The 55167-nt window shown below is 65.8% G+C and carries 58 protein-coding genes and 1 tRNA gene (1 of these 59 only partly in view); 25 read left to right on the forward strand and 34 right to left on the reverse strand.

Annotation, left to right across the window (positions count from 1 at the left end; genetic code table 11):
* The first annotated feature begins 221 nt into the window (after window positions 1-221).
* On the forward strand, window positions 222-1274 hold the full coding sequence (gene trpD / locus AC5RWT_RS07140) for an anthranilate phosphoribosyltransferase (RefSeq protein ID WP_494079712.1): 1053 nt from the start codon (window positions 222-224) through the stop codon (window positions 1272-1274).
* A gap of 92 nt (window positions 1275-1366) precedes the next feature.
* On the opposite strand, the gene AC5RWT_RS07145 is transcribed toward trpD, so the two are convergent.
* Together AC5RWT_RS07145 and AC5RWT_RS07150 are read right to left on the reverse strand one after the other, a co-directional pair.
* Window positions 1367-1645: an Lrp/AsnC family transcriptional regulator gene (locus AC5RWT_RS07145; protein WP_127512606.1), complete on the reverse strand. Its 279-nt coding sequence runs from the start codon at window positions 1643-1645 to the stop codon at window positions 1367-1369.
* A gap of 43 nt (window positions 1646-1688) precedes the next feature.
* Window positions 1689-2096 (reverse strand): DUF3054 domain-containing protein, encoded by a 408-nt coding sequence (locus AC5RWT_RS07150; protein WP_494079713.1) that lies wholly within the window; start codon window positions 2094-2096, stop codon window positions 1689-1691.
* Between the two features lie 93 nt (window positions 2097-2189).
* Between AC5RWT_RS07150 and AC5RWT_RS07155 the strand changes: the two genes are divergently transcribed.
* The 3 genes from AC5RWT_RS07155 to AC5RWT_RS07165 all read left to right on the forward strand — a co-directional run bounded on the left by AC5RWT_RS07155 (window position 2190) and on the right by AC5RWT_RS07165 (window position 3741).
* The gene (locus AC5RWT_RS07155; RefSeq protein ID WP_494043759.1) at window positions 2190-2561 is read left to right on the forward strand and encodes a VOC family protein; all 372 of its coding nucleotides are present in this window, start codon (window positions 2190-2192) and stop codon (window positions 2559-2561) included.
* Between the two features lie 71 nt (window positions 2562-2632).
* On the forward strand, window positions 2633-3220 hold the full coding sequence (locus AC5RWT_RS07160; protein WP_494079714.1) for a sigma factor-like helix-turn-helix DNA-binding protein: 588 nt from the start codon (window positions 2633-2635) through the stop codon (window positions 3218-3220).
* Entirely contained in the window at window positions 3217-3741 is a 525-nt protein-coding gene (locus AC5RWT_RS07165; RefSeq protein WP_494043761.1) for a hypothetical protein, read from the forward strand. Before AC5RWT_RS07160 ends, AC5RWT_RS07165 begins: the two co-directional genes overlap by 4 nt.
* A gap of 16 nt (window positions 3742-3757) precedes the next feature.
* Here AC5RWT_RS07165 and AC5RWT_RS07170 read toward each other — a convergent pair whose 3' ends face one another.
* Window positions 3758-4483 (reverse strand): GAF and ANTAR domain-containing protein, encoded by a 726-nt coding sequence (locus tag AC5RWT_RS07170; protein ID WP_494079715.1) that lies wholly within the window; start codon window positions 4481-4483, stop codon window positions 3758-3760.
* 162 nt (window positions 4484-4645) lie between these two features.
* Between AC5RWT_RS07170 and AC5RWT_RS07175 the strand changes: the two genes are divergently transcribed.
* The 4 genes from AC5RWT_RS07175 (at window position 4646) to AC5RWT_RS07190 (ending at window position 6387) form a co-directional block, all read left to right on the forward strand.
* Window positions 4646-4975: a hypothetical protein gene (locus AC5RWT_RS07175; RefSeq protein ID WP_494043763.1), complete on the forward strand. Its 330-nt coding sequence runs from the start codon at window positions 4646-4648 to the stop codon at window positions 4973-4975.
* Between the two features lie 296 nt (window positions 4976-5271).
* Entirely contained in the window at window positions 5272-5748 is a 477-nt protein-coding gene (locus AC5RWT_RS07180; protein WP_494079716.1) for a VOC family protein, read from the forward strand.
* Window positions 5749-5760: 12 nt separating this feature from the next.
* Entirely contained in the window at window positions 5761-5988 is a 228-nt protein-coding gene (locus AC5RWT_RS07185; RefSeq protein WP_494043765.1) for an amidase family protein, read from the forward strand.
* Window positions 5989-6141: 153 nt separating this feature from the next.
* Window positions 6142-6387 (forward strand): hypothetical protein, encoded by a 246-nt coding sequence (locus tag AC5RWT_RS07190; protein ID WP_494043766.1) that lies wholly within the window; start codon window positions 6142-6144, stop codon window positions 6385-6387.
* A gap of 64 nt (window positions 6388-6451) precedes the next feature.
* Here AC5RWT_RS07190 and AC5RWT_RS07195 read toward each other — a convergent pair whose 3' ends face one another.
* The gene (locus AC5RWT_RS07195; RefSeq protein WP_494043767.1) at window positions 6452-7429 is read right to left on the reverse strand and encodes a S1C family serine protease; all 978 of its coding nucleotides are present in this window, start codon (window positions 7427-7429) and stop codon (window positions 6452-6454) included.
* A gap of 209 nt (window positions 7430-7638) precedes the next feature.
* On the opposite strand from AC5RWT_RS07195, the gene AC5RWT_RS07200 reads away from it, so the two are divergent.
* The 4 genes from AC5RWT_RS07200 to AC5RWT_RS07215 all read left to right on the forward strand — a co-directional run bounded on the left by AC5RWT_RS07200 (window position 7639) and on the right by AC5RWT_RS07215 (window position 9415).
* A complete protein-coding gene (locus AC5RWT_RS07200; RefSeq protein WP_494043768.1) occupies window positions 7639-7983 on the forward strand; it encodes an ArsR/SmtB family transcription factor in 345 nt (114 codons plus the stop codon).
* Window positions 7980-8225: an SRPBCC domain-containing protein gene (locus AC5RWT_RS07205; RefSeq protein WP_494043769.1), complete on the forward strand. Its 246-nt coding sequence runs from the start codon at window positions 7980-7982 to the stop codon at window positions 8223-8225. The genes AC5RWT_RS07200 and AC5RWT_RS07205 overlap by 4 nt, the downstream gene beginning before the upstream one ends.
* Window positions 8116-8457, forward strand: a complete 342-nt coding sequence (locus tag AC5RWT_RS07210) for an SRPBCC domain-containing protein (protein ID WP_494043770.1) — start codon at window positions 8116-8118, stop codon at window positions 8455-8457. The genes AC5RWT_RS07205 and AC5RWT_RS07210 overlap by 110 nt, the downstream gene beginning before the upstream one ends.
* Before the next feature lie 325 nt (window positions 8458-8782).
* Window positions 8783-9415 (forward strand): LysE family translocator, encoded by a 633-nt coding sequence (locus AC5RWT_RS07215; RefSeq protein ID WP_494079775.1) that lies wholly within the window; start codon window positions 8783-8785, stop codon window positions 9413-9415.
* Between the two features lie 504 nt (window positions 9416-9919).
* Here AC5RWT_RS07215 and AC5RWT_RS07220 read toward each other — a convergent pair.
* Window positions 9920-12307 carry an ATP-binding cassette domain-containing protein gene (locus AC5RWT_RS07220; RefSeq protein WP_494043771.1) on the reverse strand — a complete coding sequence of 796 codons (2388 nt, stop codon included), beginning with the start codon at window positions 12305-12307 and terminating at the stop codon, window positions 9920-9922.
* A 160-nt stretch (window positions 12308-12467) separates the two neighbouring features.
* Window positions 12468-13394, reverse strand: a complete 927-nt coding sequence (locus tag AC5RWT_RS07225; RefSeq protein WP_494079776.1) for a 5'-3' exonuclease — start codon at window positions 13392-13394, stop codon at window positions 12468-12470.
* Window positions 13395-13607: 213 nt separating this feature from the next.
* Here AC5RWT_RS07225 and AC5RWT_RS07230 point away from each other — a divergent pair, with 213 nt between their 5' ends.
* Window positions 13608-14372, forward strand: coding sequence for a hypothetical protein (locus tag AC5RWT_RS07230; protein WP_494079717.1), 765 nt, complete (start codon window positions 13608-13610; stop codon window positions 14370-14372).
* A gap of 72 nt (window positions 14373-14444) precedes the next feature.
* The gene (locus AC5RWT_RS07235) at window positions 14445-15077 is read left to right on the forward strand and encodes a peptide deformylase (protein ID WP_494079718.1); all 633 of its coding nucleotides are present in this window, start codon (window positions 14445-14447) and stop codon (window positions 15075-15077) included.
* A gap of 23 nt (window positions 15078-15100) precedes the next feature.
* On the opposite strand, the gene AC5RWT_RS07240 is transcribed toward AC5RWT_RS07235, so the two are convergent.
* Window positions 15101-17167, reverse strand: coding sequence for a S9 family peptidase (locus AC5RWT_RS07240; protein WP_494079719.1), 2067 nt, complete (start codon window positions 17165-17167; stop codon window positions 15101-15103).
* A gap of 74 nt (window positions 17168-17241) precedes the next feature.
* Between AC5RWT_RS07240 and AC5RWT_RS07245 the strand changes: the two genes are divergently transcribed.
* Entirely contained in the window at window positions 17242-18132 is an 891-nt protein-coding gene (locus AC5RWT_RS07245; RefSeq protein WP_494079720.1) for a putative RNA methyltransferase, read from the forward strand.
* A gap of 24 nt (window positions 18133-18156) precedes the next feature.
* On the opposite strand, the gene yczE is transcribed toward AC5RWT_RS07245, so the two are convergent.
* Window positions 18157-18801: a membrane protein YczE gene (gene yczE, locus AC5RWT_RS07250; RefSeq protein ID WP_494079721.1), complete on the reverse strand. Its 645-nt coding sequence runs from the start codon at window positions 18799-18801 to the stop codon at window positions 18157-18159.
* A gap of 268 nt (window positions 18802-19069) precedes the next feature.
* Here yczE and AC5RWT_RS07255 point away from each other — a divergent pair, with 268 nt between their 5' ends.
* The 3 genes from AC5RWT_RS07255 (at window position 19070) to AC5RWT_RS07265 (ending at window position 21167) form a co-directional block, all read left to right on the forward strand.
* A complete protein-coding gene (locus tag AC5RWT_RS07255) occupies window positions 19070-19543 on the forward strand; it encodes an NfeD family protein (RefSeq protein WP_494043778.1) in 474 nt (157 codons plus the stop codon).
* 62 nt (window positions 19544-19605) lie between these two features.
* On the forward strand, window positions 19606-20538 hold the full coding sequence (locus AC5RWT_RS07260) for an SPFH domain-containing protein (RefSeq protein ID WP_494043779.1): 933 nt from the start codon (window positions 19606-19608) through the stop codon (window positions 20536-20538).
* Window positions 20539-20819: 281 nt separating this feature from the next.
* Complete coding sequence (locus AC5RWT_RS07265; RefSeq protein WP_127512581.1) at window positions 20820-21167, forward strand: RNA polymerase-binding protein RbpA; 348 nt, start codon at window positions 20820-20822, stop codon at window positions 21165-21167.
* Window positions 21168-21245: 78 nt separating this feature from the next.
* On the opposite strand, the gene AC5RWT_RS07270 is transcribed toward AC5RWT_RS07265, so the two are convergent.
* From AC5RWT_RS07270 to AC5RWT_RS07355, 18 genes are all read right to left on the reverse strand, one after another.
* Window positions 21246-21977 carry a polyprenol monophosphomannose synthase gene (locus AC5RWT_RS07270; protein WP_494079722.1) on the reverse strand — a complete coding sequence of 244 codons (732 nt, stop codon included), beginning with the start codon at window positions 21975-21977 and terminating at the stop codon, window positions 21246-21248.
* Window positions 21978-22495: 518 nt separating this feature from the next.
* Window positions 22496-24130 (reverse strand): amidohydrolase, encoded by a 1635-nt coding sequence (locus tag AC5RWT_RS07275; RefSeq protein WP_494079723.1) that lies wholly within the window; start codon window positions 24128-24130, stop codon window positions 22496-22498.
* 35 nt (window positions 24131-24165) lie between these two features.
* Window positions 24166-26985 carry a DEAD/DEAH box helicase gene (locus tag AC5RWT_RS07280; RefSeq protein ID WP_494079724.1) on the reverse strand — a complete coding sequence of 940 codons (2820 nt, stop codon included), beginning with the start codon at window positions 26983-26985 and terminating at the stop codon, window positions 24166-24168.
* Between the two features lie 67 nt (window positions 26986-27052).
* On the reverse strand, window positions 27053-27913 hold the full coding sequence (gene tatC / locus AC5RWT_RS07285) for a twin-arginine translocase subunit TatC (protein ID WP_494043783.1): 861 nt from the start codon (window positions 27911-27913) through the stop codon (window positions 27053-27055).
* A gap of 5 nt (window positions 27914-27918) precedes the next feature.
* A complete protein-coding gene (gene tatA, locus AC5RWT_RS07290) occupies window positions 27919-28203 on the reverse strand; it encodes a Sec-independent protein translocase subunit TatA (RefSeq protein WP_364647605.1) in 285 nt (94 codons plus the stop codon).
* A 42-nt stretch (window positions 28204-28245) separates the two neighbouring features.
* On the reverse strand, window positions 28246-28581 hold the full coding sequence (locus AC5RWT_RS07295; protein WP_494043784.1) for a hypothetical protein: 336 nt from the start codon (window positions 28579-28581) through the stop codon (window positions 28246-28248).
* 10 nt (window positions 28582-28591) lie between these two features.
* Window positions 28592-30589 (reverse strand): helix-turn-helix transcriptional regulator, encoded by a 1998-nt coding sequence (locus AC5RWT_RS07300; protein ID WP_494079725.1) that lies wholly within the window; start codon window positions 30587-30589, stop codon window positions 28592-28594.
* 112 nt (window positions 30590-30701) lie between these two features.
* The gene (locus AC5RWT_RS07305; RefSeq protein WP_494079726.1) at window positions 30702-31097 is read right to left on the reverse strand and encodes an FKBP-type peptidyl-prolyl cis-trans isomerase; all 396 of its coding nucleotides are present in this window, start codon (window positions 31095-31097) and stop codon (window positions 30702-30704) included.
* A gap of 73 nt (window positions 31098-31170) precedes the next feature.
* Window positions 31171-32079 (reverse strand): FKBP-type peptidyl-prolyl cis-trans isomerase, encoded by a 909-nt coding sequence (locus AC5RWT_RS07310; RefSeq protein WP_494079727.1) that lies wholly within the window; start codon window positions 32077-32079, stop codon window positions 31171-31173.
* Between the two features lie 88 nt (window positions 32080-32167).
* Window positions 32168-33529, reverse strand: a complete 1362-nt coding sequence (pafA, locus tag AC5RWT_RS07315) for a Pup--protein ligase (RefSeq protein ID WP_494079728.1) — start codon at window positions 33527-33529, stop codon at window positions 32168-32170.
* Between the two features lie 2 nt (window positions 33530-33531).
* Window positions 33532-34263 (reverse strand): proteasome subunit alpha, encoded by a 732-nt coding sequence (gene prcA, locus AC5RWT_RS07320; protein WP_494079729.1) that lies wholly within the window; start codon window positions 34261-34263, stop codon window positions 33532-33534.
* Window positions 34264-34265: 2 nt separating this feature from the next.
* The gene (gene prcB / locus AC5RWT_RS07325; RefSeq protein ID WP_494044185.1) at window positions 34266-35102 is read right to left on the reverse strand and encodes a proteasome subunit beta; all 837 of its coding nucleotides are present in this window, start codon (window positions 35100-35102) and stop codon (window positions 34266-34268) included.
* Window positions 35103-35105: 3 nt separating this feature from the next.
* Window positions 35106-35306: a ubiquitin-like protein Pup gene (locus tag AC5RWT_RS07330; RefSeq protein ID WP_494079730.1), complete on the reverse strand. Its 201-nt coding sequence runs from the start codon at window positions 35304-35306 to the stop codon at window positions 35106-35108.
* 43 nt (window positions 35307-35349) lie between these two features.
* Complete coding sequence (gene dop, locus AC5RWT_RS07335; RefSeq protein WP_494079731.1) at window positions 35350-36966, reverse strand: depupylase/deamidase Dop; 1617 nt, start codon at window positions 36964-36966, stop codon at window positions 35350-35352.
* Window positions 36963-38720: a proteasome ATPase gene (gene arc / locus AC5RWT_RS07340; RefSeq protein ID WP_494044186.1), complete on the reverse strand. Its 1758-nt coding sequence runs from the start codon at window positions 38718-38720 to the stop codon at window positions 36963-36965. The genes dop and arc overlap by 4 nt, the downstream gene beginning before the upstream one ends.
* Before the next feature lie 265 nt (window positions 38721-38985).
* The gene (locus AC5RWT_RS07345) at window positions 38986-40026 is read right to left on the reverse strand and encodes a tRNA (adenine-N1)-methyltransferase (protein WP_494043791.1); all 1041 of its coding nucleotides are present in this window, start codon (window positions 40024-40026) and stop codon (window positions 38986-38988) included.
* Between the two features lie 111 nt (window positions 40027-40137).
* Complete coding sequence (locus AC5RWT_RS07350; protein ID WP_494043792.1) at window positions 40138-41295, reverse strand: site-2 protease family protein; 1158 nt, start codon at window positions 41293-41295, stop codon at window positions 40138-40140.
* A complete protein-coding gene (locus AC5RWT_RS07355; protein ID WP_494079732.1) occupies window positions 41292-42020 on the reverse strand; it encodes an HAD family hydrolase in 729 nt (242 codons plus the stop codon). The genes AC5RWT_RS07350 and AC5RWT_RS07355 overlap by 4 nt, the downstream gene beginning before the upstream one ends.
* A gap of 186 nt (window positions 42021-42206) precedes the next feature.
* Between AC5RWT_RS07355 and AC5RWT_RS07360 the strand changes: the two genes are divergently transcribed.
* A complete protein-coding gene (locus AC5RWT_RS07360) occupies window positions 42207-43067 on the forward strand; it encodes a PAC2 family protein (RefSeq protein ID WP_494079777.1) in 861 nt (286 codons plus the stop codon).
* Between the two features lie 111 nt (window positions 43068-43178).
* On the opposite strand, the gene mshC is transcribed toward AC5RWT_RS07360, so the two are convergent.
* A complete protein-coding gene (mshC, locus tag AC5RWT_RS07365; RefSeq protein ID WP_494079733.1) occupies window positions 43179-44441 on the reverse strand; it encodes a cysteine--1-D-myo-inosityl 2-amino-2-deoxy-alpha-D-glucopyranoside ligase in 1263 nt (420 codons plus the stop codon).
* A gap of 111 nt (window positions 44442-44552) precedes the next feature.
* Complete coding sequence (locus AC5RWT_RS07370; RefSeq protein ID WP_494043795.1) at window positions 44553-45377, reverse strand: undecaprenyl-diphosphate phosphatase; 825 nt, start codon at window positions 45375-45377, stop codon at window positions 44553-44555.
* 174 nt (window positions 45378-45551) lie between these two features.
* Between AC5RWT_RS07370 and AC5RWT_RS07375 the strand changes: the two genes are divergently transcribed.
* On the forward strand, window positions 45552-46487 hold the full coding sequence (locus AC5RWT_RS07375; RefSeq protein ID WP_494079734.1) for an aldo/keto reductase: 936 nt from the start codon (window positions 45552-45554) through the stop codon (window positions 46485-46487).
* A gap of 43 nt (window positions 46488-46530) precedes the next feature.
* Here AC5RWT_RS07375 and AC5RWT_RS07380 read toward each other — a convergent pair whose 3' ends face one another.
* Window positions 46531-46809, reverse strand: coding sequence for a hypothetical protein (locus tag AC5RWT_RS07380; RefSeq protein WP_136786747.1), 279 nt, complete (start codon window positions 46807-46809; stop codon window positions 46531-46533).
* 52 nt (window positions 46810-46861) lie between these two features.
* On the opposite strand from AC5RWT_RS07380, the gene AC5RWT_RS07385 reads away from it, so the two are divergent.
* On the forward strand, window positions 46862-47095 hold the full coding sequence (locus AC5RWT_RS07385; protein WP_494043797.1) for a DUF5703 family protein: 234 nt from the start codon (window positions 46862-46864) through the stop codon (window positions 47093-47095).
* A 41-nt stretch (window positions 47096-47136) separates the two neighbouring features.
* Here the strand turns inward: AC5RWT_RS07385 and AC5RWT_RS07390 are convergent, their stop codons facing one another.
* On the reverse strand, window positions 47137-48294 hold the full coding sequence (locus AC5RWT_RS07390) for an acyl-CoA dehydrogenase family protein (protein ID WP_494043798.1): 1158 nt from the start codon (window positions 48292-48294) through the stop codon (window positions 47137-47139).
* A 62-nt stretch (window positions 48295-48356) separates the two neighbouring features.
* On the reverse strand, window positions 48357-49661 hold the full coding sequence (locus tag AC5RWT_RS07395; RefSeq protein ID WP_494043799.1) for a M20/M25/M40 family metallo-hydrolase: 1305 nt from the start codon (window positions 49659-49661) through the stop codon (window positions 48357-48359).
* A gap of 240 nt (window positions 49662-49901) precedes the next feature.
* Between AC5RWT_RS07395 and AC5RWT_RS07400 the strand changes: the two genes are divergently transcribed.
* Window positions 49902-49985, forward strand: a tRNA-Leu gene (locus tag AC5RWT_RS07400).
* 74 nt (window positions 49986-50059) lie between these two features.
* Here the strand turns inward: AC5RWT_RS07400 and AC5RWT_RS07405 are convergent.
* Both AC5RWT_RS07405 and AC5RWT_RS07410 read right to left on the reverse strand, forming a co-directional pair.
* Complete coding sequence (locus AC5RWT_RS07405; RefSeq protein WP_494043800.1) at window positions 50060-50689, reverse strand: DNA alkylation repair protein; 630 nt, start codon at window positions 50687-50689, stop codon at window positions 50060-50062.
* Between the two features lie 122 nt (window positions 50690-50811).
* Window positions 50812-52599 carry a thiamine pyrophosphate-requiring protein gene (locus tag AC5RWT_RS07410; RefSeq protein WP_494079735.1) on the reverse strand — a complete coding sequence of 596 codons (1788 nt, stop codon included), beginning with the start codon at window positions 52597-52599 and terminating at the stop codon, window positions 50812-50814.
* 105 nt (window positions 52600-52704) lie between these two features.
* Between AC5RWT_RS07410 and AC5RWT_RS07415 the strand changes: the two genes are divergently transcribed.
* Entirely contained in the window at window positions 52705-53256 is a 552-nt protein-coding gene (locus tag AC5RWT_RS07415) for a flavin reductase family protein (protein ID WP_494043802.1), read from the forward strand.
* A 30-nt stretch (window positions 53257-53286) separates the two neighbouring features.
* On the opposite strand, the gene AC5RWT_RS07420 is transcribed toward AC5RWT_RS07415, so the two are convergent.
* A complete protein-coding gene (locus AC5RWT_RS07420; RefSeq protein WP_494079736.1) occupies window positions 53287-53793 on the reverse strand; it encodes a hypothetical protein in 507 nt (168 codons plus the stop codon).
* 130 nt (window positions 53794-53923) lie between these two features.
* Between AC5RWT_RS07420 and AC5RWT_RS07425 the strand changes: the two genes are divergently transcribed.
* Complete coding sequence (locus AC5RWT_RS07425; protein WP_494079737.1) at window positions 53924-55099, forward strand: type III polyketide synthase; 1176 nt, start codon at window positions 53924-53926, stop codon at window positions 55097-55099.
* A gap of 15 nt (window positions 55100-55114) precedes the next feature.
* Window positions 55115-55167, forward strand: the 5' portion of a protein-coding gene (locus AC5RWT_RS07430; protein ID WP_494079738.1) for a class I SAM-dependent methyltransferase. Its footprint extends 673 nt past the window's final position; the window shows 53 of its 726 coding nt (coding positions 1-53); it begins with the start codon at window positions 55115-55117; its stop codon lies beyond the right edge, outside the window.

Below are 55167 nucleotides of genomic sequence, written 5' to 3' on the forward strand. Positions count from 1 at the left end.
CGACAGAAACCAGATTGGGGCGGTTCAGCGTTGGATGCGCCGGGGTACTGGGGGCGTGGGTTGCAGTTGTCACAAGGCCATTATGTCTATAAATCCGCCCAGTTCACCAATGCATTCGAACGCCCGGCGCGGCGTTTCGGTTCCCAACCCGCAGTATTCCGCGGAACGGCGCGGAAGTTAACAATCCGGAAGTTTCTACGAAACGTAGATAACCTAGTGAAGTGACGACGGAACCGAACGCTCAGAACACACCCACCTGGCCGGAATTGATTTCGGCCCTGATCTCGCGGCAGGATCTCACGGCCGCTCAAACGCAGTGGGCGATGAACGCCATCATGTCCGGCGGGGCCACCGACGCGCAGATGGCGGGCTTCCTGGTCGCCTTGCGCGCGAAGGGCGAGACGGTCGATGAGCTGACTGGATTGGTCGAGGCCATGGTCGGCAATGCCCGGCCGATCGAGATTCCGGGCGAGAAACTGGACATCGTCGGCACCGGCGGCGACCGGCAGAACACCGTCAACATCTCCTCCATGGCCGCCTTGGTCTGCGCAGGTGCCGGCGCGCGGATCGTCAAGCACGGGAATCGGGCGGCGTCGTCCTCCTCCGGTTCAGCCGATGTGATCGAAGCCCTGGGCGTCCGCCTCGACCTTCCGGTGGAGCGGGTGGCGCAGACCGCCGTCGAAGCGGGAATCACTTTTTGCTTTGCCCAGGTCTTCCACCCGTCGATGCGCTACGCCGGCGCTGTCCGCGGAGAACTGGGAGTGGCCACGGCATTCAACTTCATGGGGCCGATGACTAATCCGGCAAACCCGACGGCGGCCGCGATCGGCGTCGCCGACGCCCGGCTGGCGCCATTGATTGCCGGCGTGCTGGCTGCCCGCGGCCTCCGCGCCCTGGTGTTCCGTGGCGGGGACGGGCTGGACGAACTGACCACTACGGGTCCTTCCTCGGTATGGGAGGTCCGGAACGGTGCCGTGACGGAGCACGAATTGGATCCCCTGGACCTGGGCATCCCGCGAGCAACTCTGGACGACCTACGCGGCGGCAACGCCGCCGCCAATGCCGATGTGGTGCGCCGGGTCCTGGCCGGCGATAAAGGGCCGGTGCGGGACGCCGTCGTCCTCAATGCAGCGGCCGCCCTGGTTGCCAACGACGTAGCCGCGGACGGAGCGCTGCTGGAACGGCTGGCGGGCGGGCTGGAGCGCGCCAACAAGGCCATCGACAGCGGGGCCGCGGCCGGAGCCTTGCAGCGCTGGATCGACGCCACCCGCTGATTCCTGCAGGCTCGGCTGGCAACAACGGTTAACTGAAATGCCCCGGACGCCAGATGAGCTGGCGTCCGGGGCATTTCTGCGGGTGGGGCGCCCTACTCGAAGCCGAGCGAGAAGGCGGCATCCAAGTCGTGTTTTGAATAGGCGCGGAAGGCGATGTGCGTGGTGGTGGCCTGCACGCCCTTGACCTTCGAGAGGCGGTCGGCGATGACGTCGGCCAGTTCGTCGTGTTTGGCCACCCGGGCCACAGCGATCAAATCCCATTCGCCGGTGACCGAGTAGACCTCGCTGATGCCCTCGAGCTCTGAGATTTCCTGGGCGCACTCCGGTATCCGGGTTGCGTCGGTCCGGATGAGAACGAATGCTGTAGCCACTGCACTGCCTTTCTGCTGGAAGGGGATCTTTCCTATCACGAGGTTATTGCACCCGTCGGCGGAAGCGTAGTTTGATGAACAGCGCGGCCAGCGCGCGCCATCCCAACAGCAGTGCGCCGAGCACCAAGAACGTCACGATCTGGAATGAGAGCGCAAGCCCGCCGCCTGCGAGGCCGCGCAGCGCGAGCCCCACGACCACTGCCGACAGCCAGACCGCGACGCCGATGGGCCAGAGGGCGGTCGGCCGGCGCCAGGCGCGCAGAGCGGCCCAGCCGATCAGTGCGCCTATCAGGAACGGGGCAGCGGTGATGAGGATGCCCGCGGCGGCCAGTCCGTGTTCATGCGTGTTTCGGCCGGCTGCAGCGAAAATGACGATGGCTGCCAGATCCAGGGCCAGCGACCCTGCAACCAGCGGGAGGCCAGCGCGAAGCCGGGGGGAAGTTTCAGTCACCACTCCACACTATCGGGCGGAGGCGGGCGTACGATTCGGCTGAAGGGCCCCGGGCGAGTGGAACCAGGGGCCGACCGGACGGAAGGCGGCGGAATGAAGCTGGCACAGGTTGCCCTGGGCGTGCAGGACCTCGGGCGCGCGACTGCTTTCTATACCGAACTGTTGGGCTATCCGCCGGCCGGCGTTTTCGATCCGCCGGGACTCGTGTTCTTCCAGCTCGACGGCGTCCGGCTGCTGCTGGAGGTTGGCGCGCCGGCGGCTCTGTTGTACCTGCAGGTGGACTCGGTCCGGGAGCAAGTAGAGGAACTGCGCGGGCGCGGAACGCCGGTGGTGGAGGAGCCGCACGTCATCTTCCGGCACGCCGACGATGCTTTGGGACCAGCCGGAACGGACGAATGGATGGCTTTCGTCCGCGACTCCGAAGACAATCTGTTGGGACTCGCCAGCCAGGAGCCGGGGGAGTAACAGGTCAACGGTTGCGACTACAGCCACAACCCTGCATACTTGTAGGACTCAGTACAAGGAAGCAGGGTTGTATGTTTGTCCTGACAGTCGACCAGCGCCGGTCCCGAAGCCGCGAGGACCTGGTGCAGGACGCGATTGATGTCCTTAACAATGATTCTGCCCGCCCGCTGCTTCGTTGCTTTGAACGTACCGCCGGGGATGAGATGCAGGCGGTGATCGCGGACGCTTCCGTGGCGGGGGACCTAGCACTGGATCTGGCTGTCAGCACCAACTGGAGCGTTGGCATTGGCGTCGGCAGGGTTGATGAACCGCTGCCGGAATCCACGCGGGCCGGCTCCGGCGAGGCGTTCGAGCGCGCGCGGGAGGCCGTGACCGCGGCCAAGACTTCGCCGGGAAACATCGCCGTCTCCGGTGCGCGAGCGGAAGCCGGGCATGCCGAGGCTGTGCTGCAGTTGCTGGTATCCGTGGCGCGGAAGCGCAGCAAGGAAGCCCGCGAAGCCGGGGAGCTCAGTGATCAAGGACTCACCCAGCAGCAAATCGCCGACAGGCTGGGTATAACACAGCAAGCTGTCTCAAGCAGGCTGCATAGTGGACTCTGGCACGAGTGCCGCCGGGGGCAATCGGCTGCACAAGCACTGCTGGAAGGAGCTGATCGATGAGCGCTGTGGCACTGGTAGTGCTCTGCGTGGCCGCCGCCGTCGCCGGACCCATGTACTTTGAGCGGTTCCAGGGAGCCGGAAACCGCTGGCTGTACGCCGCCAGCGCCCTCTCGCTGCTTCTTTTGGGGGTTGCCGCTCTGTTCGCGGCGGTGGGTCCCGGCGGGCTGGGGCCGGTCGCCTATGCCTTGGGCGTCGCGGCGGCCGCGATCGGTGGCGGCCCAGCCACAGTCACTATCCTGCGGTTGTCATTTAATGCCTCACACCCGGACAACCACAGCGACCCGGAAGAGGCTCCGGTTCTGCGCGGTGGTGCCTGGATCGGAGTGCTCGAGCGGACGGCCATTGCCTCGACCTTGTTGGCTGACTGGCCGGAAGGCCTGGCTGTTGTCCTGGCAGTGAAAGGCTTGGGCCGGTATTCAGAGCTCGGCCAGTCGGGTGCTGCCGAGCGGTTCATCCTGGGCACGTTCGCAAGCGTGCTGTGGGCCGCGGCGGCCACCGGCATTGCTGTCCTGGTGCGCTAAGCCGGCGCGATGCCGGTCAGTCCTCAAAGCGGGTGGCGGCGCCGGCCAGTGGTTCGACGATGCCCTGTGCTACGTCACGAAGCTTGACGTTGCGTGCGTTTGAAGCACGGCGCAGGATCTCCATGGCCTCCATTTGGCTGCAGGAGTTCTGGCCCATGACGATCCCAGCGGCGAGGTTGATCGTGGTGCGGGACTCCAAGGCCGCCACCAAATGCGCCGTCCGCTGAGCCATCCGGTCTATCCGTTCCGCGAGCAGCAGGGGCTTGGCCGCGATCCGCGCAGAGGTGGATGCTGTGGCAAGAACCGCTTCAGAGAATCCGTGGCCGTGGCGCTGGTAGTAGGACACGACCGCCCCCGAGCCGCCGTCGTCCACACGAAGTGGTACCGCCAGGATGGAGCCGATCCCGGCCGATGCCGCCTCCGCCATCAACTCGTTCCAGCGCTTCTCCTTCCCGACGTCGTGCACAAGCACGGCGGCTCCGGTGCGCAAGGCGCTCAGCCCCGGGCCGTCGTCGTACTTGGGTTGGTACTCCGCCCATGACGTCGGGTTGTGACCGGGCGAAACAGTGCGGTCCCGGGGGCCGCGCAGCACAAGAACGCTGCAGGCCACGTCTCCGCGGTCGTCAATGGCCGCCGCGGAAAGCTCGGCAAGCTGATCAAGGAAGTCTTGCAGATCGTCGCTGTTGAGCAGCGCGTCCTGCATCTTATCGACTAACTGCGCCTCTAATTCGGCCTCACTCATGGCAGCCACCCCGGCAGGGCGGGCCATCGCCCGTGGGCATCCAGCCCGCGTTTCGTCCGTCCCGAAACATTATGACGTGCTTTGTTGCCCATGTCACATACCTCCTCTTATGATGGTCACCGGTCAAGGAGCGGCCATGGGGAACTCTTGAGGGGACTGACTATGGATCCCAAATTACGTGTAGTCGTTCATGTGGACATTGACCGGGAATCCGCCCAGATCGAAGTGCGCGGACATGTGACAACCCGAAACATTGTGGCGCTTTATTCGCTGGTCCGGCGCACCAGTACGTTGGCGTCCGGCCTAGGCGTCATCATCGACCTGCAGCACGCTCGCATTGAAGCTGCAGCACTCGAGGAACTGCACAACTGCAGCGCGAGCGAGCACCTGCCCGGTTATGTGGCCCCGGAGGGGGAGGGCTGCCGACTACAGGTTATCGATCCGCCAGGCACTGGCGCCGCCGCCTTGGCTATGGCTGGCTCTGCTGGCTGAGCCGGGGGAGGCCGACATGACGTTGACTGCCGGTGGGGGTTCCGCCCGACCCAGTCCGGACGCTCCGAATGCGCCCGATTGCCAGCACTGTGGCACTGACCAATATCTCATCGTCGAGGAATTCACTCCGTTGCGCCTGCTTCCGGACGGGCAGCGGGTGCCGGCAAATGCAAGTTACAGCTGCAGCCGATGCGGATCCTTCAGCGGGCACGACGTGCCCGATTCGTGGAGGCCTGTCGGCTGGTTCTGGTACGCCTAACACGTCTGGTACGTCCAACACAGGGGAGGAACCCATCATGCAGAAGATCACACCGTGCCTCTGGTTTGACGGCGAAGCCGAAGAAGCGGCGAGGTTCTACGTACAGCTGTTCAAAAACTCGAATATCCTCGACGTCACGCACTATGGCGAGAGCGGACCCGGCACGGAAGGGCAGGTCTTGACCGTCGAGTTCGAGCTGGACGGTCAGTGCTTCACTGCGCTGAACGGGGGAGCGCAGTTCACCTTCAATGAGGCGGTGTCGATGCAGGTGGACTGTGAGGACCAGGCGGAGGTGGACCGGCTCTGGGATGCCTTGACCGCCGACGGAGGGGCCGAGAGCCAGTGCGGCTGGCTCAAGGACAAGTACGGGTTGTCATGGCAAATCATTCCGTCGGCGCTGCCGCGGCTGATCGGCGGACCGGATCCGCAGAAGGCCCAGCGCGCCATGGAGGCGATGCTGCAGATGAAGAAAATCGACATCGACGAACTGCAGCGCGCTTACGACGCCGGTTAGCAGCATGTCCCGGTGAGCGCGCCTGCCGCGGCGGCGGGCATCGGCAGCACACGCCCTTCTGGTCACGCCGACGCTAGCAGCAAGCTCTTCGACTACGCCCCGTTTACTGCGGCTTTCAATGTGTCTGGACATCCAGACGTCAGCCTGCCGTTGGGGGAGAGCCGCGAGGGGCTGCCGATAGGCGTGCCGGTGGCGCCGATGGGCGGTGAGGAGCTCCTGCTGCAGGTGGCCGCTGAGTAGGAGCAGGCCATGCCGTGGAAGGACCGGCAGCCGTCCATCTACACCGGCCAGTGTCTCAGCCAGCCCTGCCTTTTGGCGCGTGCCGCCGATGGCCGGAGGTAGGCAAGAGCCCGCGCCCTTGTGGCTTCCGTAACGCGGGCGTATACCGGAAGTATGTTTAATCCGGTTGGCCCATTGGTGCATTGGCTGGAGTTCTTTGCCTGGAGCGTAGCTCTTGTAGGACTGGTGGTCTTCCTGCTCGCCGCGGATTCAATAGTGCTCTCGCACCCCCACGGCGAACGGCTGACACAGGACCACTCCAGGCACGTCACGATGCTGGTTGCCGGATGGCTTGCCGTCATCGGCGCGGTGACCGGATTCGTCCTGACAGCAATGGCTGTGTGGAACGGCGGTTACTGAAGGCGCCAGTCTTCAGGATAGGGCGGCTCACGCTGCTCGCTACGGCTGTGGTCAGCGTGTGCCGCTAAAGCGTTTCTGCCATTTCCTCGGGCAGGGCTATGACATCCACCAAGGCTCCGGACCTCAGGACGGTCAGGGGAAAAGGAACACCGATGGCATCGGCGAAGAGCAGCTTCTGGAGGCTTTCAGCACTGGAGACATGACGTCGGCCGGCGTCCACCACAAGATCGCCTGGCCTGATCCCGGCGCGCTCAGCGGGGGAGCCGGCAATGACCTCAACAACTCTCAGTGCATCCCGCTGTCCCGAACGAAGCGCCATATGCGCCGGAAGGCGTACCGGTGTGCTCACCAAGCCGAGGAAAGCGCGCCGGACCCGACCTGCACTCATGAGCGCGGAGATGATGCGGCGGGTTGTGGCGTTGATGGGAACCGCCAACCCCAGGCCTGTACCGGCCACGGCGGTATTGATCCCGACCACGCGCCCTTGGCTGTCGGCGAGGGCGCCGCCTGAATTGCCGGGATTGAGCGCTGCGTCTGTTTGAATCACGTCTTCGATCACGTGCCGGCCACGACCCGTCCGGGTGGGAATCGAGCGTCCGAGCCCACTGACAACCCCGGCGGTGACCGATCCGGCCAGCCCCAAGGGGTTGCCCACCGCAATCACCAGCTGGCCCACCCGCAGCGTTTCCGCGTCGCCGAGTTCTGCCGGCGGCGGTGTGTTCGACAGGCCCCGGATGACAGCCAGGTCGGACAACAGATCAGCGCCGATGATCTCTATCTCCGTGGCTTCACCATCGGCGAAGGCGGCAGAACCGCCCTTGGCACCCGCAACCACGTGGGCATTCGTCAACATAAAGCCGTCTTGAGTGAACACTACGGCGGAGCCGCTGCCAACCAAGACCCTACTGCCGCGCCCGTTCCTCACCTCGATGGCGGCAACGTGCGGGGTGACGATTTCGGCAACACGCATAACCGTCTGCGAGTAGGTGTCCAACGGATCGTAGTCTGGGGAACGGTCCGGGCCCATTCCATTGGTGTCCATGGAATTCCTTGGTACGTCGGTTGATAGTGCAACGGTTTTGAAGCCGGCACTAATCCAGATGGAGCTACGCCGTCAGTGAACGCTCCCTCCATCCGAGAAGGATGGGAGCTGAGCGGGGCACGCCGTCCAGAAGCCGCCAAGACTCCTGGGGAGGGGCGGACAAACGCTTAGCTCGTGCGCTAAGCGTTTGGCAGCAACAACTAAGCCGTATGGCTCAGTATTCGGCGCAACTCGACGGTGTATTCCATGCCCTGGCCGATCCGACCCGGCGTGCGGTGATCGGCCGGCTGGGAGCGGGGTCGGCAAGCATCGGCGAGTTGGCAGCTCCGTTCGACATGGCGCTGCCGTCGTTCATGAAGCACATCCGCTACCTCCAGAACACAGGGTGGATCTCGACGCGCAAGACCGGGCGGGTGCGGATTTGCACACTTGTACCGAAATCGTTTGACGACATCGAGGCCTGGCTCAGCGAACAGAGAAGTGTCTGGGAAGCCCGCACCGGCGGCCTCGAGCACTTCGTCACCTCCACGCAAGATAAGGAAGCATCGGAATGATCACCACCCTTCACCCTGAACTCGATCTGACCGTCTCCCGCATCATCAAGGCCCCGCGTGCGGCCGTCTGGAAAGCTTGGGCCGATCCCCAGAGCTTTGAGCAATGGTGGGTCCCCGCGCCCGAGGTCTGTCGTGTGCGAGACATGGACCTCCGCCCCGGTGGGGGCCTTCCGCACCGAGATCAGTCAGGACGGCGGCGCATTCGGCCCCCACATCACCGGCTGCTTTCTCGCTGTAGATGAGCTCGAGCGAATCGTCTTCACTGACGCACTCGTTGCCGGATGGCGCCCCGCGGAAACATCATTCCTGACCGCCGTCATCACCATGAAGGAACACCCCGACGGAACCGAGTACACGGCCACCGCCATGCACCGTAACATCGCCGACCGCGACCAGCACGAACAACTCGGCTTCTACGATGGCTGGGGCACTGTCATCCGCCAGCTCGCCGAGCGCGTCGAGTCGCGCGCCTAGCCATGCAGACCGGCAGGGGGCGGGCAACACTGCTGATGTGGCCGGCGAGCCCGCACCCGTGACTCCCTCGTCTGGGATTCTTTGGTCCGCTTTCACCTGCAGTGACGACTGCCCCCACCGGAAGCTCTAGCTTGAAGAAGATCTCTGGCGGACCAGCCTTAGTCCCTTGTCTCGCGGCGATCCGGCGGGGGAGCGCTTCCTGCGCTGGTCGGCCCCATCGCAGAATATGCGGCTGAAGTCCCTTGATGGGGCCGCCGCCATCAGCCAATTTGCACCATCAAATTCTGAGCACGCGGTTGATACGAACCGAGAGTATTGTTCAGTCATGCTTCCCTTTGAGAGCTTTTTCGCCTTCGCAGTCACCGCGGCGGTAATCATCGTCATTCCCGGCCCCAGTGTGCTCTTCACCATCGGAAGGTCCATCGCTTTCGGCCGCCGAGCGGGAGTCCTCAGCGTCGCCGGCAATTCTCTCGGGATCATCCCCGCAATCCTTGCTGTCGCCTTTGGCGTCGGCGCGATCGTCGCGGCCTCTGTCGTCGCGTTTACCGTCCTCAAAATCGCGGGTGGTCTCTACCTCGTCTGGCTAGGCATCCAAGCCATTCGACACCGCCACGCGCACGTATCAGGCACATCCCGAGTCCCATCATCCGCCTGGAAGCTGCTGCGCCAAGGCTTCATCGTTGGGTTCACCAACCCCAAAACCCTCGCCTTCTTCCTCGCCGTGCTGCCACAGTTCGTCGACCCCGCCGCGGGCGCGGTGTGGGCGCAACTCCTTCTTCTCGGGCTGACGTTTCAGGCGATCGCGCTCGTCTGCGACAGCGTATGGGCCCTCGCAGCGGGCACCGCCCGAGCATGGTTTGCCCAATCTCCTCGACGAATCTCCACGCTTTCGGGCGCCGGCGGCGTGATGATGATCGGCCTTGGCGGAACACTCGCACTCACAGGCTCCAAGAGCTGACGTGTGCCGGCGGCCGCGGACGGAGAGGCCCCCCCGCTGCTTTAGTTGACATAATGTGGATTATCGGCGTTACGAATAGGGTCGGGTGAGGAGCTCTGAGTCGGCGGCAAGAAAGGCACCACCGACTGCGGCGAACCACCTGGACAGCCGAAGACGCGCGGGTTTTTCTCTCCGCGGCGGCGCTGCATCGGTCAGTCGTCACGAATCGCCGGCTCGAACCTACTTGTTACCTGGCAGACAAAGTTGCCACGCCGACACGTCTGCGCGTTGGCGCTGACTGTGCCAACGCACCAGGAACGCGCCATGCGCGCCAGATGCCTATGGACACTGATGTCTGGGTTGCAGCCTTCACGTGGGTCGGCCGTGAAAGCTCAGCAGATAATGCCAGGACCGCCGGCCCGGGTCCTGCTGGTATGGCCCCGCCTGATTCTTCTCTAGGTTGACATAATCCTGCGCCATGGCGGCTGCCCCAGCATGGCGCAGGAACAATATTGCGCCGTAGAATCAGCCTCCGACGTACGCCGCCAGGTGTTTGCCGGTCAGGGTGGAACGGTCAGCCACCAGCTCGGCGGGTGTGCCTTCGAAAACGATCCGTCCGCCTTCATTGCCGGCGCCGGGGCCAAGATCGATGATCCGGTCTGCATGCGCCATGACGGCCTGGTGGTGCTCGATCACGATGACCGACTTTCCGGAGTCCACCAGCCGGTCCAGCAGGCCGAGCAGTTGCTCGACGTCGGCAAGATGTAGTCCAGTGGTCGGCTCGTCGAGGATGTAGATGTCGCCCTTTTCAGCCATCTGCGTGGCCAGCTTGAGTCGCTGCCGTTCTCCACCGGACAAGGTGGTGAGCGGCTGGCCCAACGTGAGGTAGCCGAGTCCGACGTCCGCGAGGCGGTCCAAAATCTTATGCGCTGCCGGAGTACGCGCCTCGCCGGCGCCGAAGAACTCCTCCGCCTCGGTCACGGACATCGCGAGCACCTCCGCAATGTTCCTCTCCCCCAGCGTGTACTCCAACACCGCCGACTGGAAGCGCTTGCCTTCGCATTCCTCGCAGGTCGACTCGACCGTCTCCATGATGCCGAGGTCGGTGTAGATCACGCCGGCGCCGTTGCAGACCGGGCAGGCGCCCTCCGAGTTTGAGCTGAAGAGCGCCGGCTTGACGCCATTGGCCTTCGCAAACGCCTTCCGGATCGGTTCAAGCAGCCCGGTGTAGGTCGCTGGGTTGCTGCGCCGCGAACCGCGGATCGCGGCCTGATCGACCACCACCACGCCCTCGCGGCGGGCGACCGAGCCGTTGATCAGGGAACTCTTGCCGGACCCGGCGACCCCGGTGAGGACGCAGAGAATCCCGAGCGGGATATCGACGTCGACGCCTTGCAGGTTGTTCGTGGTGGCGCCGCGGACCTCAAGGGCGCCGCTGGCCTCGCGGACCGTTTCTTTGAGCGCCGCCCGGTCATCCAGGTGCCGGCCGGTCAGCGTGTCGCTGGCGCGCAGCCCTTCGACGCTGCCCTCGAAGACCACCTCTCCCCCGGCCGTGCCGGCCCGCGGGCCGAGGTCGACCGCGTGGTCGGCGATCGCGATGGTCTCCGGCTTGTGCTCCACCACCAGCACGGTGTTGCCCTTGTCCCGCAGCTGCAGCAGCAACTGGTTCATCCGCTCGATGTCATGCGGGTGCAACCCGATGGTGGGCTCGTCAAACACATAGGTGACGTCCGTGAGGGACGAGCCGAGATGGCGGATCATCTTGGTGCGCTGCGCCTCTCCCCCGGACAGGGTGCCCGAGGGGCGGTCGAGGGACAGATAGCCGAGGCCGATTTCGGTAAACGAGTCGAGCAGGTGCTGAAGCCCCGAGACCAGCGGGGCGACCGAGGGCTCGTCCAGCTTCCGGACCCAGTCGGCGAGGTCGGTGATCTGCATCGCGCAGAGGTCCGCGATATTCTGCCCCTTGATCTTCGACGACAGGGCCTCCTGGGCCAGCCGGGTGCCGCCGCAATCGGGACAGGTGGCAAAGGTGATGGCCCGGTCCACGAAGGCCCGGACGTGGGGCTGCATCGCCTCACGGTCCTTGGAGAGCATCGACTTCTGAATCTTGGGGATCAGCCCCTCATAGGTGAGGTTGATGCCCTCCACCTTGATCTTGGTGGGCTCGGCATAGAGCAGCTGGTGCAGCTCCTTCTTGGTGTACTTGCCGATGGGCTTATCCATCGGCAAGCCGGCGCCGCTGAAGATGCGGCCGTACCAGCCGTCCATGCTGTAGCCGGGGACGGTCAGGGCGCCCTCGGACAGCGACTTGGTGTCGTCGTAGAGCGCGGTCAGATCGAAGTCACTCACCGAGCCCATGCCCTCACAGCGCGGGCACATGCCGCCCAGCCGATGGAAGGTGGCCTTTTCGGCCTTGGTCCTGCCGCCGCGTTCCACGGTAATGGCACCGCTCGCCTTCACCGACGGAACGTTGAAGGAATACGCATTGGGCGAGCCGATGTGCGGCTCCCCCAGCCGGCTGAAAAGAATCCGCAGCATCGCGTTGGCATCCGTGACGGTGCCCACGGTGGATCGCGGGTTGGCGCCCAGCCGTTCCTGGTCGACGATGATCGCGGTGGTCAAGCCTTCGAGCACGTCGACCTCGGGGCGAGCCAACGTCGGCATGAAACCCTGCACGAAGGCGCTGTACGTCTCATTGATCATCCGCTGGGACTCCGCGGCGATGGTGGCGAACACCAGCGAACTCTTGCCCGAGCCGGAGACGCCGGTAAAGACCGTCAAACGGCGCTTGGGAATCTCGACGCTGATGTCCTTGAGGTTGTTCACCCGCGCGCCCCGCACGGTGATCAGGTCGTGGCTGTCCGCGGCGTGCATCCGCCCCGGCTGCGAGTCCGTCGTCGTGGCCGTGCTCATCGTGTCTCCATCTGTAGGGCGGGGTCACCGTTGCGGTCTGGGACGGTGAAGATATCCATGACGGTAATGCTAGCCGTGGCGTGGAGGCGGGCGCTTCTCCATTCCTGACCGGCCTGCCCTGCCGCCTGCGTGAGCACCCGCTTGCCCCGGCGCCGTTCTGTCAGCAGGAGGCCTCGCCCGCGGTCGCCAACGCCTTGCGGACCCGGCCCAGCGGTCCGCTGATGTTCAGTTCGGTGCCGAGCCGATCTAGCCGTTCCGCCTGGTCGCTGTCCGGTGCCCGCAGGCGGCCGTCGAAGCCACCGAGCTCAAGATCCCGGACAACCTTGACAACGGTGGGCGCGGCCTTGAGGTAGTCGGCAGCCTCGGCAATCTTCGCCCGGAACCGCGCGGACATTGCAGCCTCCGGATCTGCTGCCGCAGCAACTATCCCGTCCAGGCTGCCATGGTCCTTCAGCAGCCCGGCCGCGGTCTTGTCGCCGATGCCGGACACGCCGGGCAGACCGTCGGAAGTGTCTCCGCGCAGCGTGGCGAAGTCCGCGTACTGGACCGGCAGCACGCCGTACTTGCGCACCACGGACACGTCCGTCAAGACTTCGAGATTGCTCATGCCCCGCGCGGTGTAGATCACGCGGACGTCGCGCTCGTCGTCCACCAGTTGGAACAGGTCCCGGTCGCCGGTCACGATGTCCACGGGAACGTCGGCTTGGCTTGCAAGGCTGCCGATCACGTCGTCGGCCTCGTGATGGTCAGCTCCGACGACGGCGAGGTCCAGGGCGGCAAGCACCTCGCGGATCAACGGCAGTTGGTCAACCAGTCCCGGCGGCGTCTCTTCGACATCGACGCCGCCCGGCACGGTGGCGGCAACACGGTGGCGTTTGTAGGTGGGCATCAGCTCGACCCGCCAGGCGGGACGCCAGTCGTTGTCCCAGCAGGCGACCAGTTGCGTGGGCCGGTAGTCGGTGACCAGCCGGGCCACAATGTCGAGCAACCCGCGCACGGCGTTCACCGGTGTTCCGTCCTTGGCCTTGATCGAGTCAGGCAAAGCGTGGAACGCCCGGAAATACAGCGATGCTGTGTCGAGGAGCATGAGTCGTTCGTCCACAAGTTGCCCTTTCGCTGCTGGCGAGGACCAAGTCCCCGGAGTTGGTACTACCTTAGTGGCATGGATCATGGCCGCCGAAGGAGTGGGAACTGTTCGGTGTTGCTGTTGATGGCGGCCGCGCTGCTCCCAGCATGTAGCGGGGCTCCCGGGGACCTGTCCCCCGCGACTCCGGCGGATAACCATCCCGTCTCCGCAGCCGTGGACCAGGGCCGCGCCCTCTACACGGACCGTGTGGTCAACCTGATGATCACGAACATATCCCGAGAGCCCGTGCTCGTAACGTCGGCCACCCTGCATTCACCGCTGTACGAAGGAGCTGCGGACTGGAAGCCCACGCGCACCGGCGGGACCAGGGTCTCGGCCGGTTCAACTGTCAGCCTGCCCGCTGAGCTGCCGCCGGCCCGGTGTTCGGCCGGTCAGTCGGCGGAGGCTGCGACGCATCGGATGACGGTGACGATGGACAGTGAGCGGTCCGGGCTGAGCACGGTGGAAGTCCAGGCCAACGACCCACACAACGTGCTGTCCCGGAACTATTCCGAGGACTGCTTGGCGCAGGCGGCAGCTTCGGTGGCCGACCTCCGGATTGACGAGACACTGAAAGTGCTGCCCGGCAGCGGATCGGCAGTCGTGGGAATAGATGTGCATCCGTCGGGTGGGAAGGATTCGTTGGTCATCGAATCCTTTGGCACCACCACGCTGCTGGACGAGGACGGCACACATGCCTGGCCCAGCAACCTCCGCGTGCACGGAACGGACCCGGCGTCCCGCCTGAGCCTGCACATTGTGCCGATGCGCTGCGATCCACATGCCCTGGCCGAGGACAAGCTGGGCACCCGGATCCCGGTGAGCATCGCGGCGGGGAGTTGGCACGGCATCCTCCGGTTGAACGCGGGCCACGATTTTGACCGTGCGGTGTACCGCTTCATCAGCGAGGCGTGTGCGGCTGCCGGCCAGGCGGGCTGACGGCCTGCAAATGCCCGTGCCGCGCGCCTGCCAGGGCGTGCGAGGCCGTGCCAGCGCCTACACTAGTCAGCTGTGACCGACTACTCTGCCGAGCAACTGCGCGATCTAGTCCATACCCTGGCCGGCTCCGGCGAACCTGCCCCGATCCTTCAGATCGGCGAACCGATGCTGCGCCGCCAGGCAGCCACGTTCGACGGGCAGTTGGACGCTGCCGACCTGACCGCCTTGTTGGAGCTGATGCGCCGGACCATGCACGCTGCCCCCGGCGTCGGACTGGCCGCTCCGCAAATCGGCGTTCCGCTGCGGATCGCGGTTCTTGAGGACACCTTCGACGCGGAGCCGGAGATCGCCGAAGCCCGGCAACGCGCCCCACTCCCGTACTTTGCGATCATCAATCCGTCCTACCGCGCCATCGGCGAGGAAACGGCCGCCTACTATGAGGGGTGCCTGTCCTTCGCAGGATTCCAAGGCGTGGTTGAGCGGCACCGCAGCGTCGAACTGGACTACGACCAGCCCGACGGCAGCCGCCGGCGCGAAAGCTTCACCGGCTGGCAGGCCAGGATCGTGCAGCACGAAACGGACCACCTCTCCGGCACCATCTACGTGGACAAGATGCTGTCGCGTTCGCTCTGCGGCAACGCCGAGTACAACCGCTATTGGGCGCAGCCAACGGTTGATCAGGCGCGCACCGGCCTGAACTTCTAGCCCAGCGCCCGACCCGGGAGGCCCTACGCCGGAGCAGCGGCTTTCGTCCCGGCTGCGGCCGCCATCCCGCCGTCGTTGTTCTGTGGGGTGGGAAGGTAGGTTGCCCACCACCGCAGGATTTCGTCGAAGCGCTGCTTCCGGTGCCACGGGGTGCCGGCACGCGACAGGTCATGGTTTTCGCCGGGGAAGATCAGCAACTGGGTGGGGATGCCGCGCTGCTTCAGTCCCACGTAGTAGCGCTGGGCCTGCTCCAGCGGACAGCGCAGGTCCTCTTCGGAGTGGATGACGAACACCGGGGTGCGCACCGCATCGAGCTGGGCAAAGGGATTCTGGCCGCGGACCTGGTCCGGATCCGTGCCGGTGTATTCGTCGGAGAAGAACCAGCCGATGTCCGAGGACCCGACGAACGACGGCGGGTCCAGGTAGCCGCGTTCCACGATCGCCGCCGCGAACCGGTGGTTCTGGGACACCGTCCAGGCGGTCAGATAGCCGCCGTAGGAGCCACCCATGACGCCCTGCCGGCTCCCGTCCAGCTGCGGGTACTTGGCGACGGCGCCTTCCAGGAACGCCAGCACGTCCGCCATATCGACGGTCCCCATGGCACCTTTGATGGCCCGGCCATGCGCCTGGCCGTAGCCGGCGGAACCCCGCGGGTTGCACATCACGACGGCGTAGCCCGCCTCGGCGTAGACCTGCGCCTCATCAAACACCTCCCAGCCGTACTGGGCGAACGGTCCGCCGTGGATGTTCAGCAGCACCGGGTGAGGCCCTTCGCCGTCGGGCAGCAGCACCCAGCCGTGCACCGGGTAGCCGTCCGACGAGGCAAAGACCTCTTCCCGGGGTTCACAAATCCCGGCGCCGCGCAACGCGACCGAGAAGTCGGTCAAACGGGACAGGCCTGCATCGGAAACCAGTGCCAGGTCCCCTGCCGTGCCGGCATCGGAAAAACTGACCACGGTCCGGCCGGCGGCGTGAGCGGCCGCCGCCGCCTTCAGCGGTCCGTCGACAAGCACGTTGATGCCGCCCGCGGCGGAGACTTCCAGCAACTGCGCGGAGCCCCGGTGGCAGTTCACGGCCAGCACAGAGTCCGGGCCGGCGGCCACCAGCTCGCCTTCGCCCAGATCCAGCGTCTCCGGATCGGTCAGCCGCCGCACCTCGTGCGGAGCGGAGACGGGAGTCACATACAGTGCGGTGTTGCGGGCGACGAAGTCCGTCCCGCCGCCGATCGAACTGCCCAGATAGAACAGCCAGGCGCCGTCGTCGCTGGGCTGCGGGGAGCCGGTGCCCAGCGTCTCGCCGGACAGGTTGGACATGAGCCGCGGCCGCGCGTCGGATGCCCCGGGGTCCAGGGCGTAGACGTCGCTCCGCAGATCCTCGTCGGCGCCGTGGTGCAGGGCGGCCGTGAAGTACAGCGTCCGGCCGTCCGGGCTGAAGGCCGGACTGTCGTGGTCGGCGTCCGCGCTGGTGAGCTGCCGGGCGGGGGCCGCCGCGGAAAACTCTGCACCGGCATCCTCAGTGGCCTTCCGGGCCCGGCCCACCGGGGCTATCGCCGGTTCCGCCTGCAGATCCGGCGCATCCACCATGAACAAGTGTGTGCGTTTGTCGCCTGTGTAGCCGGCGCCGTTCATCCGGTACTTGTAGCCGGTGACCAGCCGGGCATCTTCGGCGCCGGGGCCGACGCCGTCCAACGTGCCGTACCGCCCCTCCGCCGGAACACGGGCGGCGAAGACCAAGCGGCGGGAGTCCGGCGCCCACACGAAGGCGGAGACTCCGAGTTTTTGCTCGGTGACGGCCACCGGCTCTCCGCCGCGGCTGTCCACCACCATCAGCTGCGGCCGCTCCCCCGGCGCTGCGGTCCGCAGGAAAGCCAGCGCACCGCCGTCGGGCGAGTAGGCCGGGGCGGAATCGCTGAAACCGCGAGTCAGGCGGCGCGAGGCACCGCCGTCGTCGAGTGGAACTTCCCACAATTGCCCTACATAACTGTCCGACGCAAAGTCCGGATGGGTGACCGAAACGGCCGCGCGGCCACCGTCCGGGTGGAGCGTTGGCACGGACAGCAAATTAAATAAAGCAATGTCTTCAGATCTCACGCTTGTGAGCCTAGTCTCATCGCCGGGCCGGAGCCAATCAGCCGGCCCGCCGGCCGCTTTGCTTAGGATGGAGCATGCCCTCCGCCGCGCGCTCCCTGGATCTGATACCGCTGATGCTCTGCCCGGTCTGCGGGGAACAACTGGAAGCCGCCGGGCAGATTCCCGCCCAAGGTCTGCATTGTGCGGCGGGCCACCAGTACGACGGCGCCCGGCAGGGTTACGTCAACATGCTCACCGGCCGCGGCACCCGCTTCATGCCCGACACCGCCGAGATGGTGGCCGCCCGCGATGCCTTTTTGGGCGCCGGGCATTACGCCCCGCTGGCCCGGCAATTGGCGGCGACGACCAGGACGCTTCTGACCGGAACGCCGGCTCCGGTACTGCTGGATGCCGGTGCCGGTACCGGGTATTACCTCGAGGCCGTGCTGCGTAACGTCGCGGACGGGCGGGCCCTGGCCCTGGATTTGTCCAAGTTCGCCCTCCGCAGGGCTGCCCGGGTGCTGCCGGAAGCCTTGTGCGTGGTCTGGGACCTTTGGAAACCGCTGCCGCTGGCCGCCGGCAGCACGGACCTGATCCTCAACGTCTTCGCTCCCCGCAACCCGGCTGAGTTCGCCCGGGTGCTGAAACCCGGCGGGCACCTGGTGGTGGCCTCCGCCGCACCGGGGCACCTCGACGAACTGCGCGAGGTGGTACCGCTGCTGGCTGTTGATACGGACAAATCGGAACGGCTGGGCGAGACTCTGGGCGATGGATTCGAGGAAGTGGACTCGGTGGCGCTCCAGGTGCCGCTTCAGCTGGCCGCCGAGGATATTGTGCGCTTGGTCATGATGGGGCCCAACGCCCACCACATCGACGCCGGGGACGTCCGGGCGGCGGCGGCCGCAGCCGCCGGGGCGGACGGTGGCCAGCTTCCGGTGACCGCACGGTTCACCGTGACTGCCTACCGGCGCCGCGGCCGCAGCTAGGCCAGCGCATACCCTGGGTCCGGCTTAGTCGTGGACGGGCGTGGCAGCCTGCTTGCCCGCCGCCGGGTTCAGGTCGACGTACATCCACTTCAGGAACAGCTGGACCAGGGGTCCGATGGCCAGGACGAACACCAGCGTGCCGAGCCCGACGACGCCGCCGAGCAGCCAGCCCGTCAGGGTCACCGCCGCTTCGATTCCGGTCCGGACAATCCAGACCTGCCAGCCGGTGACTGCATGCAGTCCGGTCATCAAGCCGTCCCGAGGCCCCGGGCCAAGTCCGGCGCCGATATACAGGGCGCTTGCGGCTGCCAGCAGCAGCAGGCCGGAACCGAATGACAGCAGCTGCGCGGCGAGGTGATGCCAGAGCGGAATGACCAGCAGCCCGATGTCGGCGAAGAAGCCAACGAGCAGTGCGTTGGCAATGGTGCCGGCGCCCGGCTTCTGCCGCAGCGGGATCCACAGCAGCAGCACGGCCGCGCTGATCGCCACCGTTGCCCAGCCGAAGCTCATGCCCGTTGCCCGGGCAATGCCCTGGCTCAGCACGTCCCACGGGGCGGAGCCGAGATTCGCCCGGATCATCAGCGCGATGGCGATGCCATAGGCAAAGAGCCCGGCAAACAGGCGCAGTGTCCTCAGGGACAGCCGCTTGCTGGTCAGGACGGTCTGCATGGCACGCTCCGGGATGCGCTGCAGGGCGCGGTTTGTAGCACCGCACCATCCTATCCGGCCGAGGGTCCTGCCCCTGGGGCGACGCCGTTCTGGTTACAACTTGGCCACGATACCTCCAATACCGCATGCAAGTGGCGAAATTCACTCCGCAGCGTCCCGCCGTCGGGCATGATGGAAGCATCAAGGGCAGCAGCAGCTCGCGGTGGATGCCTGCTTGAACGATCCAGGCTGAGGAAACGGCGGCTGCTCCAAACATCAGGGAGTGCTGATGATCGAATGGATTGTCGCCAACAGCTGGGTAACCTGGCTGGTCGTGTTTCTGATCCTGGCCATCGTCGAAATGATGACGCTGGACCTGTTCTTCATCATGATGTCCTCCGGTGCGCTGGTGGCTTTGTTCGCAGCCCTGCTCGGACTGCCCTTCTGGCTTCAGGTGGTCATCTTCTGTGTTGTCGCCCTGCTGATGGTGCTTTTCGTCCGGCCGGTCGCGCTGCGGCATCTACATAGTGGGCCGCGGGACCTGGCCACGAACGTGGACCGGCTCATCGGCGAGTCTGCGATTGCACTCGAATCGGTCACCGACCATTCCGGCGTGGTCAAGATCGGCGGCGACACATGGACTGCCAGGTCTGCGGACGGATCGGCCATTCCGGCAGGCCAGCGCGTTTCGGTGGCCCGGATCGAGGGCGCCACCGCCGTCGTGACACCGCAGCGCACAGACGGGCCGCTTCCAGCCCAGTAGAACCAGCTTACGGTCCGGATCCCGGCGCCGTGAGTCTCTGACACCACTCTTAGAGGGGAACTATGGATAGCAATATCGCAATATGGATCGTGCTGCTGGTCCTGATCTTGTTCGTCGTGATCGTTCTGGTCCGGGCCGTACGGATCGTCCCGCAGGCACGGGCCGGCGTTGTGGAGCGCCTGGGCAAGTACCAGCGCACCTTGAACCCCGGACTCACCATCCTGATCCCCTTCGTGGACCGTCTGCTGCCGCTGCTGGATCTGCGCGAACAGGTTGTGTCCTTCCCACCGCAGCCGGTGATCACCGAAGACAACCTGGTGGTCTCCATCGACACTGTGGTCTATTTCCAGGTCACCGACGCCCGTGCCGCGACCTACGAGATCGCCAACTACATCCAGGCTGTTGAACAGCTGACCACCACGACCCTGCGCAACGTGGTCGGCGGCTTGAATTTGGAAGAGGCGCTCACGTCCCGTGACCAGATCAACGGCCAGCTGCGTGGAGTCCTGGACGAGGCCACAGGCCGCTGGGGCATCCGCGTCTCGCGGGTGGAACTCAAGGCGATTGATCCGCCACACTCCATCCAGGACTCGATGGAAAAGCAGATGCGGGCCGAACGTGACCGCCGTGCGGCCATCTTGACGGCCGAAGGCACCAAGCAGTCCCAGATCCTGACCGCCGAGGGTCAGCGTCAGGCAGCCATCCTCGCGGCCGAAGGCGATGCCAAGGCCGCCATCCTGCGCGCCGACGGCGAAGCCCAGGCCATCCAGAAGGTGTTTGATGCCATTCACAAGGGCAATCCCACACAAAAGCTGCTGGCGTACCAGTACTTGCAGACGCTTCCCAAACTTGCCGAAGGCGAGTCGAACAAGCTCTGGATCATCCCCAGCGAAGTCGGCGAAGCGCTCAAGGGCATCGGAAGCGTGCTGGGCGCCGCGGTTCCGGACAGCGGCACGCCTGCCGTTTCCGCCACCGACAACGAACCGCGCGCTTAGGCCCGCGGCCGAAGCAAGGCCAAGGGCTTGGATGCCCGGGGTATCCGCTCAACCGGATCCCCCCGGCATCCCGGGGCCGGTTTACCGGGGACACTGGCGCGGACTATAATGGGTGGCTTGCCGGGAAGTTGCCGCTCATAACCATCCTTGACGTAGAGCAGATTGCCATTATCATTTGCGACCGGGAACAGACGGCCGCCCGCCGACGTTGAGGGTGTTAGCGAGCCATCGCGGACGAGGTCCAAACCACCGGGTCCGCCACAAGACAAGAGGGAGAGATCATGAGCGATCGTAGCCTGCGGGGTATGCGCCTCGGAGCGCAGAGCATGGAGACTGAATCCGGAGTTGAGCCGGCTCCGCGCCAGCGCGTCGAGTACCGTTGCGAGGATGGCGAGCAGGTGTTCGTCACTTTCGCCGCAGAGGCCGAGATTCCGGCAGTCTGGGTCTCCAAGTCCGGCAAGGAAGCCCTCCTCGTCAACGGAGAACGCCCCGTTGACCCGAATGCCAAGCCCGTGCGCACCCACTGGGACATGCTCCTGGAACGCCGCAGCGTCGAGGAACTCGAACAGATTCTTGAAGACCGCTTGACCAAGCTCCGCGAACGCCGCGGGGAACGCCGCACCGCTTAAGGCTCCGGCTCCGAAATACGCAAATGAGAGGGAGCAACCCGGGCATCCGGGATGCTCCCTCTCTTTTGCGTCTGTAAATTAGGCCCGCTTGGTGCGGAGCCTGCGCCACTTGTCGGCAATCCCCCACTTGGTGACCAGGACAATCGACTCGGCGACAATTCCGCCGCTCATTTTCGAGTCGCCGTACTCCCGCTCAACGAAGGTGATGGGTACCTCGCGCACCCTCAGTCCAGCCTTCAAGGTCTGCCAGGTGAGATCGATCTGGAAACAGTAACCAACCGATTCCACGGCATCCAGATCGATGGTGCGGAGTGTCTGGGCCTTGAAGGCGTTGTATCCGCCGGTGATGTCGCGGACGGTCACGCCCAGCATGATTCGCGAGTACAGGCTGCCGGCCAAGGAAATGGCCTTACGGTGGATGGGCCAGTTGACCACCTTCCCGCCGGGGATCCACCGGGAGCCTTTAGCCATGTCAGCGCCGTCCCGCAGCGCGGACAGCAACCGGGTCAGTTCCTCCGGTTGGTGGGAGCCGTCGGCGTCCATCTCCACCAGCACGTCGTAGCCGGCGTCAAGACCCCAGCGGAACCCGGCGATGTAGGCTGCGCCCAATCCGGCTTTGCCCGCTCGGTGGAGCACGTGGATGGCGGAATCTTCGGCGGCCATTCGATCGGCGAGGGCGCCGGTGCCGTCCGGGGAATTGTCGTCGACAACCAGGATGTCGGAGCCGGGTTCGGCGGAGCGGAGGCGGGCTACTGTCTTCGGGAGGGACTCAATCTCGTTGTACGTCGGGATGATGGTGACGACCCGCACTCAGTGGCCTTTCGAACGTTGTGCTGCAAACCGCAGATTTCATGATGCGCGAAGTGCCCTAGCGGGCTTCCACATCGACGGTCCAGTATAGGCCATCGCCCGACGGGCAGGTGGCCGGTGGTCCCTGCGGTCGAGGCCGGGAGGAAAGGACGGGTAGGTCCGCACGCCTTCGGGCCACGAAAGCAAACCTGTTGGGGAACGCAGACATGTTTTCTACTGACATGCGGACCTACCCTGGAAAGTGCCGGTTCGTCAAGGGACAAACGGAGCAACCGCGCAGAGGCGGCTGCCGCCGGCTGCCACTCTCCCCGGCACGGGCCGGAATCCGCGAAGAAATACCGGCCCAAGAGACTTCAGCCTACTGGCTATGTTGGAAGTGTCAATACCGCTCTGACCTGCGGTTTTGTCCAAACATGCACGTCAGAGCAGGTCTCCTTGCGGCGGAAATGAGCAGAAATTAAACATTTCATTCAGATCTTCCGCATCCCAACCCGTCCGCGGTCTGGACTCCGTGGCCGCTAGAGCGCGTCGTGAATGGTTATTCCGTTCACCACAGTGCGGACGCACTCCGGCAAACTTCCGTTGTCCAGTGACGGGAGCATCGGAGTTCCGGCGCGCGCGTCCGTGCTCCAGGCGGACACCCGCGAGTCCGGCGTCTGGATGGAAAGCTCATCCGCGTCCCAGACGGCGAACGTCGCCGGTGTACCCGGAGCCAACTGCCCCTCCATGGGATTGCGCTCGCCTGCGGCCCGCCAGCCGGCCCTCGTGTGGGCCAGGAACGCTGCCCGCGCAGACATTTGCTCGCTCCGATTGTGGTGCTCCAAGCAGGCCTTCACGGCGGCCCACGGGCTTTGTTCGGTGACGGGAGCATCGGATCCGATGGCGACCGGAACGCCTGCGGTCTGCAAGGTCCCCACGGCGTTCATCGCCAGCGCCGCCTTGGCACCAAGCCGGGTGGCATACATCCCCTCGGTGCCGCCCCAATACGCGTCGAAGAGCGGCTGCATGCTGGCCGTCACCCCGTGCTGCAGCAACCGTTCCAGGGCCCCGTCCGGCAGCATTTCCACGTGCTCCAGGCGCGGGCGGGCGGAACGTACCGCCGCTTGCCCGATGCGTTCGGCGGCCAGATCCAAGGCATCGAGCACCCGGAGGAGTGCGGCGTCGCCAATGACATGGAATCCAGCCTGGATGCCCTGTCCGGCCGTCAACTCCAGATGCCTCGCTGCTGCCTCGGTGTCCAGATACAGCGAACCGTGCTCTCCGGGCCGGTCGGCGTACCCGGCGCTGACGGCGGCGGAATGAGATCCAATGGAGCCGTCCATGGTCAGGTCGCCGCCCAGCCCCCGCAGCCGCCCGGAAAAGCGCTCCATCGTCTCGGTGACCTGTGCGGCGGAGGTCATCAGCTCTCCCCAATACGGCAAGATCCTGGGACCGGGTTCGGACTCGCTCAGCGCGAGCAGTCCCAGCAGGTCCTCGGCGGGCCCCAACTGCGGGGCGGCCATTTCCGTCAGCGCGACGTATCCCCGGGAAGCAGCGTGCTGCATGGCCCGGCGCTGGAGTTCCTCCCGCCGGCCGGCGGCGGGGGTCTGGACGGCGTGCCGGGCCCGTTCCAGAGCCGACCCGCTGACCGTGCCGGCGCCGGTCCAGCCCGGTAGCTCGGACAACGCCAGCCGGGCCGCCAGTGCGGCGGAGACGACCCCGGAATGGACATCCACCCGGGTGAGGAAGACCTCTGCCCCCGCGCCGGCGCGGTCCAGTTCGGCAGCGCTCGGTGCGCGGTTCTCCGGCCACCGTGTCTCATCCCAGCCGTGACCCAGCACCGGCGCGGAGTTTTGCCGCGCAGCTGCGGCGACGGCGTCAAGCAGTTCCGCTAGCGACGCGCAGCCGGTGAGGTCGAGCGAGGACAGCGCGAGGCCCGTCTGGGTTACGTGGGCATGTGAATCCACGAATCCCGGGGCCACCAGCCGTCCGTCCAGATCGACGAGGCGCATGGTGCTGTCCGCGATGGACGTGGCCGCATGCTCGGAGCCGATCCACGCCACCGTGCCCCCGTCAACAAGCATTGCTGTGGCGTACGGGTCGGCTGCACTGTAGACGCTGCCGTTGCGGTACAGCGTGAGACCCGTGGCGGCGGGCAGGGCAGACTTACTCATGGAGATCCTTTCAGGTGGTACAGCGACGGTCCGGGCTATTCGGCCACGGCCGCATAGGCGACGACGCCGCGGCGGACCTGGCCGATGGCCTGCCTGCCGCGCGCCGCGAGCTGTGGATCGATGTTGGGAACCTTGACCAACTGGTCCAACAGGTCGATTACCTGTTTGGCCCACCGGACGAAGTCGCCGGCAGCCAGGTCCGTACCCTTGAGCGCAGTTTGCAGGGAGCGGCCGCTGGCCCACTTGTACATCGGCCAGACGAGTCCCAGCTCCGGCTCTCCGCTCAGCGGCAAGCGGTGCTGCTCCTCCAGATCGGTCAGCTGGGACCATTCGCGCACGGCGATGGTGACCGAAGCCTCCATCCCCGGCGAGGGCATCTTGGGCCGGATGCCGGCCTCTTCACGCTTGGCCTGGTACACCAGGCAGGAGATGAAGGCGGCCAGTTCCGCGGAGGTAAGCCCTGTGAACGCATCCTGCTCCAGGCACAGCGCCACCAGCAGGTCGCGGTCGCCGTAGATCCGGCGGAGGCGTTCACCTGCAGGGCTGATGGCCACCCCGTCGCCGCCGGTCTCCAGATAGCCATAGCTGTCCAGTACTTGGCAGACACGGTCGAAGGTCTTGGCGATGGTGTTCGTCCGGCCCTGGATCTGCGAGACGAGCTGGTCGGTCTCCTTGCGGAGTTTCCACCATCGCTCGGCCCAGCGGGCATGGTCTTCACGGTCGCTGCAGCCGTGGCAGGGATGGGCCTTGAGCTGGCGGCGCAGGTCGTTGATCTGCCGCTCGGCCTGTTGCCCGCCGGGCACCACAAAGTCGCGGTGCTCGGTTCCGCGCCGCGGCGGACGCTTGTCATGCAAGGCATTGCGCAGCGAGGACGCCAGGTCCCGGCGTTCCTTGGGGCTGCGCGCATTGAAAGTCTTGGGAATCCGGATGCTGGAAAGGACGTCCACCGGGCCCTGGAAATCGTCAACCGAGATCCGTCGGATGTGCTTTTCCTGGGTCAGCACGGTGGGGCGAGGTTCGCGGGCCGATTCGTCCCGGTCCAGCACTACCGCATAGCCCAGGCTCCGTCCGGCCGAGATGTCGATGATGTCCCCGCGGCGCAGGCGGTCCAGGGACGTTGCGGCCGCCGAACGAAGATGCCGGGACTGGGTGCGGGAGGCGCGTTTCTCGGCGTCGTTCAGCTCCCTGCGCAGCCGCGCGTACTCGCTGAAGTCTCCCAAATGGCAGCTCATCGCCTGTTCATAGCCGGCCAGCGATTCTTCCCGGCTGCGCACCTGCTTGGCCAAGCCCACCACCGAGCGGTCGGCCTGGAACTGCGCAAACGAGCTCTCCAAAATCTCGCGGGCGGGACCGCGGCCGAACTGGGCAATCAGGTTGATGCTCATGTTGTAGGTGGGCCGGAAGCTGGAGTTCAGCGGATAGGTCCGCCGCGAAGCGAGGCCCGCCACAGCCCCGGGATCGGTGCCGGGCTGCCAGAGCACCACGGCATGGCCTTCGACGTCGATGCCGCGCCTTCCGGCGCGGCCGGTCAGCTGTGTGTACTCCCCCGCCGTGATGTCGACGTGTGCCTCGCCGTTGAACTTATCCAGTTTCTCCAGCACCACTGAACGCGCCGGCATGTTGACGCCCAGCGCCAGCGTCTCTGTGGCGAAGACGGCGCGCACCAAACCGTCGGCGAAAAGCTTCTCCACCACTTCCTTGAACGTCGGAAGCATGCCGGCGTGGTGGGCCGAAAACCCGCGGGACAAGCCCTCGCGCCAGGTCCAGAATCCGAGGACGTCCAGATCTTCTTCGGCAATGTCCTGCACGGCTTCGTCCACCCGGCGGACGATCGTGGCGCGTTCCGTCTCGGTCGTCAGGAGCAACCCGGATTCCAAACACTGCTTGACGGCGGCGTCGCAACCGTTGCGCGAGAAAATGAAGGTGATGGCCGGCAGCAGCCCCTCGCTGTCCAGCTTGGCGATGACCTGCGGCCGGCTGGCGCGCCGAATCCGGGTCAGCGCCTGCCGCGGCGGCTCGGGGGCACGCCGGCCCCGCCGACCGCCGGAGCGCCCCCAGTTGGCGCTGCGGTTGAGCTTGAGCTCGGCCGAGGCCAGCTTCAGCAGCTCAGGATTCACTTCATAGGCCCGGCTGCTGCCGGTTCCGGATTCCGGCACCGATTCATCGAAGGCGATGTCGCCGGCGAAGAGATCGAACAGGTCGGAGCCCACCATCACGTGCTGCCATAGCGGCACCGGACGATGCTCGGACACCACCACGCGGGTGTCGCCGCGCACGGTATCCAGCCAGGCGCCGAACTCTTCGGCGTTGGAGACGGTCGCCGACAGTGAGACCAGTTGCACGTTGTCGGGCAGGTGGATGATCACTTCTTCCCACACGGCACCGCGGAAGCGGTCGGCCAGGTAATGGACCTCGTCCATCACCACGTAGGCCAGGTCCAGCAACGTGTCGGAATTGGCGTACAGCATGTTCCGCAGCACCTCGGTGGTCATCACCACTACATCTGCATGCGGATTGATCGAGGTATCACCGGTCAGCAGCCCGACCCGTTGGGCCCCGTAGGTGGCCACCAGTTCGTTGTACTTCTGGTTGCTCAGGGCCTTGATCGGCGTAGTGTAGAACGCCTTCAGCCCCCGCTGAAGCGCCATGTAGACCGCAAACTCCCCGACCACGGTCTTGCCGGCGCCGGTGGGAGCGGCCACCAGTACGCCGCTGCCGAGCTCCAGCGCCTCGCAAGCCTCGCGCTGGAAGGGATCGAGTTCGAACCGGAGAGTCTGGCTGAACGAATACAGCCGGGTCTTGGAGAAGGCCACCCGTTCGGCGGCTGCCAGATAACGTTCGGATGGAGAACTCATAGCAAAAGACTATCCGCTTAAACGTGCGCGCCTGATGGGTGTGCTTGGCGCCGACGAGCCGCAAGCACTATTGGGCGCCGTCCGGCTTCCGGTCATCGGCTTCCAGTTGGTCGAGCGGCGTGGCCTGGTCGAGCGTGGCGGCGACTTCGGCTTCGCGCGCCGCGCGCCGCTTCTCGCGCCGCTTGTCGTTGATCAGGCTGATCCCGGTGGCCACGAAGAACAGCGCCAACAGCGGTCCGGCCAAGAGGAACATGGACATGGCATCCGGGCCGGGAGCCGCCATCGCAGCGACCAGACAGACCAGGAACACCACAATCCGCCAGCTCTTAATCACCCGGCGGCCGGACAGCAGTCCGGCGAAATTCAGCCCAACCAGCACCACCGGGAGCAGGAACGCGACGCCGAGCGACAGGAACATCCGCATGACGAAGGTCAGGTAGTCGGTGGCCAGGATCTGGTTCACGCCGCCCTGCGGGGTGAACATGGTCAGGACCTTCACGATCTCCGGCAGCACAATCCAGCCGAAGTAGATCCCGAGCAGGAACAGCGGCACGGCGGCGAGCATGAAGCCCAGCGTGTAGCGGCGTTCCTTGGTTTTGAGGCCCGGCGTGATGAAGCCCCAGATCTGGTAGATCCACACCGGCGAACTGACCAGCAACCCCAGGAAAATGGAGACCTGGATCTTTAGATCGAAGGGTGAGCCGACGCTGCCGTAGTTGATTTCGGCGCGCCGGCCCTTTTCCGCCGAGATCTCCATCAGCGGCTGCTGGACCGCCACCATGACCGGGTCATAGAGGAACCAGCCGACAATGGCCCCCAGCAGGACGGCGACGCCGGCAATGATCAGCCGGTTGCGCAGTTCTTTCAGGTGCGCCCTGAGCGGCATCCGCCCCTCAGGGTTGGCCTTGCGGCCCTTCTTACCGGCCACGGCCCTTACTGCTGGTGCGGCGATGGGGATCCACCGTTCGCATTCGGCGCCTGGCCGCGGTTGTCAGTGTTGTTGCGTGGCGGGTTGACCACACGGCCCTCGACCGGCTCCGAGTCCGGGCCGGCAGCAGATGTGTCGTCGTCCTTCATCTGCTTCACCTCGGACTTGAAAATCCGCATGGACTGGCCCACGCTGCGGGCGAGGCCGGGCAGCTTCGGTGCGCCAAAGAGCAGCAGCACAATGATGACCAGAATAATGATGGTCCAAGGGTTATCGAAGAGTCGTCCCATGCGTGGTTCCTTTCGTCTACTACATCTTATGCCATGGCGGGATCAGGAAAGCCGCAGATCATGCAGGGACTGCCGCTGCCCCCGGGCCGCCCGACGGGCCACCCGACGCTGCCGACGCTGCTCGCGGCGCTGCTCCTTGCCGGCGGCGTATTCCGCCTTCAGCGCGGCGGGGTCGGCGAAGATAGCCGGCCGTGGATGATGCGGCTCTGCCAGCGGCGGTTCCGCCTGCAGGCCACTCCCCAGCCGCTCCGCCGCAGCCTCGAATTCGCGCAAAGTTCGCATGAACTGGCGGAAGATCCGCCAGCCCAACAGGGCCATGAAAATGATGGCCAGCGCACAGAGGGCAACCCAAAGAAGAATCCAGAACCAAAGGGGCATGCTGTCCACTCTAGCTTCCGCCGGGAGCCGCTGCCGCGCGGTAGGCCTCCAGCGCCTGCCGCAGCCATTCCTGCGTCTGCTGTGCCACGTCGTCGGGCTCCAGCACCACCACTTCGCCGCCGTGGCGGGCCACCAGGCCGGCCAGCACCGCCGTGGTGGACAACCGGATTTCGGCCGCCAGCGAACCGTCCTCCATGACCGCCCGGCGCCGGGCGTTGTACTGGTCGGCCAGTTCGGCCAGGCGCTCGGAGATCTTCAGCACCACCACCTGGTCCGTCTCCTGCGGGGTGAACAGGCTATCCGGGAATTCGCTGCTGCGCTCGGCGGGAGGCTCAAAATGCTCCCCGGTCTCGGTCAGCGCACGCATCCGGTCCACGCGGAACTGCCGCACGGCCTGCTGGCGGTGGCACCAGGCCTCGGTGTACCAATGGCCGTCCACGGCGAAAACCCGCAGCGGATCGATCCGGCGGGTAGTCATTTCGTCCCGCGACGGCACCAGGTACTCAATCTCCACGCTCCGCCCCGCGGCCGCGGCTTCCTGCAGCGCGAGCACCTCGGGCGCGCGTTCCTCGGCGGCCAGATCCGCCGCGACGGCGGTATGCCGGCCGGCTACCCCGCCGGCTGCCGCCAGCAGTTTGCTCAGCGCACTGCGCAGCGCGGGCTGCTCCCCTACCCCGGGCACCGTCTCCAAAGCCTGCAGACCCACCACCAGCGAGAGCGCCTCGTCCAGGCTCAGCCGCACCGGCTGGTCGATCTCATCGGCGTTGTTGATCGAGATGGTGCCGTCTTCCCAGAACGCTTCGATCAGCTGGTCCGGACCATAGCCGGGAGTCCCGCAGACAAAGAGCAGGTTGAGGTCTTTGATTAGCTGGGTGGTGCTGATGTCGAACTTCTGGGCTGTCTCCTCCAGCGGCACTCCCGGATTGGCGGTGACGTAGGAAACCAGGTCCAGCAGCCGCGGCAGATGGTCCAAGGAGCCCGTCTTCCGTGACGGGCGTGACGTGTCCTCCTTCAGCGAGTACGACGGCGGTCCTTCGGTTGCGGCGGCCAGGGCACCTTCCAGCCGGCGAACCACCGCGTTGCGCAGTTCGTCCGGTTCCTGCACCCAGGCGTTGGCACCATGCGAGGCAATTTCCTCGGCCAGCACTTCTACGTCGCCGTAGCCGAGTTCCACCGCATCCCAGCCTGCCGGCGGCAGGGCGGTTTCGGCAGCCGCAGCGGACGAACGCAGCGAGTTGGCCTTGTCCTGGCGGAGCAGAAGCACCGCAGTGCCATGGTCCTGCGGCGCCTGCAGCCCCGCCAGCACTGCCCGCATGGTGAAGTCCTCGGGGATGTTGTAGGTCCCGGACAGCTTCTTCACGGTGGACGTCACACGGGACAGCCGGAAGGTGCGCTGGGCGTCCCGGTCCAGGTCGCGGCCGGCCAAGTACCAGTGCCCGTACCGGTTGCCCAGCCCCCAGGGCTCAACCCGACGTTGCTGCGGCTGGCCGTCCCTGGGAGACCGGTAATCGAAGGAGACCGGCGTATGCGCCAACACTGCCTTGAGCATTGCCTCGAAGGCCGGTTCCGCCGTGCGGATGCGCGGCTCCACGCCGATCAGGGGATCGCCCTCCGCCAGGGCTCCCTGTACGTCGAGCCGGCGGACGGCCCGGGCGGCCGCGGAACCCAGCGAGGCCTGCTGCCACAGGCGCGACGCCAGCGAGAGGACGGCGGTTTCCTGCGGGCTGAAATGGAGCTCCGGCAACCGGTACTTGTGCCGGTCGATCCGGTAGCGCAGCCCGCTTTGGTCGTTTTCGTACAGCGTGTCGTCCGGGAACGTCTCCACCGGTACGCCCATTTCCCGCAGGTCTTCTTTGTCCCGCTCGAACAGACGGTTGAAGGCATCGTCGCCGGTTGCCTCTCGATACGGCGGAATCAGCGCGCGCAGTTCCTCCTTGCTGTAGCCGCGCCGGCGTTCCAGCAGCGCGATCAGCAGGTTCAGGAGTCGTTCGGTTTTGGTGGCGGACATAGTTGAAACGTTACTGGTTGCGGGGCTTTCGGAACGAAGTTAACGACCAGGGGCGGAGTAACGATGAACTAACGTTCACCGCCGCTCCGCCCCTGGCAGGCTTGAGGACGACCTAGCGGACGCCGAGCAGATCAACCACGAAGATCAGCGACTCGCCCGGCGCGATGGCCGATCCTGCGCCGCGGTCGCCGTACGCCAGGTGCGCCGGAATCTCCAGCCGGCGCCGCCCGCCGACCTTCATGCCCAGCAGGCCCTGGTCCCAGCCCTGGATGACCTGGCCGACACCGACGCGGAAGTCCAGCGGTGCGCCGCGGTTCCAGGAGGCATCGAACTCTTCGCCGGTGGACCAAGCAACGCCCACGTAGTGGGTGGAGACGGTGTCGCCTGCTTTGGCCTCGGCGCCGTCCCCCACGATGATGTCTTCGATCACCAGGTCCTGTGGGGTATCGGTCCCGGGGAATTCGATTTCAGGTTTGGTGCGGTCATAGTCGCGCTGGCCAAAAGACATGCTGAACCTCTCTTGCTTGACGTGTATGCGGTGCTGCCGACGGCTACGTTACCGTACCGCCCGGCCTGCTCCGCTACTTCACGTCGGTTAGCTCCACATAGAAGATGAGGTCGCCGACAGCATCCCCCTGGCCTTGGACGTAGGCCATTTCGGTGGGGATGGACAGCATGACTTTGGTGCCTTCCTTGAGGCCGGTCAGGCCCTTGGTCCAGCCTTCAATCACGCCGTCGAGCGGGAATTCTGTAGCTTCTCCGCGGGAGAAGCTGGAGTCGAACTCGGTGCCCTCGGACCAGTTCCATCCGGCGTAGTTGGCCTTCACGGTACTGCTTTCCGTGGCTTGCTTGCCGTCGCCTTCTTCGATTACCTTGACGATCAAGTTGTCCGGTGCGTCGTTGCCCTCAGGAATCTTAACCGAGGGAACACCTTTCTTGTCGAGGGTGACCTCGGGCAGCTTGCCGGCCTTGTCCAGTTCGGCGACTTCGGCTGCATCCGCCTTGACGGCCTTATCCCTGACGTCCTGCACGGTCAGGAACAGAAGCTGCGGGTTCTGCGCGGGAGCAGAGGCGCTGCTGGCCTCCGGCGGCTGGACGTAGTAGGCAATCTGGCTGCCTGGATTTGCGCCCAGCAAAGCGTCGTACAAGGCCGGGTCGGCGGTTTTGAAGCCCTCGCTCAGTTCCACAGTCTGGTCGACCGGGCCGGAGTAGGTCTCGCCCAACTGTTCACCGGAGACGGCGTCCTTGGCCAGCAGCCGGTATCGGATCCACTGGCCGTCGGTGGCGCCGTCGCCCTTGCCCTCGGTGATGACTTCGGCACTTGAGTCGGGCAGTTCCAGCGGCGCGGAGAAGTCGACTGTGGGCGCGGCGCCCTCGGCGCCGGATTTCACTGTGATGTCGTCCAGACTGTCCGAGCCGGATTCGGTGCTGCCGCTGCACGCTGTCAGGAGCAAGGCTGCCGGCAAGAGGATGGAGAGTATTTTGCGCACAATCGACTTTCTTATCGCGGAACACGTGGGCTTGAAGGACATTCTCGCAGAGAAATCTGGGGATCCGCTCTGAACCTTCCGCGAACGGTCACAAGGTGGCGAGAAGTGCCTCGACCCGCGGGTCCTCGCTCCTGAACGGATCCTTGCACAGGATCGTCTGCTGTGAGCGGTCGTTGAGCTTCAGATGGACCCAGTCGACGGTGAAGTCGCGGCCGTTCTCCCGGGCCGCCCGGACAAAGTCGCCACGCAGCTTGGCACGGGTGGTCTGCGGCGGATGGTCCATCGCGTTCTTGACGTCCTGTTCCTCTACCACCCGGGCCACCTCGCCGCGGGACTGCAGCAGGTGGTACAGGCCGCGCTTGGCCGAGATGTCATGATAGGTCAGGTCCACTTGGGCGATGCGCGGCGAATCCAGGTCGATCGACTGGCGGTCCATGATCCGGTTGATCAGCCGTTTCTTGATCGCCCAGTCGATCTCCCGCTCGATTCCGCTGTGGTCTCCCGACTCGACCGCGGCCAGCGTACGCTCCCACAGATCCAGGATGCGTTCCACGTGCGGGTTGTGCGCGCCATTGGCTTCGACGAACTCCCGCGCTTTGGACAAGTATTCCTGCTGCATGGCCAGCGCGGACATCTCCCGCCCGCTGGCCAGCTTCAGCGGTTTGCGCCCGGTCAGGTCATGGGAGATGTCGCGGATGCTGCGGATCGGGTTTTCCAGCCGGAGATCGCGCATGATCAGTCCGGCTTCGACCATCCGCAGCAGGAGATCCACCGACCCGACCTTCAGCATAGTGGTGGCTTCGGACATGTTGGAGTCGCCGTTGATGACGTGCAGCCGCCGGTAGTATTCGGCGTCTGCGTGCGGTTCGTCCCGGGTGTTGATGATCGGCCGGGAACGGGTTGTGGCCGAGGAGACGCCCTCCCAGATGTGGTCGGCCCGCTGCGAGAACGCGTAGATGGAGCCGTTTTGGGTCTTGAGCACCTTGCCGGCGCCGACCAGGATCTGCCGGGTCACCAGGAACGGGATGAGGATGTCGGCCAGCCGGGAGAACTCGAGTTTGCGCGGGATCAGGTAGTTCTCGTGGCTGCCATAGGAGTTCCCGGCAGAGTCGGTGTTGTTCTTGAACAGATAGACCCTGCCGCCGAAGCCCTCGCGGGCCAAGCGTTCCTGGGCTTCGTTCATGAGGTCTTCAAGGATCAATTCGCCGGCCCGGTCGTGCGCTACCAACTGGGCGACGTCGTCGCATTCCGCGGTTGCATACTCGGGGTGGGATCCCACGTCCAGATAGAGCCGGGACCCGTTGGTCAGGAAGACGTTGGAGGACCTGCCCCACGTGACGACCCTGCGGAAGAGGTAGCGGGCCACCTCTTCGGGCGAGAGCGGGCGCGAATCCGGCGCCGAATAGGAAATGCCGAACTCGGTCTCGATCCCGAAGATCCGTCTGTCCATGGCTAGCCGTCCGTTCCCTCGCCCAAAATCTCGGTTAGTTCAGCGGTCGCAAACCGGCGGAATGCGCGCTGGCTCCCCCGGCTGGACAGCGGGTCGCGGTCCAGCACAGCAACTTCCAGTCCCTCGGGACGCAGTTCTTTAGCCGGTCCGGCATCCTGCTCGCCGGTTCTGCCGGACAGGGCGGCCACCGCGGCCCGGACCGCCCCGGCATAGTCCCGGCCGTCTGCCCAGTCCCCGCGGAGGGTTTCGCCGACGGCTTCGGCATCGCCGCCCATCACCACGAACCGGCGTTCGTCGGCGATGGATCCGTCGAATGTGAGCCGGAACAGGCGGTCCTCGGCCGGCGTAGCGCCGACTTCGGCAACCGCGAGCTCCACCTCAAACGGCTTGGTGTCGGCGGTAAACACCGCACCCAGGCTTTGTGCGTAGACGCTGGCCAGGCCGCGTCCGGTCACGTCCTCACGGTCGTAGGAGTAGCCGCGAACGTCCGCGTAGCGTACGCCTGCCTGGCGCAGGCTCTCGAACTCGTTGTATTTGCCGACGGCCGCAAAGGCGATGCGGTCGTAAATCTCGCCGATCTTGTGCAGCGACGGCGAGGGGTTTTCGGCAACCAACGCGATCCCGTCCAAGCAGCTGAGCACCACCACCGACCGGCCGCGGGCAATGCCTTTGCGGGCGAAGTCCGCCCGGTCCTTCATCAATTGCTCGGGCGATACGTAGAACTGCTGCGTCATGCCTAAGCCTCCCGTCCGACGACGGTTCGCCCGGCGATCACGGCTTCGGACGTCGCGGCGAGTTCACGCTCGGGAATCCGGCGTGCGCCGGCGGCATTGACGGTGTAGATGACCGGCCACAATTGCCGCACGGCATCCGGGCCTCCCGTGGCCGAGTCGTCGTCGGCAGCGTCGTACAGGGCTTCGATGGCGACGCGAACAGCGGCCTCCTCCTCCAGATTCGGCTGCCACAGCTTCTTCAAAGCTCCGCGGGCAAAGACCGAGCCCGACCCCACGCTGTGGTGCTCCTGCTCCTCATAGCGGCCGCCGGTCACATCGTAGGAAAACAGCCGGCCCACCCGGCGCTCCCCATCGAAGCCGGCAAACAGCGGAATGACGGCCAGACCCTGCATCGCCATCGGCAGGTTCGACCGGATCATCGCGCCCAGCCGGTTCGCTTTGCCCTCAAGGCTCAGCAACGTGCCTTCGATCTTCTCGTAGTGCTCAAGTTCCACCTGGAACAGTCGGGTGATGTCGAGCGCAATGCCGGCGGTGCCGGCGATGCCCAGCACCGAATAGGAATCTGCCGGAAAAACCTTCTCGATGTGCCGGCTGGCGATGATGTTGCCCATCGTTGCCCGGCGGTCACCGGCCATCAGCACGCCGCCGGCGAAGGTCATCGAGACGATCGTGGTGGCATGGGGCACCATCGGTGCCGCTCCCGGCGGCAGTTGCTGGACCCCGCGGGCACCCGGCAGCAGATCCGGCGCCGTACGTGCCAGATACTCGCTGAAGGAGGCGGTCGCGGAGTGGGAGATCTGGGCGAATACAGAGCCCGGGCCGCCGGCCGGCATGTTCATCAATTACTGCCCGCCCTTCTGCACGAAACCGCGCACGAATTCTTCTGCGTTCTGTTCCAGCACGCCGTCGATCTCGTCCAGCAGATCATCCGTGCCTTCGGTCTCGGCCTGCGCGGCAGGTGCGGCAGGCTCAGGCGTGGGCTCGTCGTCGTACGCTTCGTCTTCGCGGCGGGAGTCCGCGTTCTTGCGGTCCTGGGTTGCCATGATGGCCTCCTTATGGTGTGACGATCGAGGTGTTCCCTCATGCTTATGTTGCCACGTGCGGCTCGTTGCTGGGCCCCAACAACGCCGTAATAAAATCCTCCGCGGATGAGGCCTCCTCGAAAAGCCTTCCGGTCAGCTCGCGGTTGCCGCGCAGTGGTTCACGGGTCGGGATGCGCTGCAGCCGCCGCCGGTCGGGAAGGTCGAAAATCACGGAATCCCAGCTGGCGCCGACCACCTCCTGCGGGAAATGTTGGATGCACTTTCCGCGGAAGTAGGCCCGGGTGTCTTCCGGCGGCTGGCTCACGGCGGTGTTGATCTGTTCGTCGGTCAGCAGCCGCTGGATCCGGCCGCGCGCGGCCAACCGGTGGTAGAGGCCTTTTTCCGGGCGCACGTCGGCGTACTGCAGGTCGATCAGCCCCAGCCGCGGATCGCCCCATTCCAGGCTGTCCCGATCCCGGTAGGCGTGCAACAGCTTCAGTTTGGCCACCCAGTCCAGTTGGTCTGCGGCGCTCATCGGGTCGTGCCGCAGAACCTCCAGCACCGAAGCCCAGCGCCGGAGCACCTCTGCGGTCTGGTCGGTATCGGTGCCGTGCCGCGTACAATGCTCCACGGCCGCCTGCAGATAGATCTCCTGCAGGTCCAGGCCGGTGACCATGCTGCCGTCGCTGAGCGCGACTTTCTGCTGCAGCGAAGGGTCGTGGCTGATCGCCTGCAGCGCCTGCACCGGGTCGGCCAGCTGCACGTCCGGGGCTTCACCATGTTCGATCATGGACAGCACCACGGCCGTGGTGCCCATCTTCAGGAAAATCGACACTTCGCTCAGGTTCGCGTCGCCGATGATCACGTGCAGCCGCCGGTACTTGTCCGCGACCGAGTGAGGCTCGTCGCGGGTGTTGATGATGGGCCGGCGGATCGTTGTCTCCAACCCCACCTCGGCCTCGAAGAAGTCCGCGCGCTGGCTGATCTGGTACCCCGGTGTGCGGCCGTTGGTGCCCAGTCCGACCCGGCCGGCCCCGCACACCACCTGCCGCGAGACGAAGAACGGGACCAACCCGGTCACAATCTGGTTGAACGGCAGGCTGCGCGGCATCAGGTAGTTCTCATGCGCGCCGTAGGAGACCGACTTGTTGTCCGTGTTGTTCTTGTACAAGTTCACCGGCGAGAACCCCGGCGTCGCGGCGATCCGCCGCAAGGCGGAAAGCACGACGGCGTCGCCCGCCTTGTCCCAGCGCACCGCGTCCAACGGGTTGGTCACCTCCGGCGAGGAGTATTCCGGGTGCGCGTGGTCCACGTAGAGCCGCGCGCCGTTGCTGAGCACCATGTTCATCAGCACGCCGGAAGACTCGTCCGTATAGAACTCGTTGGCCGCCGCCCGGCCGCCGGCCAGCGCTATCTGTTCGGCGTCCAAGACCGGCGGCACGTCCGTCAACTGCGACGGGTCGGCCTGATCCCGCGAGAGGTCGAAGCCACGGGCATCGTGCAGCGGCTCCTCATCGGTATAGTCCCAGCGGGTGCCGGCCAGATTGCCCAAGCCCTTGCGCATGGTCGCCGCGTACGCGTTGATCACCTGCGAGGAGAGCACCGTGGAGTTGGCCAGCGGTTCGCCCGGAGCGTGGATGCCATACTCCGTCTCCGACCCCATCACCCGGTAGACGCTCATAGGTATTGCCCCGTATTCGGCATCGTTTCGATGGACTTGCCGGCCTCCTGCCCGGCCTTGCCCTGCACAATGGTTCGGATGTACGTGATCCGTTCGCCCTTTTTGCCCGAAATCCGGGCCCAGTCGTCGGGGTTCGTAGTGTTGGGCAAGTCCTCATGCTCGCGGAACTCGTCCACCACTGCACGCAGCAGATGTTCGATCCGCAGGCCCTTCTGCTGGTTAATCAGCAGATCCTTGATGGCATTCTTCTTGGCCCGGTCCACGACGTTCTGGATGACGGCGCCGGAATTGAAGTCCTTGAAGTAGAGCATCTCGGTGTCGCCGCTGGCATACGTGACTTCCAGGTACTCATTCGACTTGTCCGTGGAGTACATTTCCTCAACCGTGCGCTGGATCATCGCCTCGATGGTTGCCTTGCGGTCCTGGCCGTGCTCGGCCAGATCTTCCGCATGGATGGGAAGGTTGGTGGTGAGGTACTTGGTGAAGATGTCCGCGGCGGCCTCGGCGTCCGGACGATGGATCTTGATCTTCACGTCCAGCCGTCCGGGGCGCAGGATTGCCGGGTCGATCATGTCCTCGCGGTTCGAGGCGCCAATGACGATCACGTTCTCCAGCTTTTCCACGCCGTCGATCTCGGAGAGCAGCTGCGGCACGATCGTGGTTTCGACGTCGGACGAGACGCCGGTGCCGCGGGTCCGGAACAGCGAATCCATCTCATCGAAGAACACCACCACCGGGCTGCCATCGGACGCCTTCTCGCGGGCCCGAGCGAAGATCAGCCGGATGTGGCGCTCGGTCTCGCCCACATATTTGTCCAGCAGTTCCGGTCCCTTGATGTTCAGGAAGTAGCTGCGGGTGTCCGTGCCGTTGCGCTCGATCGCCTTGGCAGCCAGCGAGTTGGCAACGGCCTTGGCAATCAGCGTTTTGCCGCAGCCCGGAGGTCCGTAGAGCAGGATGCCCTTGGGGGCCTTCAGCCCGTGCTCGCGGTACAGGTCGGGATGCAGGAAGGGCAGCTCGACGGCGTCACGGATCTGGTCGATCTGCGGACCCAGTCCGCCGATGTCCTCGTAGGAGATGTCCGGAACCTCTTCGAGGATCAGGTTCTCCACCTCGCTGCGCGGGATCTTCTCCAGTGCGTAGCCGCTGCGGGCGTCGATGGAGACGGCGTCGCCGACCCGAAGCCGCTGAGGCAGCAGGGCCCCGGACAGTTTGACCACCCGTTCTTCATCTGCCCTGCCGACCACGAGGATGCGGTGGCCGTCGAGCATTTCCTTGATGGTGACCAGCTCGCCGGAACGCTCGAAGCCGAGCGCGGCAATCACCGTCAGCGATTCGTTCAGCAGGACTTCCTGGCCGGGCCCGAGCTGGTCCATGTCGACCAGGGGGCTGACCGCAACGCGGAGCTTGCGTCCGGACTGCACAATGTCCACACTCTCCTGCACCATCGCGGCGTTGCTGATGCCCGGGCGCGGCTTCTGAGCCTTGTGAACGTCGGTGATGGTGGCAAAACTGAAGGGTGTTTCACCGTCTCGTTCGAGGGCGGACTTGAGCCGCATGATCTCCGTCTTGGCGGCCTCAAGCGTGGCGACCAAACGGGAATTGTTCTGCGTGGCTGCAGCAAGTTGCTTGTCGAGGTGGCGCAGCTTGTCGCGCAGCACGTTGATCTGGCGCTGCGCGATCGTCAGCGCGTCGCGCTGTTCGTCCTGTTGTTCAGCCGGTGCCGGTTCATTGTTTTGGTTCTGGTTGTCCTTCATCACCGCGACCCGCTTCCTTGAATCGGTTCTTCCCTAGACCCTAACGGGCGCCTGAGCCGCCTGCACGTGTCTACGAAAAGAAACGCCGAATCGAAACATGGAATTCCAACGTCCGGCACGTAGAACCTGTTGCCTGCTGTCGGATCATTACGCGAGATAACGAAAACGCTGCCCCGTTGGTGCCCGATTCGGCGAGATTGCAGCACCTGAATTCGGGCGCGGCGCTAGCCCGGGCCGGGCCGAGCGCCTGGATGCCCCTGCCCGACTAGTCGGTTTCGGGGTTGACGTCCTTAAACGCGCCGCGCTGGACAGTGGACGCGGCGTCCTTGGCCACCCGGCGCAGCCGCTTGTCCGATACGGTCCGCTCCCCCAGGCCCTCGGCATTCCAGTCTTCTTCGTTGCCGGTCCAGACCTGCACGTCCTCGGCGGCGAATTCGGTCTTGGACGGACGGCGTTTGGGCGTCAACCCGGTCACGCCGCCGGCCAGCCGCCGGGCGGTAAGCAGGAAGCCGGTGTGCGCCACCATCCGGTGGTCGGGCCGAACGGCCAGCCCCTCCAGATGCCAGCCCCGGACCATGGACTCCCACCCTTCGGGTTCGGTGAACCGGCCGTCTTCGCGGATGGCTTCGGCCGTGCGGGACAACTGGGTCACGGTGGCAACATAGTTGATCCACACTCCCCCGGGCGCCAGCACCGTGGCCACGGCGTCCAGGCATTCCCACGGCGCCAGCATGTCCAGCACCACGCGGTCCACGCTGCCGGGTTCCTCGGCCTTGACGACTTCATCCTGGAAGTCGCCCAGCGAGATTTGCCAGGCCGGGTGCGGTCCACCGAAGAAGGTTTCCACATTGCCGCGGGCGACGTCGGCGAATTCTTCGCGGCGTTCAAACGAATGCAGCCGCCCGCCGTCGCCCACCGCGCGCAGCAGGGAAATGCTCAGTGCGCCGGAGCCGACCCCGGCTTCCACCACCCGGGCACCGGGGAAGATGTCCGCCATGGTGACAATCTGCGCGGCGTCCTTGGGATAGACGACGGCGGCGCCCCGCGGCATGGACAGCACGAAGTCCGACAGCAGCGGACGCAGCGCCTGGTAGCGGTGGCCCACCGTGTTGGCCACGACGGTCCCTTCTTCCAGGCCGATGATTTCGTCGTGCGGCAGGAACCCCTTATGCGTATGGAAAGCGCCCCCCGGCGTGAGGGTGATGGTGTTCATCCGGCCCTTTTCATCCGTGAGCTGGACCCGTTCGCCGGGCCGGAGCGGTCCGCGTCGCTGGTCGGCGCCGTGCGGGCTGGTGAAGGAGCTCATGCGTGAATCACTTCCGGTTGTTGTTGCGGTGCCGCGGCGGTGCCAACCGCCGGGTTTTGTCGATTGTATTCCGACCGACAGCTCAGCTGCCTGCGCGGACGGTGGGGAAGGTCAGAGCCGGCCCGGCTTGCCGGTGATGGCGCGGACCACGGTGCTTTGCTGCAGCACCCCGGTGACGCGGCCGCCGCCGTCGATCACCGCGTACTCACTGCCGGCCAACCGGGCCAGATACTGCACCAATTCCTGGCCAGCGGCCACTTCCGGGACGTACGCTCCCGGTGCCAACGCCCGGGAGACGGCTGCCGCCGGGGTCTGTGCGGCGGCCGACGGCGGTACTTGGCTCAGCGCACCGCGGTCCACCACAGCTTCCGGCTGGCCGGTGGCGGCGGTGAGCACCACGCTGAGCTCCGGTTCCCGCTCCAGCAGCTGCTGAACCTGGGCAACCATGGCGGTGGCTGGCAGCGAGGTCGCCGGAAGTTTGAGCTGCCCTGCGCTGACGGACGGCAGGCGCAGCCGCATCCGGGCGTGCCCGATGGCCGAGCTGGCTCCCATCCAGAGGAAGCCGCAGACCAGCACCATGAGCACCACCATTTGCAGGTCGGGCGTTCCGCCCCGCAGCAACGGAATGCCGATGACACCGATCACCAGCAGCACAACGATGACGCGGCCGGCCCAGCCTGCCGCCACGGTGCCCTTTTCCTGGCTACCGGTCGCTTTCCAGACCGCGGTCTCCACCAGCCGCCCGCCGTCCAGGGGCAGGCCCGGCAGGATATTGAAAACCGCCACCAAGAAGTTCGCCAAGATGAAAATATCGGTCAGCAGGAACGGAATCGGCTCGCCGCGGAACAGCGGGAGGACCAGCGAACCGAGGCCGGCCAGCGCAAAGTTGGCTACCGGACCGGACAACGCCACCATCAGCGACTTGCCCGGTGTGGCGTTGAAATTGTCGAACTGGGTGTGGCCGCCCCAGAGATTGAGCACGATCTTGGCCGTTGGCCAGTGGAAGGCCCGGGCCGTCAGGGCGTGGGCGAGCTCGTGGACCAGCACGGAGAACAGCAGCAGCAGCGCATAGCCGAAGGCCACCCCGTAGGCGCCGACGCCGATTTCCGGCATCAACCGCTGAACCTGGGGCCCGAAGATCAGCACGATGAAAGCGGCGATGACGAACCAGGACCAGGCGAGCACCACCGGCACGCCGAACATCCGGCCCAGCGGAATCCCTTCGCTGCGTTGTTTTTGCTCCGGCGGCCGGGGTGTCTGCGTGCTCATACTCCTGCTTCCTGGGACGCAGGCACTAAGAGCCGCTCCAAGTCCATAACGCCCTTGCCGGCCAGGCTGTCCCATTGCGGACGCCCAAGTGCCTGCGGAACCGGCACCACGTTCGGAATGGCCACCGTCACCAGACCGGCGGCTTCGGCCGCGGCAACTCCGGGAACGGAGTCTTCCAGCGCCACGACGTACCGCTTGTCTGCGCCCGGCAGACGGCCGCTGAGCCAGTCAAAAGCACGTTGGTAAGGCTCCGGGTGCGGCTTACCTTGGCCGACCATGTCGCCGGTGACCAGGTACTGGAAGCTGCCCTCGGGCAGCGCACGCACCACTTCGGTGGCCAATTTCGTCTCGCTCATGGTCACCAACACGGTGGGGATGCGCGCCTCCAACAGCTCAGCGAGCAGTTCGCGGGCCCCGGGACGCCACGGGATGCTGTGGCGGACTCGTGCGGTCACGGCGTCGATCAGCTGGTCGATGATGTCGCGGATGCTGAGGTCGACGCCTGCCTGCTGCAGCACCGCGGCCGATGTCTCCAGCGCATTGCCCACCAGTTTCAGGCCCAGCTCGTCACTCCATACGCCACCGAACGAGGCGACGAGTTCCGATTCGGCTTCGATCCAATACGGTTCGGTATCGACGAGTGTTCCGTCCATATCCCAGAACACCGCCTGCAGGTCTGGCTGAAGTGCGCCGGGCGCAGCGGCGGAAGGGTCAAGTGCGGGCATGGCACCAGTCTACGGGCCCCGCCGGCCCCGCTGCGGCCGCGCCTGGGCAGCGGAATCCAGCCGCTCTGCTTTGCGCGAATCGCAAAGGGGCTCACTGACAAGCCGTGTCCGGAGGATTAGGGTGAAACCGTGAGTACTCAGGACAGTGGCGATCTGCCCACGGACGGCCCCGCCGAGAAGCACGGCCTGCATCTGCTGTTCCCGCAGGCCAAGGCCGGCGAGGCACCGCGGCGCTATACCGTGATGTTGGCTGCCTTCGAAGGCTGGAACGATGCCGGCGAAGCCGCAACGGATGCCGTCAAGTACCTCAGCCGGCTGTGGGAGAGCCACAAGGTGGCCACCGTTGACCCCGATCTTTACTACGATTTTCAGTTCACCAGACCGGTTGTCCACCGCACCGGTTCCGGCGAACGCCGGATCAAATGGCCGACGACGAAGCTCACCCGCAGCAGCGTTCCCGACGCCCCGCTGGACATCATTTTTGTCCACGGCGTGGAGCCGTCCTACCGCTGGCGTGCCTACACCGCCGAACTCTTGGCCCACGCCGAGGAGTTGGGGGTGGATTGCATCATTCTGGTGGGCGCGCTGCTGGCCGACGTCCCGCACTCGCGGCCCATCCCCGTGACGGTGACCAGCGACGACGACGACGTGCGGCGCGCCTTGAACACCGAAACCAGCCAGTACGAAGGCCCCACCGGAATTGTCGGTGTGCTCGCCGATGTTGCCTCGCTTGCCGGGATCCCGACCATGTCCGTCTGGGCTGCGGTGCCGCACTATGTAGGCCAGTCGCCCTCCCCCAAGGCGGAGCTGGCGCTGCTGCACCGGCTCGAAGACATCCTTCAGGTGCCGCTGGAAGTATCCGTCCTCAGCGAAGAAGCCGAAGCGTGGGAACGCGGCGTCGACGAACTGGCCACCGAGGACCCCGAAGTCGCCGCCTACGTGCGGCAGCTTGAGGAGGCCAAGGATACGGCCGAACTGCCGGAGGCCACCGGCGAATCCATCGCCCGCGAATTCGAGCGCTACCTCAAGAAGCGCCGCAAAGAATAAGCGGAAAGAAACAACGGGCGGCCGGAGGCCGGAACAGCTATGCCGCGCATCGCCGAGCGAGGAACGAGCGAGGTGCCTAAGCGGCGTTCTGTTCTGGCGCAGGCCGCGAGTTTAGAGCCGGATGCCTAGCAGTGCGTCGAGCAGGGCGGCGAACTGTTCGGCGCCGTCCTGCGGCTGGCCGTTGGCCTGCTCGCGGGAGTGCTCGGCGAAGCCGTCGACCTCGGCCAGTGCGGCGGGGGCATTGAGGTCGTTGGACAGCGCGCGTCGCACCTGCTGCGCGAGTTCGGGAACCTGGTCCGCCTGCACAAAGGCGGCGGCACCGCGCCAGGCAGCCAGCCGCGCCTGGGCCTTGTGCAGCAGTTCCTCAGTCCAGAACCAGTCGCTGCGGTAATGCTGGCCCAACAGGACCGTGCGAATGGCGGCAGGCTCCACGCCGTCCTCGCGTAGCGCCGAAACAAGCACCAAGTTGCCCTTGGACTTGCTCATCTTTTCGCCGTCGAGGCCCACCATGCCGGCGTGCACGAAATGCTTGGCCAGCGGCTTGCCCGCCATGGCGTAGGCGTGGCCGGCGCTCATTTCGTGGTGCGGGAAGCTCAGGTCGGAGCCGCCGGCCTGGACATCGAAGGTTTCCGGCAGGAACTTGCGGGCAATCACCGAACACTCGATATGCCAGCCGGGCCGGCCGTCGCCCAGGGAGGCACCCGGCCACTCGGGCTCACCGTCGCGGGCCACGCGCCACAACAGCGCATCCAGCGGGTGCTTCTTGCCCTGGCGTTCCGGGTCTCCACCGCGCTCGGCAAAGAGCGGCAGCATTTCCTCTTCGGTCAGGCGGGAGGTCGCGCCGTTGTGCCAGCCAGGCCCGGACGCAGCAACGGAGTCGAAGTAGACATCGCCGTCGGGCTCGCCGTCGGCGCCGGGTACCCGATAGGCCAGGCCACGGGCCAGCAGGTCCTCCACCGCCGGAACAATCCACTCGATGGATTCCACGGCACCCACATACTGCTCGGGCGGGATGACGTTGAGCTCTTCCATGTCCGTGCGGAACAGCTCCGTCTGGTCCTTCGCCAGAATCTGCCAGTCCATCCCGGTGGCGTTGGCCCGTTCCAGCAGCGGATCGTCGATGTCCGTCACGTTCTGAACGTAGTTCACGGTGCGGCCGGCATCGCGCCAATAACGGTTGAGCAGGTCGAACGCCACGTACGTGGCGGCGTGGCCCATATGGGTGGCATCGTACGGGGTGATGCCGCAGACGTAGAGGCTTCCGGTGGAGGAGGGTTCAAGCGCTACCAGCGACCCCACGGAGGTGTCGTGGATGGTCAGTTCGTCTTTGCCACCCGGAATTTCGGGTACGGCATGGGCATTCCAACCAAGCACTCTTGAGTTTCCTTCCAATGAGGTGGACCGGCCGCAGGGGCGCGGTCCCGCCGTCGTACATTAAAGCTCCTAACGTTTAAGGACGCAGGAGCCGGATAAATTCCCGCTCTGTCAGGCGTTGATGATCCCGAAGCCCAGCAGCACGAATAACAGTGTGCCCAGGCCGATCCGGTACCAGACAAACAGGCGGTAGCTGCGGGTGGACACGTACTTCAGGAACCAGCCGATGATGACGAAACCCACGCCGAACGCGACCAGCGTGGCCAGCGCGGTCTCGCCGAGGCCGTACGGCCCGGGTTCGCCGAAGCTCTTGGCCAACTGGTACAGGCCGGAGGCAAAGACCGCCGGAATGGCCAGCAGGAATGAATAGCGGGCCGCCGCACCGCGCGTGTAGCCCATCAGCAGGCCGGCGGTGATGGTGCCGCCGGAGCGCGAGACGCCCGGCATCAGGGCCAGCGCCTGGGCCAAGCCGTACAGGATTCCGTGTTTGTAGGTTAGTTTGTCCAGCGTGCGCGTGTGCCGGCCGATGGAGTCCGCGATGGCCAGGAACACGCCGAAGACAATCAACATGGTGGCCACAATCCACAGGCTCCGGAAGGTGGATTCGATCTGGTCCTGAAACAGCAGCCCGAGCACGCCGATGGGGATCGAGCCGATGATGACCAGCCAGCCCATCCGGGCGTCCGGATCATTGCGCGGCACCTTGCCGGTCAGCGAACCGAACCAGGCCTTGACGATGTTGACGATATCGCGCCAGAAATAGACGACCACGGCGGTTTCGGTGCCCAGCTGGGTGATGGCGGTGAAAGCAGCCCCTGGATCGGCGGCACCGGGCAGGAACTCGCCCACGATGCGCAGGTGTGCGCTGGACGAGATCGGGAGGAACTCGGTCAGGCCCTGCACGAGGCCCAAGAGGATTGCTTCTAGCCAATTCACACACTAGACCCTATGGCACGCGGGCCCCGGAAACGGAACCAGACACAGTCCCCCGGACGAAGTTCCGCCCGCGGTATGAGCACGGGCGGCGCTGCCCCGGGCAGGCGGGATCGGGGGCGCGGCGTCGGCGGGCCGCTGCCAAGGGCACGGCGCCGCAGGCCATAAGCTGGCTCTATGGAGCACAAGCGCTTGGGTACCAGCGGGCTGAAGGTCCCGCAGCTGTCGCTGGGAACGATGACCTGGGGCGAGGAGACGGACGAGGAGAACGCCGGTGCCATGCTGCGCGCCTATCTCGAGGCCGGCGGCACACTGCTGGACACCGCCGCGCCCTACGCCGAGGGCCGCAGCGAGGCGATGCTCGGCGCGTTCCTGGGCGAACTGGTCCCACGGCAGGAAGTGCTGGTGGTCTCCAAGGCCGGCGTGACCCGCAGCGAGGGCCGGCGCGAGGTGGACACTTCCCGCGGCGCCATGCTGCGCAGCCTGGACGCCAGCCTGGCGCGGCTGGGCACCGACTATTTGGATCTGTGGCTGGTCCACCTCTGGGACGATGCCTCGGCTCCGCTGGAAGAAACCCTGTCAGCGCTCGAACACGCCGTCTCCTCCGGCCGTGTGCGCTACGTGGGGGTGTCCAACTATTCCGGCTGGCAGCTGGCGCGGGCGGTCTCGGTCAGCCCGGTTCCGCTGGTCGCGGTGCAGAACGAGTACTCGCTGCTGCAGCGCCGGCCGGAACATGAAGTGGTTCCGGCGGCCACCGCGCTGGGCCCTGGCTTGATGGCGTGGTCGCCGCTGGGACGCGGCGTCTTGACCGGTAAATACCGCACCGGCACACCGGCCGATTCACGGGCCGCCTCCGAGCAGCATGCGGGTTTCGTGGAGCCGTACCTGTCCGGTCGGCCGGCCAGGATTGTGGATGCGCTGGCTACGGCGGCCCGTGGCCTGGACGTCCGGCCGCTGGACCTGGCCCTGAACTGGGTGCTGCAGCGGCCCGCAGTCGGCACCGCCGTGGTGGGACCGCGAACGCCCGCACAGCTGGACGAGATCCTCAAGGCTCCGCTGGATGCTTTGCCTGCCGAGATCGCCCAGGTGCTGGACGAGATTTCCGCGCCCTGATCTGGACGCGCTGAGCAGGCGCCCTGATCTTGGCGCGCCGGTCCTACTTTTCTTCGATTTCCAGATCGTCGTCGAACGGGTCCACTACGTCGTCCGGGTCGTCCATGTCCTCGTCATCTGACTCGTCGTAAATGACCAGCGGCGTCACTTCGCCGTAAGCATCGTAGAGCGCGTCCTCATACGTCTCGAAGGATTCCATAATGGACGAAAAGGCTGCCTCCACGGCAGGATCGTCTTCACCCCGGCGGCTCGAAGCGGCGGCCAGATGTTCCTGCAGCGCGGAAACCAGGGACTCCAGTGCGACACGCGGATCAATGCTCATGATGTAGACGTTAGCCGCAATGTGGAGAATAAGTGAATAGAACAGGAGGGCAATGAGAGAACAATTTCTGGGTGCCGCTGTCACCCGCGAACGCGACTACGCCCGGGAGTACGAATACCTGGTCCTCACTGTCAGCAAAGGCGAATCCGTCGGGGAAGCACGCCGGGTGCTGACCGACCACGCCGAGTACGGCAAGTGGGATCTGGTGCGCACCCGCCTGTATCTGGGCGGCGGGCGCAAGTACTGGCTGCGCCGCCGGGTGCTCAGGGTCGAACGCACCGCCTGAACCCCGCCAGGCGGTGCGCCGCACTGCGTGAGCCGTCCGGTTCAGTCGTCCAACGGCCCCAACCAGGCCGTGGCGATGGTGCTGTGCGCCGACTCGTCGTCCGAGGGGTGGTACAGCCCGGCCAACACGTCGCGGTACAGCCGCTCGAGTTCCCGGCCGCGGAAGTATCCCCCGCCGCCGGAGACGCGGACTGCGTTCTCCACCACGTCCTTGGCGGTTTCGGTGGCCCTGATTTTGATGCCGGCCAGCTTGGCGAACCAGAGCTTGCCGTGGTCGGCCAGCGTGTCCACGTCGCGGGCGATGGACGCCAGCTGCGGGTACAGCCCGTCCATCGCTAGGGCGGCATCGGCCACCCGCCAGCGGATGTCCGGATCCTGCGCGTAACTCTTGCCCGTTTTCAAGGAACGACGGCGGTGCACGGCTTCCACTGCCAGGTCCAGGGCGCGGGTGCCGATGCCCGCATACACGGAGGAAAGCAGGATTTCGAAGCACGCGAAGATGCCGAAGATCAGCGCATCCGGGTTGGGGCCCACCGGCAGCTTCCGGAAGATCCGGTCCGGCGCCGCAACCGCGCCTTCCAGCACGGTGGTGTTGGACTGGCTGGCGCGCATTCCCAGCGTGTTCCAGTCGTCCTTGATCCGGTAGCCCGGCTTGTCGCGGTCGATGAACGCCCACACCAGTTGCGGTTCCACGCCGGAGTCGTCTCGGCCGAAGATGCCCAGCCGGGTCCAGGCCGGAGACAAACTGGTGAAGACCTTCGTCCCGGTGAATTCATAGCTGCCGTCTTCGCGGGGCGCCGCCACCGTGCGCGAGTCGAACAGGACCTGGTCGTTGCCGGCTTCGGACACTCCGAAGCCGAAGACTTCGCCGCGGCCGGCCTCGGCCAGGACATAGTCCAGGCTGTTGTCGCCGCGGGCTTGAAGCACGCGGGCAACGCCGGTCCACACCAGGTGCATGTTGACCGCCAACGCCGTGGCCGGAGCCGCGCCGGCCAGCCGCATCTGCGCCCTGACCGCCTCCTCCAACGAGTAGCCCAGCCCCCCGTCTTTTTCCGGCACGAACATTTTCAGGTAGCCGGCCTCGACCAGATCGGCGAAGTCCTCGTGGAAAAAGCTGTTCGCCTCGTCGTAGCCTGCGGCCCGTCCACGGATGGTTTCCAGCAGGGCGTCCGGGAGCAGTTCTTCAACACTGGCAGGCATGCCGGCGGTCCTTTCGTCGTTCGCACACAGAGTCGTCGTACACAGAGTCGTTCGTCCAGAGATCAGTAGGTGGTGAGCAGCCGCTGCAGCACGCGGGTGCCAAACTTCAGCGATTCCACCGGCACCCGTTCGTCCACCCCGTGGAACATGCCGGTGAAGTCCAGCTCTTCCGGCAGCCGCAGCGGTGCAAAGCCGTAGCCGGTGATGCCCAGCCGGGCCAACGACTTATTGTCGGTGCCGCCGGAAAGCGTGTACGGAAGCACCACCGCGTCCGGATCCTCATGCTTGAGCGAGTCCACCATCGCGTCCACCAGGTTCCCGGCAAACGGTACTTCCAGGGACCTGTCCTGGTGCACGTAGCTCACGTCCACGTCCGGACCCGCGAGCTCGCGGATGGTGGCCAGCACCAACTCTTCCTGGCCGGGCAGCGTCCTGGCGTCGATCCGCGCCTCGGCCAGGCCGGGAATCACGTTCTCCTTGTATCCGGCCTTGAGCACGGTGGGATTCGAGGTGTTCTGCAAGGTGGCGCCCACAAAGCGGGCCACTGTCCCCAGCTCCTTGAGCAGGATCTCAGGGTTATCGGGGTCAAACTCGACGCCGGTCAGCTCGGTGACGCCGTCCAGGAACTGCCGGGTGGTATCCGTCAATTCGATGGGCCACTGGTGTGATCCAATCCTCGCCACGGCGGCGGCCAGCGTCGTGACCGCATTGTCGGTGTTGATCTGCGAACCGTGGCCTGCGCGGCCGGCGACGGCCAGCCGGAGCCAGGCGATCCCCTTTTCCGCGGTCTGCAGCAGATAGGCCCGCCGGCCGCCAATCATGGCCGAGAAACCGCCCACTTCCGAGATCGCCTCGGTGGCCCCGTCGAAAAGCTCCGGACGGTTCTCCACCGCCCAGCGCGCCCCGTAGGTGCCGCCGGCCTCTTCATCGGCGAAGAATGCGAAGATGATGTCGCGGCGGGGCTGGATGCCGCTGCGGGACATATGCCTCGCAACCGAGAGGATCATCGCGTCCATGTCCTTCATGTCCACGGCTCCCCGGCCCCAGATCAGACCGTCCCGCTCCTCCCCACTGAACGGGTCCACCTGCCAGTCGGCGGCCTGCGCCGGCACCACGTCAAGGTGTCCGTGCACCACCAGCGCAGGGGCCGAGGGGTCCGAGCCGGCCATCCGCGTCACGACGGAAGCCCGGCGGGGCGCGGACTCGAACACCTCGGTGGCCAGCCCGGCTTCTTCCAGCAGGCCCGCCGTATACTCGGCGGCCTCCCTCTCCCCCGGGCCCTCATTGCCGCCATAGTTGGAGGTGTCGAACCGGATCAGTTCCTGGCAGATCCGGACCACTTCATCGTGCGGGTTCGGTGCGGTCATGAAGGCTCCCTCGAAGTCGATGTCTGTCCCCAGCCTATCCAGCAGAGGCGTCGGAGGCAGCAGCAGCGCCGAGTGGCGCCTCCGCAGCATCCACGCCGGGTGCGCTGCGAGCGGCCGACACGGCGGGCAGGCGGCGGCCCGATTCAACAGTTCCGGCAAAACATGTTAGAGTTTTTCTCGCTGCTTTCGACGGAATCAGTGCGCCCGAGGGCTCCTGATCATCGTTCGAAAACTCCACCTGCGCGGGTGGCGGAATGGTAGACGCGCTAGCTTGAGGTGCTAGTCCTCTTATTGAGGGTGAGGGTTCGAGTCCCTTCCTGCGCACAGAGAAAGCCCCGGAATCTCCGGGGCTTTTTTGTGTCCTCTGCACTCCAGCAGTACGCGGCGGAGTGCGGCGGCTAGAGGGACGGCACCCGCACGGGGTCGATTTTTGCCAACTCGCTGCGCAGCACGGCGACCGCCTCCCGGACAATGTCACTGTCATCCTTCGCCGCGGCAGCACGTGTCCGGCGCACCACCCCGTCCGCGTCAATGCTGGCGGCACGCACTGCCCGCAGCGGAGCGAGGATGGCAGCCCGGCGCAGCCAGGGATCCGGCTCCCGTGCCCAGCGATTGAGGATTGACTCGGCCCGCGCGCGGGACTGGTCCGTCAGCCCGTTGATGAGAGGGCCCACGACGTCGATAGCGAGCGGATCCACCAACGCAGCCGTGTGCGCATCGCGCAGAAAACCTTCAATCCGGGTCAGGTCGGAGTGCCGCAAGAGGCGCTGGTTGGACTGCAGCAGCACCACGGCAGCAAGGCGCAGTTCGAAAACCGGTCGCGTCCACAACTCGGAACTGAGTGCCGTGACCTGATCGTGCGAGAGGGGCCGAAACTTCCGGCCGGCGTCGCGGACCGTGCCCCGCACCGCGCCGATGGACGCGCCGTAGTACCGCAGGCCATCGCCCGGATCCCTCTCCGCTAGCGCCCGTTCCTCCGTGGCCTCCCGCTGCAGGGTGAAGTCGATGAACTCCGCCGCCTCACTCATCTGAAGATTCTTTCGTTCACCGCCGTTGCTGTCGAGTCAGCGGTGACCGGCCCGCTGGGTCGGTGCCGGCCGCCTGTGCTCCCGGCGGGAGCCGGGTCCCCGCCAGGCGCCCTGTCCTACCCCTAGTGCCCGTCGGCTGACTCTTCCTGCTCGGTGTAGGTGCGCAGGAGGTGCTTGGCGCCGTCGGCCGCCGGGCCCTCCTGCTCCAGCGCCTGCGCCATGGTGTCTGCCTTGTCCCGGCCGGCAGGGAACGGCGGGAGCAGCGGAACATCGGGATCGGTGACCACTTCGATCAGATAGGGCCGGTCTGCCGCCAGGGCCTCGTCCCAGGCGGCACCGAGCTGCTCAGGATCCTCGACCCGTTTCCCCTGCAGCCCCAGCAGGCGCGCATATCCCGCATAGTCGAAATCGGGCAACGCTTGGCTGTCTGCGAAGCGCGGTTCGGCCTCCATCTCGCGCTGTTCCCAGGTCACTTCGGCCAGTTCCCGATTGTTCAGGACGCAGACGGCGAAGCGCGGGTCCAGCCACTGCTTCCAGAGCCGGCTGACGGTGATCAGTTCGGCCAGGCCGCTCATCTGCATCGCCCCGTCGCCGCTAAGCACAACGACGGGCCGCTCCGGTGCCGCAAGTTTGGCGGCTATGCCGTAGGGCAGCGAACAGCCCATGCTCGCCAAGGTACTGGACAAGTGGGCCTGGGCACCGGGCGGCAGTCGAAGCTGCCGGGCATACCAGTAGACGGAACTGCCCACGTCGACGGCGAGCCAGCCGTCGTCCGGAAACTTTGCGCTGAGCTCAAAGGCCACCCGCTCCGGGTTGACCGGCCGCGCCGGTGTCATCGCCCGCTTCCGCGACAGTTCACGCGACTGCCGTACCCAGCCTTCCACCTGCTCCCGCCACGGGCTGGACGGGCGGTCCGCCAGCAGCGGCAGCAGCGCCTCCAGGGTGGTGGCGGCATCGCCGGTGAGCGCGGCCTCGACCGGGTAGCGGTTGCCGATGGCGCCGGAATCGTTGTCGATCTGCACTGCCCGGGCGGCCCCGGGCGGCGGATAAAACTCCGTCCACGGGTCGTTGGAGCCAACAATCAGCAGCGTGTCGCAGTTCCCGAGCAGCTGGCCGCTGGCACCGGTGCCAAGGTGGCCCATGGTCCCGGCCGCGAAGGGCAGCGACTCATCCACATAGGGTTTGCCCAGCAGGCTGGTGGTGATGCCGGCGCCGAGTTTCTCTGCAACTGCCACCACCTGCTCGCCGGCGTCGCGGGCGCCTTGCCCCACCAACAGGGCCACCCGTTGCCCGGCATTGAGCAGGTCGGCGGCAGCGCGAAGGTCCTCGGGGCGCGGGACCACGTATCCCGGGCGCCACACCGGCGCGGTGGCCACCACGCCGTGGGTGTGCTCGAGTTCGGGAACCGGCTCCTTCTGGATATCGTGAGGAATGATCACGACGGCGGGGCCGCGGCCCGCCAAGGCGGCCTTGAAGGCCCGGTCGAAGACCAGCGGCACCTGCTCCGCGCTGCTGACCTGCTGCCGGAAGAGGGCAACGTCCTTGGTGAGGGTGGACAGGTCCACTTCCTGCATGTACCCCGAACCGAGCACGGTGCGGGCCTGTTGTCCCACGATGGCCACGACCGGGACGCTGTCCAACGCGGCGTCGTAGAGTCCGTTGAGCAGGTGGACTGCCCCGGGTCCCTGCGTGGAGGTGACCACTCCCACCCCGCCCGTGTACTTGGCGTGGCCCACCGCCATGAAGGCGGCGTTCTCCTCATGCCTGGCCTGCACGAATTCCACCGTTCCGGCCCGCCGCAGTGCACCCATAAAGGTGTTGATGCCGTCCCCGCTGTAACCGAAGATGCGGGGCACCTGCCAGGCTTGGAGCCGTTCCACCATGAGGTCTGCGACCAGCCGCTGGGCCATCTGTGCTCCACTCGTTATGATCAGGGTGCTTACTTTCTATCATCGGTTGATGACGTTATGAACCCCCGGTCCATGGCACAGGGGCCCGCGTGCAAAGATGGCGGCATGGAACTGGACGGAGAGCTGGCCGGCCATCGGCTTCGGCCGGACGCACCGGACCAGCGGGACATCGACTTGTACCGCAACTTGAGTGCGGACTTCGCTGCAGGCGTCGCGGTGGTCTCCACGCGGTGGCGGAACCGGGACTACGCGGCAACCGTCAGCGGCTACCTCTCCGTCTCCTACGACCCGCCCACCATGCTGGTCAGCCTCTTCGAGGAGTCCAGAATCTGCGACGCGGTGGCGAGCTCCGGGACGTGGGCGCTGAGCCTGCTGGCAACCCATCACCAAGGCACCGCGAACTGGCTGGCGAGCCCCGGCAACCCGGTAGAAGGCCTGCTCAACCAGGTTCCATACCGGCGCGGCCCGGTCACCGGCGCTGCCGTGATCGGCGGAGCGCCGGCATGGTTCGAATTGAAGACCACCGCCGTGCATCCGGCGGCGACCCATTTACTGATCGTCGGCGAGGTGCTGGCCATGGGCCGCGACGCTCCCGGTGCGGAGAGCGCCGATCCGTTGATCCACTTCGCCTCCTCCTACCACCGTCTCGGCGGGTAGCACGGCGGCGCCCAGGTCTGGTTAGCGACGCTAAGGCAGCGGCGGCGGCTCGGAAAAGCGCCCCTCCCAGACCGCCCGCGATCCTGACTCACCCGTGAGCACCACCGCCACCGTGGCACCGGCGCACACCGCCAGCACGACGACGACCAGCACCGCCGCGATGATGCGGTACCCGGCGCCGAGCTTGCGCCGCCAGGAGGCCGCCGCCGTCGTTCCATAGCGGAACCAGAGCCACAGGCCCAGCGCCGCGATGAACAGGCCGATCACCCAGGGCAGCATCATGTCGCCCAAGCGCATGTGCTCCATCGCCTGCGGCGTCTGGTCGATCCGCAGGAACAACCAGTGCCCTGCCTGCTGGGAGACCGGCACCATGACCAAAGCCAACAGCGCAATCAGCGGGGTGACGATCCCCAACCGGCGCCGGGCCGCCGGCCAGACCAGGCTGAGCACAATGCACAGCGCGGTGAGTGGAATGAACACCACCGTGGCGTGGACCAAGAGCACGTGCAGCGGCAGCGCATTGACTTCGTAGTCCATCGGATTCCGCTCCTTAGGCTCCGGGCAGGGCCCTTATCCGGTAAGACGCGCGCGCCGGTGATGCGGTTCAGCCGGGTCTCCGGGGCGGCGGTCCATTGTTTTCCCCGGCCGGCTGCCCTAAGAATGGACTATGACGGTCACGCTGAGGTCCTTGGAAACCGCTGTTCCGGAGACGGTCCTGATCCAGTCCGAGGCGCGTGATGTGTTTGCCGCGCAGCCCGGGCTGACGCGTCTGGGGCGGCGGCTGGTGACCACCTCGTTCGACCAGTCCGGCATCGACACGCGGCACGCGGCCGTCGACGAACTCACCACGGCAAAGCGGGCCGAGAATCCGGTGTTCTTCGACGCCGGTTCCCGGGAGCTGCTCTCCCCCAGCACCAAGGTCCGCAACGACATTTTCGCGGCCAAGGCCACCCCGCTGTTCATAGAAGCCGCTGGCAAGGCGCTGGCCGCGTGTGAGGGGATCGGCCCGGCGGACATCACGCACCTGATCACCGTCTCCTGCACCGGATTCTTCAATCCCGGCCCGGACTACAAGGTGGTCCGGGCCCTCGGACTCAATCCGGGCGTGCAGCGCTACCATCTGGGCTTCATGGGCTGCTACGCCGCCTTCCCGGCGCTCCGCGCAGCCAAGTCGTTCTGCGACGCCGATCCGCAAGCCGTCGTCATGGTGGTGGCGGCGGAACTGTGCACGCTGCATGTGCGCACGTCCAACGACCCGGACACGATTGTTGGCTCCTCTCTGTTCGCGGACGGGGCGGCAGCCGCGGTCATTACCGCACGCGATCTGGACGAGACCGGACCGGCCATCCGGCTGGACCACTTTGAAACCATCCTCACCCCGGTGGGCGAAGAGTCCATGGCCTGGAACATCGGCGACGAAGGCTTCGAGATGGTCCTCGGCACCTATGTTCCGCACATCATCGACGAACATATCGTCGGCGCCCTGGAGCCGCTGCTGGCCCGTGAACCGGCGCTCGCGGCCAAACCGTACCGCGACATCGAGCACTGGGCGATCCACCCGGGCGGACGGAGCATCCTGGACAAGGTGGAGGTTAAGCTCGCGCTGACCGAGGAACAACTGGTGCCGGCCCGCGAAACGCTGCGGCGCTACGGGAATATGTCCAGCGCCACGGTGATGTTCGTGCTCAAGCACATTCTGGAGCTACCGCCGGGCGCCGCCGAGGAAAGGATCTGCTCCATGGCCTTCGGCCCGGGTCTGACGGTGGAAACCGGCCTGTTCACCAAGACCGTTCCGGCCGTGACGCTGCAGGCCCAAAGTACCGCCGCCGCAGCCGCGGTCTAGCCGGAGCGGACCGCCGTGGCCCCGCACTCTCCGGCGTACAGCAGGTCAACCTTCCTCGCCACGCGCGC

It is taken from the genome of Arthrobacter sp. Dra40 (assembly GCF_059091905.1).

Coding starts and splice junctions, on each gene's coding strand:
- AC5RWT_RS07195 (WP_494043767.1), bottom strand. CDS start 7,429: ATGGACACCAATGGAATGGGCCCGGACCGTTCCCCAGACTACGATCCG.
- AC5RWT_RS07245 (WP_494079720.1), top strand. CDS start 17,242: ATGCCCTCCGCCGCGCGCTCCCTGGATCTGATACCGCTGATGCTCTGC.
- AC5RWT_RS07255 (WP_494043778.1), top strand. CDS start 19,070: ATGATCGAATGGATTGTCGCCAACAGCTGGGTAACCTGGCTGGTCGTG.
- AC5RWT_RS07220 (WP_494043771.1), bottom strand. CDS start 12,307: ATGAGCACGGCCACGACGACGGACTCGCAGCCGGGGCGGATGCACGCC.
- dop (WP_494079731.1), bottom strand. CDS start 36,966: ATGAGCGTCTACCGGGTGATGGGGTCGGAGACGGAGTATGGCATCCAC.
- AC5RWT_RS07395 (WP_494043799.1), bottom strand. CDS start 49,661: ATGACCGCACCGAACCCGCACGATGAAGTGGTCCGGATCTGCCAGGAA.
- AC5RWT_RS07155 (WP_494043759.1), top strand. CDS start 2,190: ATGAAGCTGGCACAGGTTGCCCTGGGCGTGCAGGACCTCGGGCGCGCG.
- AC5RWT_RS07215 (WP_494079775.1), top strand. CDS start 8,783: ATGCTTCCCTTTGAGAGCTTTTTCGCCTTCGCAGTCACCGCGGCGGTA.
- yczE (WP_494079721.1), bottom strand. CDS start 18,801: ATGCAGACCGTCCTGACCAGCAAGCGGCTGTCCCTGAGGACACTGCGC.
- AC5RWT_RS07295 (WP_494043784.1), bottom strand. CDS start 28,581: ATGCCCCTTTGGTTCTGGATTCTTCTTTGGGTTGCCCTCTGTGCGCTG.
- AC5RWT_RS07425 (WP_494079737.1), top strand. CDS start 53,924: ATGACGGTCACGCTGAGGTCCTTGGAAACCGCTGTTCCGGAGACGGTC.
- AC5RWT_RS07180 (WP_494079716.1), top strand. CDS start 5,272: ATGCAGAAGATCACACCGTGCCTCTGGTTTGACGGCGAAGCCGAAGAA.
- arc (WP_494044186.1), bottom strand. CDS start 38,720: ATGAAGGACAACCAGAACCAAAACAATGAACCGGCACCGGCTGAACAA.
- AC5RWT_RS07385 (WP_494043797.1), top strand. CDS start 46,862: ATGAGAGAACAATTTCTGGGTGCCGCTGTCACCCGCGAACGCGACTAC.
- AC5RWT_RS07190 (WP_494043766.1), top strand. CDS start 6,142: ATGTTTAATCCGGTTGGCCCATTGGTGCATTGGCTGGAGTTCTTTGCC.
- AC5RWT_RS07225 (WP_494079776.1), bottom strand. CDS start 13,394: ATGCTCCTCGACACAGCATCGCTGTATTTCCGGGCGTTCCACGCTTTG.
- AC5RWT_RS07415 (WP_494043802.1), top strand. CDS start 52,705: ATGGAACTGGACGGAGAGCTGGCCGGCCATCGGCTTCGGCCGGACGCA.
- AC5RWT_RS07260 (WP_494043779.1), top strand. CDS start 19,606: ATGGATAGCAATATCGCAATATGGATCGTGCTGCTGGTCCTGATCTTG.
- AC5RWT_RS07420 (WP_494079736.1), bottom strand. CDS start 53,793: ATGGACTACGAAGTCAATGCGCTGCCGCTGCACGTGCTCTTGGTCCAC.
- pafA (WP_494079728.1), bottom strand. CDS start 33,529: ATGGACAGACGGATCTTCGGGATCGAGACCGAGTTCGGCATTTCCTAT.
- AC5RWT_RS07175 (WP_494043763.1), top strand. CDS start 4,646: ATGGATCCCAAATTACGTGTAGTCGTTCATGTGGACATTGACCGGGAA.
- AC5RWT_RS07280 (WP_494079724.1), bottom strand. CDS start 26,985: ATGAGTTCTCCATCCGAACGTTATCTGGCAGCCGCCGAACGGGTGGCC.
- prcB (WP_494044185.1), bottom strand. CDS start 35,102: ATGAACATGCCGGCCGGCGGCCCGGGCTCTGTATTCGCCCAGATCTCC.
- tatA (WP_364647605.1), bottom strand. CDS start 28,203: ATGGGACGACTCTTCGATAACCCTTGGACCATCATTATTCTGGTCATC.
- AC5RWT_RS07345 (WP_494043791.1), bottom strand. CDS start 40,026: ATGAGCTCCTTCACCAGCCCGCACGGCGCCGACCAGCGACGCGGACCG.
- AC5RWT_RS07160 (WP_494079714.1), top strand. CDS start 2,633: ATGTTTGTCCTGACAGTCGACCAGCGCCGGTCCCGAAGCCGCGAGGAC.
- AC5RWT_RS07200 (WP_494043768.1), top strand. CDS start 7,639: ATGGCTCAGTATTCGGCGCAACTCGACGGTGTATTCCATGCCCTGGCC.
- AC5RWT_RS07330 (WP_494079730.1), bottom strand. CDS start 35,306: ATGGCAACCCAGGACCGCAAGAACGCGGACTCCCGCCGCGAAGACGAA.
- AC5RWT_RS07265 (WP_127512581.1), top strand. CDS start 20,820: ATGAGCGATCGTAGCCTGCGGGGTATGCGCCTCGGAGCGCAGAGCATG.
- AC5RWT_RS07405 (WP_494043800.1), bottom strand. CDS start 50,689: ATGAGTGAGGCGGCGGAGTTCATCGACTTCACCCTGCAGCGGGAGGCC.
- prcA (WP_494079729.1), bottom strand. CDS start 34,263: ATGACGCAGCAGTTCTACGTATCGCCCGAGCAATTGATGAAGGACCGG.
- AC5RWT_RS07380 (WP_136786747.1), bottom strand. CDS start 46,809: ATGAGCATTGATCCGCGTGTCGCACTGGAGTCCCTGGTTTCCGCGCTG.
- AC5RWT_RS07300 (WP_494079725.1), bottom strand. CDS start 30,589: ATGTCCGCCACCAAAACCGAACGACTCCTGAACCTGCTGATCGCGCTG.
- AC5RWT_RS07355 (WP_494079732.1), bottom strand. CDS start 42,020: ATGCCCGCACTTGACCCTTCCGCCGCTGCGCCCGGCGCACTTCAGCCA.
- AC5RWT_RS07165 (WP_494043761.1), top strand. CDS start 3,217: ATGAGCGCTGTGGCACTGGTAGTGCTCTGCGTGGCCGCCGCCGTCGCC.
- AC5RWT_RS07390 (WP_494043798.1), bottom strand. CDS start 48,294: ATGCCTGCCAGTGTTGAAGAACTGCTCCCGGACGCCCTGCTGGAAACC.
- AC5RWT_RS07375 (WP_494079734.1), top strand. CDS start 45,552: ATGGAGCACAAGCGCTTGGGTACCAGCGGGCTGAAGGTCCCGCAGCTG.
- AC5RWT_RS07275 (WP_494079723.1), bottom strand. CDS start 24,130: ATGAGTAAGTCTGCCCTGCCCGCCGCCACGGGTCTCACGCTGTACCGC.
- AC5RWT_RS07410 (WP_494079735.1), bottom strand. CDS start 52,599: ATGGCCCAGCGGCTGGTCGCAGACCTCATGGTGGAACGGCTCCAAGCC.
- AC5RWT_RS07305 (WP_494079726.1), bottom strand. CDS start 31,097: ATGTCTTTTGGCCAGCGCGACTATGACCGCACCAAACCTGAAATCGAA.
- AC5RWT_RS07170 (WP_494079715.1), bottom strand. CDS start 4,483: ATGAGTGAGGCCGAATTAGAGGCGCAGTTAGTCGATAAGATGCAGGAC.
- AC5RWT_RS07350 (WP_494043792.1), bottom strand. CDS start 41,295: ATGAGCACGCAGACACCCCGGCCGCCGGAGCAAAAACAACGCAGCGAA.
- AC5RWT_RS07205 (WP_494043769.1), top strand. CDS start 7,980: ATGATCACCACCCTTCACCCTGAACTCGATCTGACCGTCTCCCGCATC.